The organism is Butyricimonas faecalis, from assembly GCF_003991565.1.
Classification (GTDB): domain Bacteria; phylum Bacteroidota; class Bacteroidia; order Bacteroidales; family Marinifilaceae; genus Butyricimonas; species Butyricimonas faecalis.
Genome location: NZ_CP032819.1, coordinates 4,662,440 through 4,720,110, shown reverse-complemented (window position 1 = coordinate 4,720,110; position 57,671 = coordinate 4,662,440). Strand labels below are relative to the sequence as shown.

Here is a 57,671-nt window from a genome sequence, read left to right as displayed (position 1 = left end):
ATAAAACATCACGGAAATAGAGCCTGTTCCGGTGGGAATAACTCCTCCTCCACCCACCAGCATCGTGGGAACATAACGGAAGCCTATCTTCTTCCCATACGACTTTCCCCAACTTCCCTTTAATTCCGGCTGAATTTGAAGGGCAATATACCGTACCGGATTCACCCGCCCAAACACGTTTACCCCGAGGTAATTCATATCATACTGATTGGAAGAATGGTGATAATTGTAATTAACCCCACCACCTGCCGAGAAAAATTCGTTCCAACAATATCCAACCTGGGGAGAAACATCTACACTAGTATAATCCCCGAAGGACACCCCGCAAGAACCACCTAACGTCCATTTCCCCGCCTTCCGAATCATCGACGTTTTCAAGGGAACACTCTTTTTCACTGGAGCTTTCACCACTTGACGTTTTGCCCCGAATCTATAGATCGTGTCCAATCGAAAACCATTACGATTTTCCTGTGCATCCACCTTCCCGAAAGAAACGATTAGCAACAACAAAACAAAACAGAATTTCATCATCATTCATCATTTTAATGGAAAAAGCTGTTCAAAGATACCTTCAAACAGCTTTTTATTTCAAAAAAGTTCTCTTCAAAATCGCTTATGCCTGCAATTCTCCTATGTAACGCTCCGCATCAATAGCAGCACGACAACCGGTTCCGGCAGCAGCAATTCCCTGACGATAAGTCGGGTCCATCACATCTCCGGCAGCAAACACTCCCGGAACATTTGTTTTACAAGACTTACCCTCGGTAATGATATATCCTTGCTCGTCTACATTGATGTATTTTTTGAACACTTCTGTATTCGGTGTATGTCCGATAGCCAAGAAGAAGCCGTCAATCTTAATTTCCTTGGTAGCCTCTTCCGGGGTTCCCTTCTTGTACACCAAGCGAGCACCCTCTACCCCCATGTCAGATCCCAACAATTCCAACGTATTATGCTCGAACAGAACTTCAATATTTTCAGTTCTGAACACGCGTTCCTGCATAGCCTTAGAAGCTCTCAAATAGTTTTTACGAACGATCAAATATACTTTACGGCACAATCCGGCTAAATAAGTAGCTTCTTCGCAAGCAGTATCACCGCCACCCACAACAGCCACGTCTTTTCCGCGATAGAAAAATCCGTCGCAAGTTGCACAAGCACTAACACCCGCTCCGCGGAACGCCTCCTCTGAAGGCAAACCCAGATACTTGGCCGTCGCTCCCGTTGCAATAATTACAGCATCAGCCTCAATCACCTTCTCCCCATCAATTGTAACCTTATGAGGATGGCCTGAAAAATCAACATCTGTTGCGATTCCGAAACGAATATCCGTTCCAAAACGCTCTGCCTGTTTTCTCATATCTTCCATCATCACCGGACCAGTCACTCCTTCCGGATATCCCGGAAAGTTCTCTACCTCCGTAGTCGTGGTCAACTGACCCCCCATTTGCATTCCCGTGTAAAGCACCGGATTCAAATTAGCTCTCGATGCGTATATTGCTGCCGTATACCCGGCAGGCCCTGATCCTATAATCAAGCATTTAACTTTTTCTATAGCATTTTCTGTTGACATAGACAATTCCTTTTTTTAAATTTACAATACAATTTCACGTCATGGATGGCAAAGTTACCAAAAAAAATGGTTCATCCAATTTTTTTACTCCATATCCCCGATTCTCACCCTCCACCCCCATGAAAAACTGCAATCTAAGCCCCCAACACAAACAATCATCAGATTTTTTCTCAAACTTCTTGTTTCATTCCAAAATTTTTTACTACATTTGCATCCGCATTTCGGGATGTAGCTCAGCCCGGTAGAGTCCACGTCTGGGGGCGTGTTGTCGCAGGTTCAAATCCTGTCATCCCGACTACTGAAAATCAAGAGGTTAGACCACAAATCTAACCTCTTTTTTATTGCGGCGATTAAACATTCATTAAACATTTCAGACAGCTTAATGCAAATAGATAGTGTACCAAAAAGTGTGTAAATCCCAAATTTTTTATTTTTGTGATGCAACTTTCAAAAATGAATATTTATGGAATTTACACATGAACAAATCTCGGAAATAATTTCAGAAATTACAAATGGCGAATCCGGTTTTCATGGACTAGTAAAACGCGGGTTAGAGAGTTTAATGCTCACCGAGCGAAGTCTTCATAACGAAACGTTATCAGACGTGAGTAACGGTTTTCGAGGCCGTAGAGTCTGTCATGGAGGTAAGGTCTTCGAGCTTCGGGTCCCGCGTAGTCGTAACAGTAATTTTTACCCGATGTTACTAGGCGTGTTGAAAGACCAGGAAGAAGAAGCGCAAAAGCTAGTGAGTAGCCTTTATTGTAGTGGTTTAACCACGGAACAAGTGGGTAAAATTTACGAACAGTTTTACGGCAAGCATTACAGTAAAAGTCAGGTAAGTCGTCTCTTGAACACGGCACGTGAAGATGTAAACGCCTGTATCCGCCGTTTGCTACCATGCGCATAGCTTCTATCGCAAGCATTTTTTCTTCGTCTGTTTTAGCATCCTCAAACGCCTTCATAGCCGATAAATAGTGGAAATAACTTCCATCATATACAAAATTTTCTTCCCTGTAAAAAAAACTGTCCATCAGATACATTGTCCTATATTTTTATGTTATACCGTAAATTTACAAAATAGAAAAAACATTTAACCTCTTTTTATCTCATCGTAAAGGCTATTGAATGCGGGGAATTCACTATTTCGGGAGATATTATATTCTTTATCCATTCTACCGCTCCATCATTTGCCTCGAACACGAACTCTTGCCCTTTCGAAGCGGCAACAAAACAATCCTCTTTCCAAGAGTTTTTATTGTAACTTATGGAAATACCTCGGAAAAAGTCCGGTAAATCCCACGTACTTCGTTTACACCCGCTTTTAGTGAGAACGAGGCGATTATCAAACTGGAAACATGCAGCTCCGGGTAATCCCGGACAAAGAGAAAGACGTTGACTAGCAGTAAAGATGACATTCGGGTTATTCCATCTGTCTGCTTTCACGTGTGGATGGTCTTTTAACCAAGCCGGAACATCTGCCATTCGGTTAATGATTCCCCCTACTTGGAAATACCCGTATATCACGTGCAAATCGGGAGCATTAGGCGTGTAAACGAGGCGATTGTCAATGTATTGCGTCTGCCTAAACCAACCAAAGAAAAGGAAAACATCACCAATACCCACGTTTTGATTTTGAAGATGTCGCAAGGCTGCCTTTTCTTGACCGAAGGAGGGAACCCTCTCCATGGGTCTTTCCTTAACCTCAGAACGAATGTCCGGGTCCAAGTGACAGGTATGATTTTCTTTTATAGAGGAACGTGGGCTTAACATTCGAATTATATCGTAATAAGATAGGTCTCCATGGTGGAGATCTTTGAATTTAACCTCTGGATCCATTTTAGAAGGTATTGGCAGGGATAATAATGTCCCATCCGATAATATCGGGCTCGGGATTTGACCGTATTGCGAATCAAATCCTTTTCTACTCAAAATGATTTTCATATCGTGTCTGTATATTTACATTGTTCAACGTGTTGTCTAACATAATCAATAAACTCGGAAGCGTCTTTTGTGATTGTCCCGTAACTTGTTTGTACTTTGGGAATATTGGGACGTATTTCGATGGGAATATCCAAGGGAGACAAGCAGCTAAAATAGTAAAACTCCTCGCATACAAGCACGTACATTCCTTTCAAATCTTTTATTTTCTTCTCCAATGTTTTATGGTGACTGTTTTCGTGTAAAATAAAGGAATTCGGGTCAAGGGGATTCGGCGTGTAACCGGGACGGGGTTCGTAAATGTTATCCCCGTGATAAGACTCCACGTGTGGGTCATCCAAATTATTGGGCCGTTTTTGCGGGTATTGTTCCCAGTATTCGGGATAAGTTAATTTCTTGGTAACTCTTGCAAGGTAAATTAGACGTTCTTCCCCCACGTTCGTGGAATTATTTCGTAATTTCTTGGAAGTCCAACCCGCAATCCAATTTCCCACTCCAGTATTACGGCGCAAGGCAGGTTTACAGGTCGCTAGTGTTAGCACTCCAAATAGCGGGTTAGGAGCGAAACGTGTGTCATGAGTCATTTTGTAACTGTAAAGTTTGTTCTCTTGTGTTTCCATGTTTTTAAATAAAAGATTAAATATTTCCGTCTGCAATCTTCAAAACAAGCCATTGAATCGCTTATTGGTACTCGTTTTGAAAATATTCTTGTAAGCGTCGTAATTTTATTATGTCATTCTGCTCGTATGCGATACTAATACCCTTTATGATACTTGTCATACTGGAAACTATCCTCACACGGGATTCTTGCAAGAAAATAACTGAACGTCTTCTATTTTACATCTTCAATTATTTAATGCTTCTCTATATATTCTATATGCATCAACAAATTTTTTCGTCTGTTCATTATTGCTACAGTTGTACTCTTCTTGAATTCCCTTTGAATTCGTAACAAATATTTCACCATAAGCGACAACAGGAATTTGATAATTATCTTTAAATCTCCTATCAGGAGTACCATTCTTATTTACCTTATTCCAAGTATATCGAAGAATTTTACTATCTTCAGGAACAGACTCTGTTTCAATAAATGACGTATTCCGATAAATTAGTTGTAAATCAGTATAATCTACAATTGCATATTTCTCTTGGGATGCATATACTACAAGAAAACTAGGATAAAAATACAAATCATGCCCATTTCTATTCTGAAGCCACAACACTTCGTATGCAGTCTTTATTTCTGGTAATGATTTAAAACCAAATTCAACATTAACCCTATTGATATGTGAACCTGCCGAAGTCCTTTGACTTATTCTTTCTGCTCTACTTAAATTTCTTGAACTAATAATATGCCAAATTCTTTGAGATTGAGATAGAACTTTAAAAGAAGAGATGAAATCTTGATATTTCATTAAGATTTCTGGTTCAAAATCAATGTCTAAATTGACATAACACGTTTTAAGCCGTTCTTCCAACTCTAAAACAGTTTGACGTTGCGTTTTCAAATCATTTTTTATCAATCCAATTTTATGTCTAACTATAGGATATAATGGATACATCAAAAAACAACACCACAAGTTACATCTAATTTTTTTCTTGATAGATTTTATATCTGACTGTATATCTAATCTTTGCGTTCTAGTTTGCTCAATTAATTCTTTCACTCCCTCCATGTTAGGACTACTGATCGTTAAAATATCCGAACTCACGATTGGGGTATAATCAAGCGACGCTTCATGTTCTATAAACTTATTCTGGAATTTCTCATTATCAGATATCTTAAATCTATTATAAATACCAGTCCCAGGAATTCCAATATTCGCATAGGTTCCTTTACTACCATAAGTAACACTCATTCCCCTACCCCCTATTGTTGTACTTACCCCACTTTTACTAAGATTCAAATATACTCCCGGTATTATTTTTAATCTCTTTCTATATCTCCAAGCCATATCCAAATCACTTTATAAACAAGAATCCCCAGTCCCACGGGATTTTACACAAAAAGAAAGCGTGGAACTGCAATATATGATATTCGAGATGTCGAATAAAGCCGAAAATGAAAAAAAGAGCTAAACAAGTGCAAATATAACCTCTAATATTCAATACTTTATGTGGTATCAGATTCGGGAATGACTTTTTAATTTGTCTTAATTCGTTGCAAGTTTCCTCGGGATATATGGGAACATATTCGGGAATTTATTTACCTTTGTCATGTAATCAAAAAGGCATAACAAATGAAAATTTCCGTCTATCTGAAAAAATGTTCCGCGACCACTTCAAACATCTGCTTCCGGGTACGGGAGAAGAACGTGGACATCAAAGTGGTTTCCCCCATTGCGGTCCATGACAAGTATTGGGATGCCGATACCTTATGTTACAGGCGAACGACTGCCGTGACGGCCATTGAACAGAAGCGGGTGCCCGAACAGATCGCCGCCATCATCGAGAGAGCGGAAAAGACCTTCTCGGAGAAGGCTGACGGCAAGTGGATGAAACAGGTCATCGAGGATGTCCTGCATCCAGCGCGGGCTTTCGAGCGTGATCACCCGAACCTGCTCCACCGCATCCACGAGTACCTGGAAAAATATGACGGCGCGGAAAGAACCAAGGAGCACATTGTCCGCTTCGAGCGAACGATGACCAGGTATCACGAGTACCGGCGTGAATTATTGGGCGATACTGACTTCACGCTCTTCGTTGAAACTGTCACCCTGGGGCAGATGAACGACTTCAGGGAGTACGTCGCCAACGAGTACCTGCTCCGCCAGGAGTATCCTGACTTTTACACTCCCCGTATGCTCATCAACCACAAGCCCAAGCCTCTATCCAACACGACCGTCATCAATACCATGAACCTTTTCTGCACGTTCCTGCACTGGTGCAAGAGAATGAAGTATTCCGACAACGAAGTCTATGCTGTCTATGGATGCAAGGAGCCGACATACGGCGACCCGTTCTATCTCACATCTGAAGAGAGGAATGTCCTGTACGACGCAGACCTGAGCGATTGCCCGAAACTGGCTGTCATCCGGGACATTTTCGTGTTCCACTGTTATGTCGGTTGCCGTGTCGGTGATCTCTACAGGATGACCAAGGAGAACATCAAGGACGGTTTTCTGGAGTATATGCCTCAAAAGACAAAGAAGTGTCAGGCGAAAACCGTCAGGGTCCCATTGCATGAAAAGGCGGTCAGAATACTGGAACGCTATAGCGGGAATACCGGCAAGCTGCTTCCGTTCAAGCCCATCAATACTTACAATCTAGGTATACGGGAACTGCTGAAACATTGTGGCATTGATCGCATGGTGACCATTCTTGACACGCACGGCTACAACACCGTGCAGAAGCCCTTGTACGAAGTGGCCAGCAGCCACACGGCACGCAAGACCTTTGTAGGCAACCTGTACCGGCAGGTGCCGGACCCCAACCTGATAGCCTCTATGTCAGGCCACGTAGAAGGCAGCAGGGCCTTCCGGCGTTACCGGACGATAGATGATGACATGAAACGAAAACTTGTAGAAATGATAAACTGAGGAGGATATATACATGAAAGTAACAGCATTTATCAGAAAAACATCGGCGAAAAACAACGTGACGGATCTTGCCCGGGTCTATTTCCGTGTCCGGGATATCGGTGGTGTGGACATAAAGGCCGCGAGCGAGCTGTCCATCAACCCGAACCATTGGAGTCCGGAGAGACAAGGCTACAAACCACGTGTGGCTCTTGTCTCGGAAGAGAAGAAGAACGCTTTCGACAGGGATATCCAGCAAATTACCCACCTGATCACCAGGGAATACAGCCGTGGAGTTGACGGGAACTGGCTCAAGGGACTGATAGAAGAATACCATCACCCCAACATCAATGCAAGGGGCGGCAACAAGGCAGAGGAATACCTGTTGTCATACCAGATACAAAAATATGTTGACGAGACCCCACTTGCGTTCGAGAGCCGGAAACATCATCTTGATAATCTCAACAAGGTACTCCGTTACGAGCGTTTTCGCCACGAGGTCATGCACCAGAGGGGCTTCCATCTTTGCATTGACTCCATCACGGCAGATGACATAAGGGATTTCAAATTCTGGCTGCAGGAGGAGCACAAGTATGTTGACATGTATCCCGTGTTTTACCAGAACGAGGTCCGCCGCAATGTCGAGCAGGTACGTTCCGAGAACAGCATGTCAGGAAGCCTGTACCGCATACGCACCGTCATCAAATGGTGCATCAAACGTGGCCTTACACGAAATAATCCTTTCGACCAGTACCAGATCGCGCAGCCCATGTACGGTGACCCGTTCTACCTGACGCTTGAAGAACGGGACAAGGTGTACTATGCCGACTTAAGCGGCATGGGTGCCAGCTATCCGGTCTATCGTGACATCTTCATGTTCCAGTGTCTGATCGGTTGCCGTGTCAGTGACCTGAACCGGCTGACCAAGGCGAATATCGTGGACGGTTGCGTTGAGTACATTCCCCAAAAGACCAAGTTGGAACATGCGTGCACGGTACGGGTCCCTCTTAATCAAAAGGCTTTGGATATACTGGAAAGGTACAAGGACCTGGAAGAAGCGCTGCTCCCGAGATTCTCGCATTTCGGCTACAACAAGAAAATAAAGGAGATTCTCAAATACGTGGAAATCGACCGCATGGTCAGGGTGCTCGACCCGAAGACGCGCGAGGATGTGGCACGACCATTGTACGAGGTGGCCACCACCCACACGGCGAGGAAGACTTTCATCGGGAACCTGTACAAGCAGGTCAAGGACCCGAACCTGATTGCCTCCATGTCCGGGCACTCTGAGGGTAGCCGTGCCTTTGCCCGGTACCGCAAGATAGACGATGAAATGAAGAAGGAGCTGGTAAGCCTTCTGGATTGACCGTTCCTTTTTTCCATCTATCCTTTTATATCCACCGATAATGCAATATGAATATGGACGAGCAGAAGTTGACATACGAACAATTCAAGGAGGATATTCTCCAGTGGAAGAACACGCACCGTGAAGAATACAACCGCTTCTCGCGCCTGATGACAAACGGTGACGAGAGGCAGTATCTTGCCATCTGCAAAGCCATATTCAGGCAGCTCCCCGGTATCAGGCGGGAATGGGAATTGTCCTGGAACGATGACAGCACGGATGGCCTTGCAAATATAAACATGCAGTTCGCGGAGAACGCGGTACCCGGGCAGATCGTGGAGCTGTACAGGAAACAGAGGGAGGAAAACAATCCTCTGCCCGACAACGTTCCGCCGGTCACATTCTGGGGCAGGATAAAATCCTTTTTTAGCGGCAAATCTTCCAAGCCGGGTGTCACCCTTTCGGCACCGCTCGTGTTGAGCTGGCTGTATTACGGAAAGAGCTTCGAGGCGATGGTCTCCATGATAGAGAAACAGATGAAGAACCCGAAAGCTGACAATGCAGACAGGCTGGGCTGTTCCCTTGTCGTCAAGCAGATAATAAACGTATCCATCAGGAACGGTTTCCGAACCCGGGCAGACTGGGACAGGTATTTTGCCATGAACAACGCCATTGAAAAAGGCCATGTCGGCGAATGGGCCTTGCAGACCATCACGGCTGACATGGAAACCGATGAAGAAAGCAGGGATACGATTACAACCCGGGCCGAAGACAGCGTCAGGGGGCCTGTTGTACAACGCGTGGCCGGAAAGAAAAAAATCCAGGAACGGCCACTCGCCGATTATCTTGATCACGAGAACAAGGAAGTTGTATTACATCATATCCGCGACTTTATTTCCGTCAATACAAGTGCCATTCATCAGGCATTACCGTTCTATGTATTGAAGGAGCTCGGTCTGGTTGCCGGTATGAATACAGCCAAGGAGTACAGCATGGGGATGACATTGCAGTTCACGGATTTGCCGTCATTGAAAAGCGAGAGCGCCATACGGCAGTCGGTCGGGTTCCTGAGAACGGCAAAACATGTAATCAAGGACGGCAAAGACCAGATGGCACCCCTGATAGAGAGTGACGAGAACCGGGAACTGTTCCAGAAATTGGCACAGGCTATCAGTAATATCCCAGGTACAGGCACGATGGCCATTGCAGAGAAATAAGGCCAATTATAACCTTTTCACGTTGTCACACGGATTTATATTGTCATGACAATTTAAGACAAATCATTATATATCAACCACTTTCAATTTACACATACATTTGCACCGTCAATCCTTTCCCGAGGGCTGGCGGTGCTTCTCTTTTATAAGCCATCGGAAGCGGGGCACCAGGGAACTTTTGAAGATGGTCATCACAAACTTCAAAACTGATATTTATGATTACCATAGAGAGTCTGGTCGAGCAAGGAGCGAACGTGAAACTGGAAGTTACTCCCGCTGACCTTAAAATGTTCGCTGAATCCATCGTGCAGCGTACCATCATGGCGCAACAGGAAGAACAGAGAGCCGCGATACTGCGTGAAGCGGAGGAGACTTATCTCAATACAAAACAGGTCCGTGAGTTGCTGAACGTGTGCGAGGGCACGCTCAACCTGTGGGCGAAACGAGGCTATCTCGTACCGGTCAAGGTCGGTAACAAGAACATGTATGCCAAATCTGATGTACGCCGGGTACAGACAGGCAACAAGTCAGAGAGTGTAACATCCTATTGCAAGAGAAAAAATGTGTGATATGGCAACCGGCAGGCTAGAACTGTGTAACAGAATCCGCATGGAGGCGGAGGATATTGAAAGAACGGGATTCCCGCTGGAGGTCCTGCCCCAGGCCGTGCAGTCTGTCATTCTCGATATGGCCACATACGAGAACTACAAGATCGAGTTTATCGCTACGGCCATGTTGTCGGCTGTATCCGCGGCCCTGGGAGGCGCATACCGTATCCGCATCAAAGGAGACTGGCAGAGCAGCGGAGCGTTGTACGTCATTCTGGTAGGCAGGCCCGGACTGGGCAAGACCCCACCGCTGGAGGCCGCATATCGCCCGATCCGGAAACGTGACTATGCCCTTTTCAAGGTGTACGAGACAGAAATGGAGGCATGGAAAGCCGCGGGAGAAAACGGGAAGAAACCTGTCCTGAAACACACTGTAGTCTCTGATTTCACTCCCGAGTCGCTTTTACTGACCCACCACAACAACCCGAGAAGCGTGGTCATTCTGGTGGACGAGATCATGGGCATGTTCAATTCCGCCAACCGTTACACGAACGGGCAGCTCATAGAACAGCTTCTGACTGCATGGAGTGGCGGGGCTTTGGATGTTACCAGGGTAAACTCCCCTGTTCCTGTACACATCGAGCATCCATGCATAAACATCATCGGAACCACGCAGACCAAGCGTGTACACGAGCTTCTGAAAAAGGGGTTCGAGGAAAACGGGCTGCTTGACCGTATCCTGTTCGTGATGCCCAAATCCCCCAAGCTTTCATCCTGGAAAAACCGGGACGACGATGGGGAAAGGACATCCCTCGCTGCAATCCGTTGGGAGAATATATTGAACAAGGTCCTTGCGTTGGACTATGACACCGAAGCGGAAGAAAAAATACCCCACGTGCTGTCCATGGACAGGGAGGCCAGGGAATACTTCTTCTCCTGGTGGAACAGGAAGGTGGAGCGTATCAACCGGATAGAGGATGATGCCGAGGTGGACAGCCGGGAAATGAAACATCCGGCCCATGTAGCCCGTCTAGCATTGATAATTCAGGTTTTGCGCCACGCGTCCGGTGAAAGTCACCTGCAGTTTATAGATGTATCATCGGTGAAAGCTGGCATACGGCTGAACGACTATTTTGAGGAATCATATACGCGTATCCGTTCTTTCGTGGCGAATGACGCCTGTGAAGACCCTCCCAAGGTGCTGCTGTCTATGTTGCCTGATACCTTTGATACAAAAACAGCAATAACCGTTGGAAAGGAACGGCAGTGCGTCAGCGAGCGGACTGTCATGAATTACCTGAAAGAGTTATGCCGCAGCAGGCTTCTCCGGAAATCAAAAGCCGGACATTACGAGAAAATCATGTATGATAAATCTGCTAAATCTAATGAAAGCAATGATGAATCATCCCCACGAAACTGCAACGGATGATCCCTTGTTGCAGCCTGCAGTCTTTGCAGTTTTGCAGTTTCGAGGACTGAAAAGGGGAAATTCCTGCAGGACTGCAAGAACTGCAAACTGCAAATGGTGGTATTCATTTGCAGAAACACATAACCGACAACATTATGAACGAATATAGATTCCATCTTCAAAAATACAAACCGGGCAGCAAGACCGTCTGTCCGGGGTGCGGAAGGAAGTTCTGCTTTACCCGTTATATCGACGAGGCGGGAGAGATTTCTTTCCCGGGATACGTGGGTAAATGCGACCACATCAACAGTTGTGGCTATCACTATTCCCCGAAAGAATACTTCCGGGACAATCCGTCAGCAAGGGAAACATCGGCTGGCCATAAAATGAACGGCAGTGAATTTGCGACAGTAAAGTATGTAGCAAAACAACCGCTAACAGAACAAGAACCGGAGATTTCTTATCTTCCCTGTGATTGGGTGGAGCAATCCATGCGCGGGTACGACATCAACCCTTTGTACCGTTACTTCACCAAAGTGGCGGGAAAGGAGGAAGCCGGCAGGTTGTTCCATGTTTACAAAGTCGGCACGTCAAGGATGTGGAACGGTTCGACCGTGTTCTGGCAGATAGATGTCAGGGGTAACGTGCGTGCAGGCAAGATTATGGGCTACGATGCCGTAACCGGACACCGGATTAAAGAGCCTTTCAGTCAAGTCAACTGGGTCCATTCTGTAAGAAAAGTGCCGGATTTCCACATGAAGCAGTGCCTGTTCGGTGAACATCTGCTTTCGGACACTTTCGCTGCCATGTCAGCCAAGCCTGTAGCCATTGTCGAAAGCGAGAAGACGGCACTGGTTGCCGCCCTGTTCATCCCTGATTTTGTATGGCTTGCCACCGGGGGAATGCACGGCTGTTTCAACCGCGAGGCCATGCAGGTATTGAAAGATCGTGAAGTGATCCTTTTCCCCGACCTCAAGGCAACCGACGAATGGCGGCAACGGCTGCCGATGCTGGAGGCCGTCTGCAGGCGTGTCACCTGTTCCGACCTGCTGGAAAAGATGGCGACCGATGAACAGCGTAGTCGGGGACTGGACATCGCCGACTTCCTGCTGATGGAAGATACGCCACAGATGATTCTCGCGAGGATGATACAACGCAATCCAGCGTTGCAGTTGCTTATTGATGAACTGGATCTAGAACTTATTGAATAGTAAAGGAACTTGTTCCGTGGATTTATAGAAAGTCCTTAACACAATAAGGACTTTTTGCCTGGCGGCAATAAAATCCGGTCATTGTCCCGCAGAGCGGAGTGGCACAAGAGCAAGCTCAAATATTAATCATTTATCAAAAGAATACCATATATGAATACAGATATTAAACAGGCCATGCATGTCGAAGCCGGGAAGTCATTCGGCACAGCAGAGGCGAATGAAAACGAAAGGCATTGGAATGACGACAAGATTGACAGAAAGAATCAGGATCCGACCAATCACTATGACAAGACCCGAATGAAACTGAATTTCGAGATTGGGCCCGATGGGAAAGTTCATCCGTTAGGCTATCAGGAGAAATCGCTTGAAGTCCGTTTGCAGGAGCGGTTGACTGAGCTGGGCTGGAAGCCTTTCAAGCCGGACAGCAAAATTCAACCGAACTGTTGTGCGAAATTTATCTTCGGAGGCAATCATGACCGTACAATTGAGATGGCATTTGGAACCCAAACCGTAAATCTGGATAAGGGTGCAGACAACAGCCATCTCCAGCGATGTCCGGAAATCGAACAATGGGCAAAAGATGTCTATGACTGGTGCGCCAAACGGTACGGACAGAAAAACATCATCGGTTTTCAGGTTCATCTTGATGAGAGCAGCCCGCATATCCATGCCTTGATCGTTCCTGTCGGACAGCGAGCCAAAAGCGGACGCGAATGCGTCATGTGGTCGGCTAAGTTTGGCAAGAGCCGTTATGGGTATGGCCATATTCTCCGGGAAATGCACACCTCACTATATGAAGAGGTAGGGAGCAAGTATGGGTTGGAACGTGGTGACAGTATTGAAGGCAGGAACGTCAGCCATCTTAGTAAACGCGATTATATCCGGAAACTGTCCAAAGATGCGAAACAGGCGGAGAAAGCAGTCAAGGGGCTGCAGACTATGACACGGAGGTTGGAAGCACAGATATTCAGATCTCAATCCCAACTTGAAGAAATAGAGAAGTCTCTGGCTTCCGGTAAAATCGCTCTTCAAGAATATGAAATTCAAAAGACCAGGATACAAAAACAGATTTCCGAATGCCAGTCAAAACTTGAAGACAAGGCATGTAAGCTTCAAGAAAAGGAACAGGAATTGGAACAGATGGCAAAGAATATAGACCGTGTCGGTAGAGTGGCGCAACCTTTCCGCAATCACAAGATAGATTTTGAGCCGCCACGAATCACTGGTAAACCTCCGATATTCGGTGTTGACAAATGGATTGAGGAGCAGAACAGGTCTATCGCCAGCCGATTCGTGAAGATTGTCCGTCAGATTGAAGAATTGTATCGGAAAGATGCCGAACAGCAAATACAGGCGGTGCAGAATAATGTGTTGCTGGACTATCGGGAGTTTAAATGGCTACAACAGGAGTATGCACGACTGACGGATCTCAACAATAATCAGATTGAACAGATGCAGACATTTCTTGACCAGCTGGCTGAGCCTTCTGTGCGGGAACGGATCTTTTCTATCGCTGATGCTTTGATTGGCGGACAGCCTGTCGCTGTTCCATCCGGCGGTGGCGGTGGCAACGCCGACTCCGACCTTCGCTGGGACGGGAAAAGGCCGGATGAGGAGGAAGAGGCGTATAGGAGGAGGTGTCTTATGTTTGCGATAAATGTTGTAAAAAGACAGAGTGGAAGGAAAAGTTATAGAAGAAGGTAAGATGAATCAATCCACTGTTTACTTGATTCTTTCTACATTTATGTTTATTTTTGCACATAAATGTAGAAAGATTTTTCTATGGAAAAGAAGGTGTATAAAAATAGGATTAGGGTTGTATTGGCTGAAAAGATGATCACAAATACATATTTGGCCGAACAACTTGGGGTATCAAAGATGACAATAAGTCGGTGGTGTACTAATGCTACACAACCTAGTGCACCACAGTTGATTGAAATTTCAAGGGTGCTGCAGTGTGATTTAAAGGACTTGTATGAAAAGGTAGAGTAAATGGCAACAGTAAAAAAAGATATTACAGAAGTTTCTGATAAAATTACTAAGGTAAAGAAAATTGTAAAGAAACGAGCAGAACAACTCAAAGAAAAAGAGTTGTTACAAACTCCTATATCAGAAGGGATATCCTGGAGGGATTTGAATTTTTCTCATCCGGAAAGAACTATACGTATAGGTACTGTTTTCAGCGGTATTGGCGCAATTGAACATGCTTTTCAAAGGTTAGGGCTAAAACATCAAATAATGTTTGCCGGTGATATCGAACCTAAATGTAAGCAAAGTTATTTCGCTAATTATTCCATTAAAGAAGAAGATTGGTTTGATGATATTCGAAACTTCGATGCTACCAAATATTTACATCAAGTAGATTTCGTCATTGGGGGGGCACCATGTCAGGCATTCTCTATGGTCGGTCACAGATTAGGCTTTGAGGATGCTCGGGGTACTTTATTTTATGAATTTGCAAGAGTAGTAAAGGAAACCCAGCCTAAAGTTTTTCTTTTTGAGAATGTACGAGGTTTATTGAATCATGACAAAGGCCGCACATGGCAAATTATTCATGATATCTTTGAAGAACTGGGGTATGATGTAAAATTCCATGTTTTAAATAGCTGTGATTATGGTATTCCGCAGCATAGAGAACGAGTGTATTGTTTGGGCTTTAGAGAGAAAACAAACTTTGAATATCCTGCACCAGTACCACTGGAATACATAATGTATGACTTTTTGGAAGATTATATCGACACAAAATATTTTTTGAAAGAGAAAGGGGTCAAATTTGTAACCAGCCACAAAAACAGAGATAAAAGTTATACACAGATCAATGGTGATATACAATTATGTCAAAAGCGTAATCAACAGTTTAATTGGCATGGTGACTTCGTGTTCCATCCTGATTCTGAGTTAACACCAACAGATGAAGCATTTGATGAATTTGTTTTTGATGTAAAGGATGTAGAAGAGAAATATTATCTTTCTGAAAAAGTTGCCAAATATGTACTTGCTGGAGGAACTAAGAATTTCAAAACTTCAACAAAAACAGACTTGGATATTGCCCGCCCTTTATTACAGTCTATGCATAAAATGCATAGGGCTGGTGTTGATAACTATGTTACACATAAAGGAAGAATAAGAAAACTTACGCCACGTGAATGTTTACGTTTAATGGGATTTAAAGATTCTTTCAAAATAGTGGTTTCAGATACTGCTATGTATCAACAGGCTGGTAACAGCATTGTTGTAGATGTGTTAATCGCTTTACTAAAGCAAATGGATATTACGAAATACGGAATTTAATTTTTTCAATATGGCAGACCCAATTTGTAGATGGCGTAATACGTCGATTAAACAAGTTTCTGAATTTACCCAAGTTCTACCACATTGCCCTATGCGCAAAGATGCCGCTCGTGCTTTCGTTGAAAAACAATGGCATGAATGGGATGGCGGAAATGATTTTTTCAGAACACCTTATCAGTTGGCAGCTCAACTTGGCCTATATTATGAGGATGATACGATGTTTTATCCTCGCTTTGATCATATACTTTCCATTGATGAGGCTCGCCGATACATCGAGGGTTGGATACGTCGTTATTACATTCCCAATCCCTATACAGGAAGTATTCATTATGATGGACAACCTATTGTTTTGAATTCTCAACTCTACCAAGCAGCATTATCTGGCGAATCTAAATTAGATGAATTTTTTCGTTCACATCTGAATATCGACCTCGGCAACAAAGATATTCTAACTAATATTCTGAATAATTTCTCAGATATAAAAGTAGAGAATGGAAGATTTAGTATAAAAAAAGAAGCCATTGTTGGAGTCTTGATTTCTCAAAATAAATCAGATGACAAAAAAGCTTTTTTTGATACTTTTAATGATATTCAAATAGGTGAACTCAAAGTCAATTCAGCCGACAATTTATCACGCCAAATAATATATTATGGCGCTCCAGGAACAGGAAAGTCTCACAAAATAAAGAAACAATTAGACGGTATATCAAAAGAAAATATTTTTAGGACTACATTCCACCCCGACAGCGACTACTCCACATTTGTAGGTGCTTATAAACCAACAATGAAGAAGCAGTATCGCTATGAAGGTAAGGTTAAGGCCTCCTATTATGAAGATGATGATCTTGCTAATGCAAAAAAAGGAGACCCGGTAGTCGAGAAGGCGATTGAATACAATTTCATTCCTCAAGTTTTTTTGAATGCGTATATTCGTGCTTACAAGACAGATGAAAATGTATATTTGATAATTGAGGAAATCAACAGGGGAAACTGTGCGCAGATTTTTGGAGACCTATTCCAGCTTCTTGATAGGGACGAAAATGGCAAATCTGAATATACAATCAAAGCTGATGCGGATTTAAGGACTTTCTTGGAAGACAACCTTGGCTGTGATAATCCTGGAATAAAAGATGGCGAGCTATGTTTACCATCGAATCTTTATATCTATGCTACAATGAATACGTCCGATCAGTCTCTGTTTCCAATAGACAGTGCATTCAAGAGACGTTGGGATTGGGAGTATGAGCCGATAAAGAACAAGAATACGGACTGGGTGATTGATATTGACGGCTTGAAATATAGATGGAGTGATTTCCAAAAAGAGGTCAATGCACGTATCTTAAATAACACTGGCTCAGAAGACAAGATGCTGGGCGATTATTTCGTTAATCCACCTGCGAAGATCATATCCTATAACTTATTTAGGAACAAAATATTATTCTATCTGTGGAATGATGTATGCAAAGATGGTGATGCAGACATATTTCCTACAGATGCTGATTTCTCTTTTTCAAAGTTATACAATGAAGACAGTAAGCAACTCATTGTTTCAATAATGGAGAAGCTGCATTTGGAGCCTATTGACGGGACAGTCTCAGAAAATAAAGAAGATGGAAGTGACATTTCAGAAGACAATGACAGTAATTCCTCTTCTGTTAGGTATTCTATAAATGGAGAAGAAACAGACGAAAAAGGTAAGACTTGGGGAAAAGGTGCATTGGTAAAGCGCGCTGTTGAAATATTCTGTCAGAATAACCCAGATTTATCTGCAAAAGATATCCGTGATAGGTGGATAAGTGTAGGCTTCAAAATACCTCATATAGTAGAAACAGAAGATGATAAGAAGAAACGCCTAAATGGTTCTGTAGATAAGACAGGAAGAGAACGGTGCAAGCCAATTAAATTGACGAATGAAGAGTTTGTATATGTTTCTACTGAAGTTGGAAGTGATAAAGTATACAATAACTTTGAAGACTTCCTTTCTAGAATCAAATCAAGACCAGAATGGGGAATTGAAATTAAAGAATTATAATTATGCTACTGTTCATAGAAGGATACCCGTATAGTTTGAATGGTATGGTCAGGGATAACCTTACCGTCAGAGATGTGCTCAAAGATGTAGTGTCCGTCCCTGTAAAGGAAGAAAGATATGCCTTTGAGTACGTAGGGTATTGCTATAGCAAAGTGGCAAAAGATGTAATTTTCTTTCTGCCCAAAGTGGTGCTGACTGGAGAGCAGATTGAAGAAAACGGTGACGATACAATATTCGGTGCGTCCCCGCAGGAAATCATTGATTTTGAATCAGATAAAATAAAGTCCAAGTTCACAGAAGAAGGATGTAAGGAATACAAGGAGTTTCTTTCCACGCTTTCGATATGGGTTTACAGGGCTATCAGTGTTTATAAACAGACACACAATGCTAATATACTTGAAAGTAAAGAATACCAGACAGAAAGCAGAGGCCGGAAACAGAAGCACAATACTTTGCTTGATGTAATAATCGCACTCCGTGACTTCAATCGGGACAATCAGGATTATTTTACCTTCATTGTTAAAAATGTACATTCCGGTTATAACAGGATTAACTGGACCAAGACTATAACGTCATCGCATGCCTTTATACAAAGCGATACTCCAGTCTATATTGAACCTGTCAACAAAAAGAAGATGGTCAATTTTGACGAGGAACTGCTTGTCATCTACTTCTCGATATTGAACTACATACGTGAAACGCATGGCTTTTCTTTTGAAATCAATATTCATTATCATTTGATAAATCCCGACAAACTGAGACGGACCTATATCAAGAAAAATATGGGATGCAGACGACTGAAACAGATCAAGTACAAGTATTTTTCTGATAAAGCTCTGCGAATATGGGATTTGTGTTATGCCTTCTTTGACAGAGAGTATAAAATTGCGATGAATAGGCAGGCGGAAGACTTTTTGCTTGCGAAAAACTTCGAGCATATTTTCGAAGTGATGATTGATACCCTTATCGGCGGTAACGACAAACAGAACTTGCCTAAGGAACTTACCGAACAGAAAGACGGGAAACTTGTTGATCACATGTTCATCGGACAGGGACTTATCGAGCAGTCCGATATACAGTCAGAACTGACTTATTATATCGGAGACAGCAAATATTACAAGCGTTCCAAGAATGACCGGACCCAGCTTGGCGACAAGTCCATTTACAAACAATACACATACGCTAGAAATGTCATCCAATGGAATATGAATCTTTTTCTTGATGGTGACAGTAATGGAGAACAGCCACAACTGAGGGATACGCTGACAGAAGGATATAATCCGATACCTAATTTTTTCATTAGCGCTCGAATTCCCAACAGGCAGAAAGGAGGTTCAAAATTCCTTTCTTTTGATGATAGAGAGCTGAAAACACAAGAAGGCAGCGTCCAATTGAACCGTCAGTTTGAAAATCGTCTGTTTGACCGTGATACACTTTTGCTATGCCATTATGATGTAAATTTTCTATACATAGTTTCATTGTATGGTAGAGACAATAAAAATGCTCAAAGCGCATGGCGAGAATATGTCCGTAAAGAATTCAGAAATAGAATTCAGAGTACTTTAAACCAGTTATATACCTTTAGAACTATCCAGCCTCGTGAGGGAATGGATTGTTATCAGTTCATTTCAGACAATTTCCAGCGTTTGAATGGCAAGCTTTATCGTCCAAAAACAGACGGTAACTATTTGGTTCTTGCCCTAATGAAAGAAGAAGAAACCGATATGTGGGAAGTTCTTCATGTTAAACCGGAAACAATAAGGAATGAGGTAGATAAAAATAAAGAATTGTTGGACAGCTTGCAAACTCATTTCTATGTCAGCAAGCCTTTCATGCTTGATACGGAACTTCATGTCGAAGATATCGAAAATGTGGGTACACTGAATAAGTTGCCAAAACCGGAATTTAAGGATATTATGACAGGCTTAGTGCGAAAAACAGATACGGATTATGCGGACTTTTACAACCATACTGCAAAAAACTATACAATGGAAAGAATACCAACTTCTATCAATGTGATGGATATCAGATGTTTTTTACCGATGGTCGGTGGAGACATTGACGGTTATTATAAAGTGGAGAAAGTATATTTTGGTACAAAGAACGGCAAACCATGCCTGAAACTAAATTTGTCCTCTTTTATTTCATTGGGCAAAGCGAAGGTTCCCATATATCGTATTAAAATGCAGCCGGGAGAATTGATTTCCAAGGAATTAATGGTAAAATTATATGAACGGAGAATTTAACTTATTTGATACGATAGAACGGATATGGCAATAGATACTTTACTTCCCAAGAAGCTGGAAAAATCAGATGCTTCATATAAATCCGTCATTGAGTTAAATGAAGCTCTATCTTCAGCGGAAAAAGAGCACATAAGAAACATTGCTCTTACTGGTCCTTTTGGATCCGGCAAGAGTTCTGTACTTATTACTCTGAGGGAAGATTTTGCCAAAGAGTATAAGTTTCTGCCTATTTCTCTTGCAACTTTGCAGGCAAATGAAGAGGACAACAATATCAGTGATTCAGGTGGAGAATCAAATGAAGAAGAAAGAGAAAGAGAGAAACGGATAGAGAATCTGAATCGTAAAATAGAATACAGCATTCTTCAGCAACTTATCTATAGAGAAAAAACTAAAACGGTGCCGAATTCCCGTTTTAGAAAAATTGTACATTTATCGAAATGGGAACTGGTAAAATATCCAGTTGCCTTTGTATTGACGCTTCTATGCATTCTCATTGTGTTTGAGCCTTCTTTTGCCAAGGTTGATTCTATCTATGATTTCTTTAGCTGGGGAAACACATGGAATACAGTTTTTGATTTTGCTGCTTCCTTATGGATTTTGTTTGCATTATATAAGATTGCCCGTTATGTTTTCAAATCATATAGTAATTCTAAGCTGAACAAATTGAACCTGAAAGATGGAGAAATAGAGGTTATAGAAAACAATTCTATATTCAACAAACATCTTGATGAAATCCTGTATTTCTTCCAAGTGACAGATTATAATGTTGTAATTATCGAAGATCTAGACAGATTCGGGACACCGAATATATTTTTGAAACTTCGCGAACTGAATCAGCTTATCAATGAATCAAAGATAGTAGGCAGGCATATTACGTTTATCTATGCGATTAAAGATGACATCTTTAAGGATGAAGAAAGAACGAAGTTCTTTGATTTCATAACAACTGTAATACCTATAATCAATCCGTCCAATTCAAAGGACAAACTTAAATCTGCACTTGAGAAAAAAGGATGTGGAGACGATGGTATCAGTGACGATGATTTGTCGGAGATGGCATTTTTCATTCAGGATATGCGTATTCTGACCAATATTGTAAATGAGTACAAACAATATCGGGATAAGCTGTGTGAGGCTAATAATTATCGGCTCAATAAAACAAAATTGCTGGGGATGATAGTATACAAGAACTATTACCCACAGGATTTTGCATCGTTGCATCATAGGGAAGGTAAGGTTTACCGGTGTATCAGCAGCAAGCCTAAGTTCATCCCTCTTGCATTGAAAACTATTGAAAAATCTGAAGAGGAATTGTCTAGAAAAGAGCAGATTTTCAAGCAGAACGAGAATTTAGGTAAGGCTGATTTGAGGCGGCTGTTTTTATTTAATCTTTGGCATAGACTGTCAAATAGGCCATTATCAGTGCGTATTGAAAATAATTATTATTCTTTAGAACAAACTGCCACCAGTGAAATGTTGTTTTCTAAGTTGATAGAAGAAAAAGAAATAACATATCAATATCGCTATTATTATGATAATACAACTACAGAATCAAAGACAATTGATTTTAAACAAATAGATAATGAAGTCAATTATTCCAAACGAATAGATTTGTTAGAGAAAGGCGCTAAATACTTCCTAAAAGAGCATAGACATATCCAACAGGAAAAAATCAAAGTGAAGTCATTGAGATTAAAAGACTTGATAAAGAAGTATAAGTTAGGAGAAACAGAGGAGTTTAAGAGTTTGGGATTGTCCCCTATGATGAATGTATTTATACGTAGAGGCTATTTGGATGAAGATTATTATGATTACATATCATATTTCTATGAAGGTATGGTTTCGTTGGCTGACAGAGAGCTTCTGCTGTCAATGAAGATTGAAGAATGTAAGCCCTACGAATATCATATAGACAAGATCGAGAATTTTGTTAAAGAATTGAAAGATTATATGTTCGAGAGCGATGCCATTCTTAATATAGATTTATTGGATTATCTTGCTTCACATGGTATCTACGGTGAAATGTTTGAGCATATGATGATTCGTTTGGAATGTGATAATGCTCCGTTACAATTCCTGTCCCAATATTATTCTGAAGGTAAGCAGCAGTATGAAGTATTTAAGCATTTTATTGAATATATAAATTCCTGGAATAACATTATAAATTGGAGGAATGATGCAGAAAAGGAAAATCTTATTGAGGCTTATCTGAAATTTTGTCCGAAATTGAGTCAAGAGCAACAAGGATGGCTTAATGGAAATTTCAGGTTCCTTGTCGAACATTGTGATAATATTACATTGGAGCAGTCGCTTAAACTGGCTTCTACCAGTTGTTTTGTAAATCTGTGCGATGGTTCAGACGATTTGCTGGATTATGTAATTGAACATAATTGTTACGAAATCACTCTTGAGAATATGCTTCTTATTACAAGGCATCTTCATACAGACGATAAGACCATATCTGCCGACAATCTTAATTTTACGCGAATTAAAGCAACAGATAACAAATCATTTGTCGGTTATGTAAGGGGAAATATATCTGCGGCAGTCCAATGTTTTAAAGATGATAACAAGGACGAAAGTTCCGAAACTTTAATGTTCTTGTTGACCAACGAACATATTCCATCTGATGTCAAGGCCACATACTTGACGGGACAGCATAACCATATAGATAGTTTTGTGGGGATAGAAGACGAGAAAATGTATGATATAGCTGTCGAATCTAAAATAATATCACCGACATGGAACAATGTATCATACTATTACGATTACAATAAAGGAATTAATGAATGGCTAAAATCGTATATAAATTATTACACTACAGAACTTTCTAGTGAAACTTATCCAAACAATTTAAGCAATAAAGGGGAACTATATGTGTCTTTATTTGGCTGTAAAATGTTAGAAATAGATAATTATAGGAAGCTATTAAGATCTTTCAGTGATAGTTTCTCGGATGTTGACAAGTTAAATAATGTAGGGCAAGACAGGTTGTTGATTCTTGTTGAGAATGGGCGGATTTCATGCAGTGCAGATGCATTTGCGTCGCTTCTTGTCAATATTTCTAAAAATGAATCCTTAAAGCTGGAATTGGTTGTTTATGTGATTACTGCAGGATTTGATAACCATAGTATAATAGCACATTTAGTTTCTTCTATAGATGGAGATTATCATGAAGTATGTAATCAAGATAAGAGAGTCAAATTATCGGATAATACACTGAACAGAAGGTTATTGGATGTATTGAAAAATGTTGGATTTATCTCATCCTATAAGGTTGATAAAGATAAATTGCAAATATATCATAAGATGAAAAATAATTGAATTGTTTGATAAGCTAATATTTGGAAAAATAGATATGGGACTTGATATATATACATTAATTGGCGAAGCAACCGCTTACGACAAAAAACAGATGCTTGAAATCAAGCGGCCTAAAAGCTGGCTTAAGAGTGTGTCCGCTTTCGCCAATGGTGAAGGCGGTACATTGATATTCGGTATCAGTGATGATGACCAAATAATCGGGCTGGCGGATGCAGAAAGCGATGCGGGGAAAATCAGTGAAGAGATAAAGACCAAGCTTGATCCGGTGCCTGTAGTCAATCTTGAATACAAGGATATTGATGGGAAGAAACTCATATTGCTGCATGTATATCCTGGGCAGGAAACTCCATATTACTACATCGGAGACAAACAGCGACTGGCATTTGTACGCATAGGAAACGAGTCGGTTACGGCAGACCGTATTCAATTGAAAGCCCTTGTCTTGAAAGGATCCGGGCGTACTTACGACAGTTTGCCGTCCAATTACAGATTTGAGGACATGGCTTTTTCGAAACTCAGATCCGTCCATTACAAACGGCTGCAGCGTTCGTTTGATGACAGCGAGTTCGTGTCGTGGGGCATTGTGGATGAAAACGGCAATCTGACAAATGCCGGAGCATTGTTGGCTGATGAATCGCCTGTACGCCAGTCCCGTATTTTCTGTACACGTTGGAACGGTCTGGACATGACCAGCGGTTTGGGAGAAGCGATTGATGATGTTGAACTGGAAGGTTGCGTGATTGGCCAGTTGCAGGATGCCGTGTCTTTTGTGAGAAATAACTCTCATAAGAAATGGTGGAAGGAAAACGACTATCGTGAGGAACTTCCAGATTATCCGGAACGTGCGGTGACGGAAGCGATTGCGAATGCTATCATCCATCGTGATTATTTGCAGATGGGAAGTGAGATTCATATTGATATGTACGATGACAGGCTGGAAATATACTCTCCAGGAGGAATGATGGACGGCCGGCTTATCCAGCAGTTGGATCCTCTTACTGTGCCATCCAAGAGAAGGAATCCTTTATTGGCTGATTTCTTCAGCCGATTGGGACTGATGGAACGGAGAGGCAGCGGAATGAAAAAGATAATTGATTCCTATAAGAAATTTGAAGTGCTGCATAATTTTCATGTACCTGAATTCCATTCAAATGCATCGGAGTTCCATGTGGTACTGTGGAACTTGAATTTTGAGAATGAAATTATTGGAGAAGTTACACCTAATGGTACACCTTTAATACAAGAGTTCGTAAAAGACAATGGGGAGGTGTTCGTAAAAGAGTTCGTAAAAGGACCGTCAAAGTTCGCAAAAGAGTTCGTAAAAGCGAGCCGTCAGATTTACAAGCTAATATCCCAAAATCCTCAAATCAATGCAGTACAGATGGCTGAGAACATGGGCGTATCAGCGCGTCAAGTTCAAAAATATTTAAAACGTCTTCAAGAATTGAAAAAGATTACTCGTATCGGGGGACGCAAAATCGGAAAATGGAAAATAATCGATGAAGATTATGAGGGATTCTTTGATCGAATATAATAGCATGTAATTTTTATCATTCAAATATAACAATCATAGTACTACGGATTAATAATCTTAATATTGACAAGAAATTATGACAGATAATAATCATAAATTCGGTGACTTGATTATGACCCAAGGCACTTCTAATTATTTTCAATCCGACTCTGATTTTAAATCGCGATTTTCTTTACTCAAAGATAAGATTCGAGAGTTCTTTAATCTAAAAAACATCAATTTCCTGTTTGGTTCAGGAACAAGTAGTGGTGCAATCCCTACAATGGATGGGTTATTTAAAGAACTCAAATTCGATGAAGAGAAGGAAATTGCAGAGAAAACGGAATTTGAGCGTATTGTAAATAAAGTTGGTAAGAATCTTGAAGCAACGCTTGAAGTCATGTATTCTGCACGCACTTATTATGGTGGCATCCAAACAGATGATGACCATGTTGGAGAATTTAAAGAATTATACAATAGGCTCATACATCGGATTGAAGAATACATATTCAATAGTATCAATGTCGATATGGACAAAGAAACATCAAAAAATGTTTTAGAATATTATAAAACATTTTATCAGAAAATAGCTTTGCGTAATAAGGACTTGTCTCGCATCCGCATATTCACTACAAACAATGACCTGTTTAATGAAACAGCATTAGATTCCTTGAATATCCACTACATAAATGGCTTCGGTGGAGGGCTTAGAAAATATTTTAATCCAGCCCTATTTAACTACACCTGGTCTAAAAGGATGGATACAAGTATAGACAAATACGAACCTGTAGAAAATATGGTGTATTTGTATAAGATTCATGGCTCTATCAATTGGCACGAAACAGATCATAAAATGAACAATTATTTCAATATAGAAGAACTATCACCCCAACAATTAAGTCCAAAGAAATCCGCATTGGTATATCCTACTCCTACGAAACAGGATAAAAGCCTTGGTGTGCCATACGTTGACCTATTTAGAGAATTTCAGAATAAGCTTTTGGAACCACACTCGGTATTGTTTATTATAGGTTATGGTTTTAATGACCGCCATGTCAATGACATCATTTATCGAGCGTTGGCAACGAATTCCACCATTAATGTGGTTATATTTGGTAAGAAACCGACAGATCCTGAAAAGGCGAAGAAACCCATCTTTTTTATCAATGATAATCGTATTTTTACAATTTCGGGCAAAGTTTGGAATGAAAAGCAGGATGAAAGCGGAATAATAACAAAAACCGAAGAAAGAACCATAAACTACTTCGACTACATAGTAGATGAATTATTGCCCAACCTTGATTCTTTTAGGAAGGAAGAGAATATGCTTGAGGCATTTGTAAAACAGCTCAACGAAACTAAATCTGAGTGATTATGAAAATCGGGAAAATTATATCTGTAGAATATGATAAGTTTAGGGTTCGTTTATTTCATACTACTCGAAATTCTACTGTCAATATTGATGGGAAGGTTTATTATTTTGGCAATATAGGTAGCTACCTCAAAACTCTAAATTCTTCAGGTGAATACGTTTTATGTGAGGTTGTGTCAATAGTTGATTGGGTCGGCAAAGAGAATCAATTCTATAGTACATATAATCTTGATAGTTCTAGAGAGATTATAATAAAGCCGATAGGAACATTAATGCACGAAAAATTCTGTATGGGTGTGGGTATATTTCCTTCTTTGTATACTGATGTGGAAATCGTGACATTTAATGATTTAGACCTAATACTGTCTTACAATGATGGATGTGCCATTGATGGCGTGCATTCAACAATTTTCATTGGTACTAGTAAAAGTCTAATTAATTACTCTATAGAACTTGATGTAAACCGATTCTTCAATATACATTCAGCAGTCCTAGGTAATAGTGGTAGTGGTAAATCAAATACAATAGCGCATATTTTACATGAGGTGTATCGCAAACACGACAATGAAGCATTTGGCGCAAAAACAATAATCTTTGATGCTAATGGTGAATATCCCATGGCTTTTGGTGAAGAAGCCAATTTACATAAAACCATAATCCCTGTTTTCTATAAACCCAATATCAGTAAAGCTGTTGATGGGTATAAGCCATTTGTGTTACCATATTATTTGATGAATCTTGATGAATGGCTATCTTTTTTAATGGCATCTGAACGAACCCAAAAACCTTTTTGGGATAGAGTTCTTCAAGAGAGTTATAAGTTTTACAGCATTTTTAATACAGATAAAAGAAAGGATGCTCATAGATTTGCCAATTATATCAAATGGAAATTACGGCAAATGCTATTCAATATTGTAAGTAGAATCGACAGTGATACTTCCAAGATGACCGCTGCAAAAGGAGCTGTTGCTATGCTTAGACAGACATGCAATAGTAGCCTTGGTGATGATGTTGACAAGAATGTTTTGACAGATCTTTCTAACTTTCTCAATGCTTGTAACGATCTGTGTGTGATTAACTTTGGTAATAATAATGATTCCTTGTCTAATGCGCTTAATCTTTTTACTGCCATAGAAGACGAGCCGAAGTACGTATGTATAACAAAACATCGTGATCATTGCGAAGCAAACCTTTCAGATTACATAATAGAAGGTGCTTTCCGGCAAATCGATGAAAGTGATGCTTTGGCGGTAGACCAAAACAAACTTAAGCCTGGTAAATACTTTGACTACCATTATCTAAGAACTGCAGTTGATATGGTACTTTTGGAGGAAGAAGCTCATGGTAATCTGCATATTCGGGATTTCACCTCTACGTTGATGAGTCGGTTAGATTTTTTCCTTTATAATCCGGAATGCGCATTTATGCGCATTGAAACTCCTGATTATCTAGATTGCAATGACTACTTAGAGAAAATGTTTGGCATCTCAGATTCTGAGGAAAAAAGCAAACAACTTATCACTATAGATTCGAGTGAAGTGGGAACGGATGCTTTAGAATTGATGACAAGTGTCGTATCTCGAATGGTGTTCGATTATAGAAAATGTAAGTTTGGAAAATTACGACAACAAAAACCAATACACTTGATTCTTGATGAGGCGCATCGTTATATTCGAAAAGATGCAAATTATATAATGCGTGAAAATATATTTGAAAAAATAGCACGAGAAGGTCGAAAATACTCACTTTATTTAATTATATCTTCGCAAAGGCCTTCAGAGCTATCCCAGACAGTTCTATCGCAGTGCGGAAACTATATTGTACACCGAATTCAAAATGAGGTAGATATGAAGTATATCTATTCTGTTCTCCCATACTTTAGTGAGGATTATATTACTAAAATCAAACAAGCAGTGCCTGGGGAGGCCTTGATTTTTGGAAATTGTGTGCCTATGCCTATTATGGTTAAAATTAAAGAAGCTAAGCCAGCACCGAACAGCAAGAACTGTGACATTAAGATGGAATGGTTTTACAAAGAAATTATTACTGATACGACAATATAAATAAACAAAATGGCAGATGTTTTGACCCGAGAGCAGCGTCATCGCTGTATGTCCGCGATAAAGAGCAAGAATACAAAGCCAGAATTATTGGTGAGGAAATTCTTGTTCAGTCGTGGCTTTCGATATAGACTGAACTATCCACGACTTCCTGGACATCCAGATTTAGTTTTACGCAAATATAAGACTGTTATTTTCATAAACGGCTGTTTTTGGCATGGTCACGAAGGGTGCAAGTATTATGTCCTTCCAAAAACAAATATTGAATTCTGGAAGAATAAAATTGAACAAAATCGAAACAGAGACATGGAGGAACGGCAAAAATTAGTTTCTATGGGCTGGCATTGCATTACTGTTTGGGAATGCCAACTAAAATCGAAGGTACGCCAACAGACATTGGATGCATTAGAATATATGCTTTATCGTATCAATCTTGAATACAGAAGCGTCAAACCTTATGAGATAACTGAAGAAGAATATAGTATGGTGGCAGAGCCCATTGAAAGTTATAGCAAATCAATAAATGATATGTAATCCGTGTTGTTCTATGATTTGGATATTTTCAATTTGCGGGAACTTTACGGTATCAGACATATAGAAAATCCAAATAGTTAAACTGATTATCAGATTAATATACAATCATTCTCGGTTCAAGCGTGGGACTGTTAGGATTATCTGTTTTTAGAGGTTTTGGACAAACCCACCACACGAGATAAAACGACACCCCACGCTAGACCATGTATATAGTAGATATATATATATATATATATACGGCAAGCATGAACGTTTGTATCGCCAATCCCCGTGTGATTCGAAATTGTCCAGATTTCTAAAAACGGGATAAAGCTAAACGCTTTCTATAACCAATATGTCTACCAACGGTATTACCCGTTTGGTATCACAAATGTAATTAATTTCTTGCGTTCTACAAACGTTTTTTAAGGGTGTCGTGGAACAAATTTATACATTTATCGACACTCGACAAGATTTTAAGAGGAATACTCCGACAAGAAATTCAAAATTACTTTTCCACCTCTTGACCTTTCCATATAACGATCACCATATCTTTACCCGTATCACGTTCTATCCACGATATCTCTTTTCCCTATGTATCAGATATTTTCATCAGGCATTTTCACCCCTACCAGTTGACCTCATCACCTCATCATCACGCCTCTATCATCATGACATCACGCAGAACGTGCATGGTCCTCCTCTCCATTCTTGTTTTAGGGAACACGCTCACCAAAGTATCGAACCATTAATTCGATTCCTCAATTAGACTCTATTGGGCAAATATTTTACCAAGGCATAATAACCCCGAGATGAGGGTATCTAATCCCCCTTGCGTTCTGTTGCACTCCTCTATTTTACTTTTTAGACGGGTTCACACGTGCTAACAGGCTCCCCACACGTTATTCCATGATACCGTCGCTTTCATTCTTGCACGTTTTCTTCTCCCTCTTCCGTGCCCGTGTCACCCTGCAACCCTAACACGTCCTTGGCATTTAGAGGCGTCACGACTGGTTTTCCCGTTTTTCTTTCCAATTCTAACCTTGCATTAAGGGCTATCGTGCCACCTTGCTGGGCTACATCCACGTGCTCCTTGAAAGATTCGGGATTCCGTACCTCTGATATCTCCTTTGTAGACAACTCCGCAAGCATGTTCAAAACTAATTCCTTGTTGGTCATGTTATCCCGCAGGTTCTCTTTCTTCAAACCCTTGAATTCCTTGTACTCCTTGGCCGTCTTACCCGCCCACGTCTTGTAGATAATATCAGTCAGCGTGGCAAACTGCACTCCCTCACGCAACCCGTGACGCTTCCATTCATCGGTTAAGTCCTTGCGTATCTCGATACTCTTGAGCCGTTGATTGATCCAGTTATCGGAATACCCCAACCGCTTGTAATCCATCATGGCCTGCTGGATTGACAACTCCGGGTCTTGCATTTGATCCAACCGTTCCTTGGCCACCCGTGCCATCCACAACTTGAAAGGTTCCGCTTTAGGAGAGGGGATTGACTGTATCAACCGGAATAATTGCTCCGTATCGGCAACATCCGTCAAGCGCATCTTACCATCTTCCGCGGGTAACTTCAACTGGCTACAATTTGTAGCCGTTTCACTTCCCTCTTTCTTCAAACGGGTTTTCAACACGCTCCAATATTTACGTGGATTATCGCTATCCGTCAACACGGCCACGACATCCACTATGGAGAAATACCACTCTTCCCTCTCGCTATCCCATACCGTGCGAACTTTCTTCTCCTCGAAAACCTTTATAGCGTTTTGCTTTACCATGACACTCTTTTTTTAGTTACCACAAATATAGAAATTAGGAACGACTTATCCTACATTTTACAGACTCTCGTTTTAGCCCGTTACAGCCACCAAAACATTTAACCGAATATTTTTATCGCTGCCACGTTCAAGTTGGCTGTACCACTTTATTAAACGACTATTTTAACGAGTTCGACCTGACAATAATTGAAAGGGTGGGAACGAACGTGCTAGCGTTCGGCTCTCCACGTTTTCAATTATTGTTAGGTCGAATCTCGAATAAATTCGTGTAGAGGTTTTTCAATCTTTCCAACGTCCTCTTATATTACCATTCCACTCTCGTTCTAATACACCTCCGTGCAGTTAAACACTTTCGTGTTTAACTCCTCTATCATGTTCCCTTCCTCGTAATCACGTTCTTTCAACATCTTCACCACTTCCCGTTTCAACCGTGCAGCCCTCCTGTCTCCTTTCTCACTACAGGCTTCTATCAATTTTAGAACGTTAAACTTTCTGTTGTAATCTTTCAGTAACCACATGAATAACCCGTTTTTCGACATGTCAAATCTAGGTTTCATTATACCACTTTTCACTATATCCACGTACTTGTAATACCACGTTGCGATTAATTCACAACACACGTCACTAGCGTTTCCGTACAACTCTTTCGCTTTAATTTTACGATTAAAATAGTACTGTAGCCATTGACGCTTGAACCTCATCTCGTACCGTAAGATACATTTTTCCTGCAAATCGGGGGTTAGAAGTGGATCCTTGTGTTTCTTGGCTTCCAGTACCTTGTCGTAGAAGTAAAGCGAGGTCCAATTTTGATGAAAGTATAAAGTATCCTTGCGGATATTACGATCGAAATTTTTTAACAAACCTAGATATGGAAAATAACTCCTTGGGTTATTTTCCACCTCGATATTTGCAGCTATATCAACACGTGTAACGAACGCTTCACGTAGAGGTAAGCCTAGAATAGAGCTTAACTTGTCTATAATGAGGCCGGGTTCTTCACGTTCTAGTGTTATTAGGTTACTATTATAACGAAATTTAGGAAGGCTACCCTCGATATGGACACGAGCAGGTGTGATGTAGACTTTCATATTCTTACACGTGCCCATGATTCGAAACTCGTTACTACGTTCGAGATCAACGTTGATTTTTGCACTAACCTCGGCCATGAAGTCCATGGCATAATTGACCGCGGATTGATCAATGACTAAACCTATTGTATCGACCATGTTTTTGAACTATTTTTAGGTTGTTATAGAAATAATTTATTTTCGAGCCGCCAAACGCTTCTCCATGTTGCTCACGAATTCCCCCGTGGTTTCTTGATGTCGTGCCGTCAACCATTCTATCACTTCATCACGCCGGAACATCAACTTCCGCCCGTTATTGGCGGGGCGACAACATGGCATTTTCCCGTTGGAAGTAAATTTATAAATCGTGTTCTTGCTATACCCCGTAATCTCGCTACACGAGTCCACACCGAACACGTCGGGGTACTCTTCTAGCCGTTTTTCGGGTCTATTGGCCTCCTGCACATCGTCACGTGGTTCGGGTGGGGTAACTTCAAGCACGAGGGTTATCGCTGCCTGTAACGATCTAATTCCATCCAAACTTAACTCTTCCCACCGTGCCTTCAAAAACTCGTAATCACGCTCCTCCCAAGCACGCTCTATCGCCTCCTCGTGGTGCTCGTTTATGAAACCGAATTTCTGTATGGCGTCGTGAAGGTAATCCACGGTCAAACCCGTTTTTCCCTCTTTCCGCATGAACTCCTCCTCGAAAAACAAGTCGTCCAGTTCCTCGTTTGTCCATTTTAACTCTCCTTGCCTGTATCTCTCCACCATGTCATAATAGGTTGACTCGTAATAGGAATCTCTCCACTCTTCAATAGCCGTCTCCACCCTTTTCCGCACTCGTTGGAGGGCATCCCTGTCGCCACGAGTTAAATTCTCCACGTAACAAACTAGGTTTTCCTCGTCAAGTTCATCTGCTTCCCCCCGGAGCAACGTTTTTATAACATCGCTCAAGGGCGTTTCATTTCGTAATAACATATCTACAATAATTTGGCTACCTCGTCCAACACGTTCGTGTCAAAACTGTCAAGATAAACATTCGTCGTGGCCAAGTTCGTGTGTCCTAGCACCTGACTGATCACCTCCCTTGCCACTTTCTTTCTTTGAAGTACCATTGCCATCGTGTGACGGGCCACGTAGCTTGTCAATTTCAGCGTCTTTATACCTAGCACTTCACCGAGTTTGGCGAGATTCAAGTTAAAACGCCTGGACCTCGCGAGAACGTGATTGTACAATTTTTCCCCCTCGTGATCTATCGTTACAATAGGAAGGAGGTAATCTCCCGTTAAAATCGTGTTTTTCTTGAACCAATCTAGCGTTTCTTGCACGTCTGCCGTTATTACCACTTTCAAGTTCTTCGCTTCTTTCTGGTTTTTCAACTTTCTCCTTTTATAAACGATGTGGTAACCTCCCTCTAGTTTCTCTATATTCCGTGTGGTTAAATAGGCCATGTCTTGAAAGCTCATGCCCCAGCAATAATAGGAAAACAGGAACAACCTACGGGTGTATTCCAAGGTGGGGTTTTGTTGCGGTGATTCTTTTATTAAAATTAAATCCTCGTCCGTCAAGTATCTTTTACGGGTTTCTTCTTTCAAGCTATTCACAGAGAATCCCCCCTTACCGAAAGGATAAGCATCTTCCGGGGCCTCGTTATCCTTCATGGCTTTATTCCACATGAGCCGTACCGCTTTTATGTAACCAAACCTGGTGTTCCCGCAACACCCGTCCTTGATCAAGGCGGTATTCAAGTTGTTCACGTATTTCAAATCTATCTCCGAGAATAAACGCTCCTTTATTTTCTTGTCGTATTTTTCCAGTATATGCAGGCACGCCTTGTAAGAACGAGCGTTACCGATCCGGTTGATCGCCTTTTGGTGCTCGATTTGCTTTAACCAGTAATCGTATATTTTCCCTTTCTTCGAAGCCCCTAAAAACAGTTCTTCAAATTGATTTAACGTCCAGTTCACCCTGTTTTCTGCCAGTTTTCTTACTAGAGAATCCTTCCTTTCCTCGTAATGATTGAGTAAAGCGTTTAAATCTCCATGTTTAGGGTTCAATCGCTTGTTATTCTTGAATCGAGACGCTTCCTCGCTCCACTGCTCTTCGCTTGCATACAGGTTCAGTGAAATATATTTCAATTTTCGGTCTTTGGTAACCCGTAGACAAACAGGATACAACCCGTCACGTTTCACGTTACTTTTGTAAAGTAAAAATTTAAATGTCGCCATATCTTTTTTTTAGTTGTCATTAGAATTTGCCATACGCCCAACATCATGTTTAGGTTCTTGCACCAGTAAAGTTAAACGGTTGCAAATAGACAACAATGAAAAAATTCCTGTTTTCCTCCATAAAATCATGCACGTAACTATCTAATATTCAAAATACGATTTATGGAATCTATTGGAAAAATAATTTTATATTACTTTTTTATAACGTGTAACAAAGTGTATTCTTACCCCGTATAATCAAAATTAATATCATGCACGTGAACTTTATTACCACACATGTTCGATTAAACATTCATTAAACATTTCAGACAACTTAATGCAAATAGGGACAAATTAAAGCAAGTCGCAAAACAATTAACAAACTAAAATTCAAATAGATACAACTAAACACGAAGTTCCCAGTAAGCCCTGGGGGGCGTGTTGTCGCAGGTTCAAATCCTGTCATCCCGACAAAATGATTATCAAGCACTTACAAATCAAAAAGTAAGTGCTTTTTTATTTTTCCCTTAAAGAATCACTACACTTCAAAAGAATTAATACTGGTAAAAGAAAAAAAGAGGAGGGATACCATGCGTGAACCCGGAACGGGTCGCCGCTTCCAAAACCCATTTTCACAAATTAAGAGAGGAAGAGAGGGGGATTATGATTCCGCCTTTCCCGTTGTCCTACACCGAAGCGGCAGCGGGCGCATTAATGCGGCTCATCCATAATTACAAGTATTAATTTTGCCCAATCCTCCAAGCAAAAATTACACAATAAAAAAGCGAGGATTGTAAATTCTATCTAAAACAGAGGCATCGCCATGCGCCTTAGAAACAGACAGACAACAACCCTCGCTTAACCAGCGTGAATTTCATGTCTAATCTCGTTTTTTCAAATTGGCGATTTTCTTTTTAAAATTAGAATAAACTCACAATATCTTTCAAGATAGGCTCTCCTATTTAGTATCACATGTGCAAATATATAAAAATTACTAGTATTTTCAAAATAAATCGTAGTAGTTTTCCTCTATAAAAGCCCCCCATTTTCATGGCGGGCTTCCCTCTAAAGTTGTAAAAGTTTCAGAGATGCTCTATAACCAAAGCTGTACATTTAATATTATTACTCAAATCGAGTAATGCGTTCAATAATATTTTTTTCTCATCAGCAGTAAACTGCACTTCTTTATTTCTAATTTTCAGACCATTTATGCGCTGACTCAACCACGAGCGACTTTTACCAAAATAATGCCGTGCAACATAAGACCATGAAATAGATTCATATATCCCATCCAAATAGGCACGTAACGTGTCGTCATACACTTTCTCTGCCTGCTCACAAGCTCTAGTAGCGCCATCAATAAATACTTTGGCGAGCACCTCACGATCTTCTGTTGGCTTCGAAGCAACAAATGCCTCCATCTCCTTACGAAACTCACGTTCCTCTTCCTCGGAAGAAAGAGCCATAAACTTCGCTTTCATCTGCTCCAATTCATTATTCAATTTTTCGTAACTTGCCATATCTTAAACATTTAAAATTGTAAAGTTTCTTTGGGACACCCCCGAAAGAGTGTCCTGTTTTTAACCTTTCAAACGAAGCAAAACAATCAAACGATCTAAATGAAAGTCAATCGCTCCCTCCAGTTCTCTTTCTGACATATCTTTCAACAAAATATCCTAGTAAAGAGCATAGAACTTAAGATTTCTCATCTCATGTTCTATCCGAGCCTTTAGCTCTTGGTTTGAAAACATTCAAAGAAACTTTTACACCACAAATACAGATAAACATTTGTTTATCACAAAATGTTTATCAAACTATCTTTATGAATTTGCTATTTTTTCAAGCATATTCAAGGATGGACTTCCCTTTTCAACCTCAATACTTTTAATGACACGCACACCGAAACCTGTATAATCCGACAAATCTTGCAGAGTCAAGCCCAACACAGCTCTACGTTCCTTTATCAAATCACCGTATTCCATAGTGCAATATAATGCACTTTCATTCTTACAGGTCTTCTTCCCCCTCTTTCGTGTTCGTATCATCTTGTACCCCAGGCACATCCTCACGTTCAAAAACGTTACAACTTTTCGTTCCGTCTCTTCCTCCAATTTCAAACAAGCCTCCCTTGCCACCCCATCTCCAAATCCAGCAATCCCTTCTTAGCCTCCAAACCTCCCCCGTACCCAACCAATTTATGATTCCCCCCAATCACCCGATGACAAGGAACAAAAATGGAAATAGGATTAGCCCCGTTGGCAGCAGCCACGGCACGAACAGCTTTCGGGTTTCCCAGTTTTTTCGCCAATTCTCCATAAGACAACGTTTTCCCGTAAGGAATATTCATCAACTCCTGCCACACCGAATTCTGGAAATCCGTTCCCGTAAAAACCAGCGGAATGTCAAACGTTCTCCTCTGGCGAGCAAAATATTCGTCAAGCTGCGTGATCGCTTCCCGTATCACGTCAGAAACACCCTCCTCGTAATCAGCCCCTAGCGCTTTCTGAATCCGTTTATCAATAGATGCCCTGCGTTTTTCGAGCATCCAGTCACACAAACAAAGTTTACCCTCGAAAGAACCAAGAATCAGCTCTCCACAAGGAGATGCATAATGTTGAATTTGTATCATTTCTTCTACTTTTAATTTTCATACCTCGGCTTCTCCATGCAATCACGCCTCTACTGATTTGTTTCCAGCATCCGGATCAAACAATCCCGCTGTATCGAAAAACTAGTATCCTCCTGTTGCACATACTTAAGCAACCGCGTTCCATCTTGACGCAGTTTCGACTTCAACAAAATATCATCCTCCACCTCCTCCGAAAATCTCAACAAATACACGGATGCAAGCTCGATCTTACCCATCCCGTCTTCCTCACTGGCATATCGATCAATCAACTCCTGCACATCCATCGTCGCCAACTCCTTCACGGGAAATCCTAACATTTGCCGCGCCAACAAGTCATACTCGTCTTGATCCTGCTGGCGAATCTTCTTCTTGTTCAATATAGCCCTAGCGATTGCAGAAATAATTTCTTGAATCATGCGCACGAGATAATCCTGTTTTATCATAATACCATCCTCCAATATATTTACAAGCAAAAATAAAAAATAATATCCACGTGAAGGAATAAAATTCACTAAATCATTTGGTTTATAAAATAAACTAGTTTATATTTACATCAACAAAAAGAATAACCCTAAACACAACAAGCATGGAAGAAAAAAAGTTTACAGAGAAAGAAAGCCTAGAACTCATCTCTCACATGATACAGGCAACCAGAAAGAACCTCGTGAAAGATCAGGGAAATTACTTCATCATCTACGGTTACACGGCAGCCATCTTATCCGTCATCATCTACACGTTACTCCGCATGATCCCCACCCCCTGGTGGTGGGCGGGCTGGTTTCTCATGTTCCTACCGGTAATCATCCTCTTACTCAAGGGAAAAAGGAACTCCCCGACCGTCGTCACTTACACGGACAGCATGGTCAACAAAGTCTGGCAAGTGGTAGGCACCTTATTCTCGTTAACCGTGCTGGTCATGCTGGCCTTATCACTCCTTGTCGGAAAGTGTGATTTCATGCTCATGCTCCCCTTATGCCTCCTGTACGCGAGCATCGGAACAGCAATCACGGGTTTAGTCATCCGAGAAAAGTGCTTGTCCTACACCCCGTTCGCGGGCTTCGTGTTCGCCATATACATGCTGATGAACTACACGATAAACAACAGTATCGACATACGCTGGAACCTCTACTTTGGCCTGTCATTTGTCATCATGATGATCATACCGGGACATGTTTTGAACAATAAATCCGAAAAACTATGAGAGAACTAGATCCGCTATTACATTCTCAGTTACGTCTGGCAATAGTCTCCCTGCTCTTGTCGGTAGAGACAGCGGATTTCGTGTACTTGAAAGAGAAAACGAACGCGACTGCCGGAAACCTGAGCGTGCAACTGGAAAAACTCGAAACCGCCGGCTATATCCAAGTGAAAAAGGAATTCGTCGGGAAAAAGACTCACACCTCCTGCCAACTGACCGACACGGGAAGGAAGGCTTTGGAGGATTACATTGACGCACTCAGGGAATATCTTAACTTGTAAGGCACAAACGATCTGGTGTTTCCTGCCGAAAGCGTGTCAAAACTCCATATGAGGGAGTACCCCGAAAGGGGGAGGGAATTGGAATATGGAGTTTTGACACACCTCATTACTTTTATTTGTTAATCAACATCTTGCACGCAACGCACACCACCGACCTCGTCGCTTTTATTGTGTAGTAAATAGAATACGCCTCCCTCGTTTTTAACCGAGAAGCCTATACGGTTACCGCCTGTGGGGTTGAAACTGAAACTACTCTTGGCAAAATGATCCGTTAATGGCCAGGAGGTACTATTTCTAGGCATTCTAGAATACATCAGCGCCAATTCTCTTTGATTGGGCACTCGCCAACCCTTGGGACAAACGGGGTTCGTAGCTCCGGGTTGCGAGCGTGCCATGATAGTTTGCCAACTCAAGGCATTCCCGTGTGTTGTCGGGTTTATTTTGAAAGCCTTCCAAGGCTTGTTATAGCCGCGTACGTCACGTTCGTTGTGATCCGCCAATTCTTCCGTGGTCTTAAATCCCCGTATGGATTTGGCGTCCAATCGAGTTAACGTGATGGTTCTCGTTGTTTCGTCATAAATGGCAAAGTCGTCCGGTCGTACTTCTTTGGCCGCGTTCTTCGGCACTCCCAAATTTCTGACACACCTGTAATAAACGATGGCATCGTCTATTGCCCCCGCTCCGGTCAATAGCCCGACGGAAGAACCCTCGGATGACCATAATATATCCGGGTTATCCCTGTAAACATAATAGCCACTAATAATGCCACCCACCCGACTGCTATTCTTTTCAAGCACCGTACTGCTTGCGTACCATTGCAGGTCTTCCTCCCACGTGCTCCGTTTATACAACCTGGCTTGTGGGTCAAAAGAGTTTTCCCCGATCCACAAATCCGTGAGCTGGTTAATGCTGGCAAGATACCATTGCACCTCGTTTTCATCAATCTGTCCGTCCCCATTCATGTCTCGATTTAAACGCATACATCTGTATTTTGCAGCATTATAGGCGGGTTTCATTTCCCAGGTAGTGTAATCTATATAGGTATCCCACTTCTCCGAACCGGAATTTGCCATCCACATGTTGATCGTGTTCGCACGCCCGTTATCTTTGTCATCGTACGTACGATTGTCCCTTGTGGTTGTTGTTTCAAACCGGTAGCGGTCTTCGTCTTGTATCGCTTCGGTACCCCATGCCGTGAAATTCTCGGCGGCTTCCTTGTTATACATGGTTTGGATGGATGCCTGCCTGATGGAGTACAAGGCGGTGGTCTTGGTACTCACGCGATCCGCGCTGTACTGGAGGTTTGACAGGATATTGAGCACCCTCTTCTCCGTGTTGACAAATTTTTTCCATAAACCGTTTTCCACGGTTTCCGATGTATTTTCAGGATTCACCTCGTAATAGAAATCTCTCAAAAAAGTAGTAAACACAATCTCATCGGCACTGTCGAACAGGGTTCCGGAAACTGCACCGTTATTGGCAAGATACCTGCGTTTGCACTCTTTCAATACACTTACCAGTTGTTTGATATTTAACATCTTATCGTTTCCCGAATTGATATCCGCCATGTATTTGTCCAACGGGTGCGAGTAGCCGGGTATTGTCAATTCGGCATCCGTGTACACCCCGTTATCCCCTTTGAATCTCGTGAAGTCTCCACTATACGTGGTTCTTGATTTTGTGTTTATGCGAAAACATATCCATTCGTAATCCTTTGGATTTTCATCTTCTGCTCCTTTGGAAAAAGGGGTGGAAATATTCCACGTCAGTGATTGGTCGATATCACTTTGGTGAAAGACGGTCTTGAAGACTTCGTTATGCGCGTCGAATTCCAGGACTTTCTTGGCAAACACGACATCACCTTCGCTTCCGGGCGACGGTTCTTGTGCCTCCTCTCCTGATTCCACCTCCACGATAATGTCGTCCACGCTCACGATCTTCACGTTGTAAGTGTAAAAATGATTTCGAAGACTGTTATAATCATTCACGCCGTTTACCGCACCCAGGTGAACGGTGTACGTTACGTCTGCCGAAACTTCTTTGCCGGAACCTATCGTGTAGAAAATATTTCCCTTGAATTTCACAAACGTGGCCCTCTCGTCGGCATATTCGTACGCACCATTTGTCACGGTGCCGTCATTGTTAGGCGTTTTCTCCTGTTTCTCGCGTAACGCGTATTGTTCGGCATATGTTCCCGTAGCGGGAATTGCCTTTCGCACATCCACCTTGTTTTCCGGAATATAAAACGCGAAAGTGTTGGCTCCTGTCATGGAGATTTCAAAATTATTCCAGCTACTGTCGAAATAATTGCCCCCAAACTCAAATAATCCTTGCACCTCGGTCGGGAGCACGCTCACCACCCGTGGTACCGTCACCACTTGCCAGTCCAACGGGGTGAAAGTCACGCCTTCTGCCGTCGTTACGTTGAAACGGATTTTTACGTCCACTCTTTTCAAGGAAACGTTCACCGGATTGGTGGTATTGGCAGTTAAGTCAGCGGCTGTCGTTCCGCTCATCAAAAACTGGGCACCCCTCTCGATAAACTTGTCTTGCATGCGGGAAGTCAAAGCCAGCAAGTCGGGGTACGCGGTTATCGCGTCCAGGGTTGCTGTCGTCATGTCGAAGATATCCAAATTGATATTGGCAACGACGGCTATGATTTTACCGCTCCCAGCAGGGATGTTTTTTATCTCTATTTGATGAGTGCCATTCGCGTTGATTCCGTTGTAAAATTGTCCGAACACCCTTGTCCCGTCCTGGTTGAAGATAAACACGTAAACATTTTGAATCCGTTGTTCTTCCTCGTCACTCGACACGGCTCTCGACAGATTGCTTGAAGTGTTGAATTTCAACTTTAATGCTGCACTTCCGCTATTCTCTTTCGACCCGAATTTATCTTCCTGGCAGGCAGTTAAAACGAAACTCAAAACACATAACAGGTATATACACTTTTTCATATCTTCTTTTATTTGAAATCAGGTACGTTAACAGTTTCTGTCGTCCACTCCTCTACTGAACATGTCAGCGCGATGTCGGACAGAGCAGAAACAAGGATATTTACCGAGTAACGTTTCCCCGCTTCCAGATTGTTTATCAGGTTGCCCAACGGGGTGGTTACCGTCTTGCTTTGGATTCCCGCGGCAAGCACGTAATCTACCGTCACCGTGATCTCGTCATCGGCATCTATTGCCTGGGGCAATAGCAACAAACGCGAATCGGCAAGGGAAATGGTAAGATAATCCGATGCCGTCATCGAAATGTCCGTGTTCGCCAGCAAACGGTTGTCTATGTCGAGCGTGTAGGATTTATTCACAGCATCGGAAGTTGCCGTCCAAGAAAATATCCCCGGGGTATCGTCGTAAGTAAAGGTAGCTTTATTCTTCAGTTGCCCGAGGGTGACAGATGTCACTTTCACCGGGAACTCGCATACGGCGGTCATTTTGGCCTGAAACACCACGCAGGCGAGTGTATGTTTGAACGTCAGTGTTAGTTTTCCTCCGGCAGGCACGTCCGCTTTCATTTGATCGATCAAGGGAATGGATACCAGCAAATCTTGTTGCGCTTTCACATCATCTGGAACCGTATAGGTCATCCGGGGATAGCCCGTGGTTGTGATGTCTGAGCCCAAGCCGATGGCCGTGTTGCCACCATCGGCATAGGGAGAGTAGGCGAAAAATGAAACCGTACCGCTCTTCGGCCAATACATGACGGGGGTGTACTCCCATACGCCATCGTTTTTCGTTACCCGTGTATTGTACATGAATTTTGGAGTTAACACCGTGGAGAACGCACCATCGGCCGCATAGTACGCGTACACGCCGAAATCCCGCATCGCGGCGATATCCGTTTCGCTACCTCTGCCTGATAAAGGCGAGATAAAAGGTTCGTCGGCACCCGCGGTAACAAAATCAATCTTATCTCCCCCGGCAACGAGAGCGGTGTGATTCATGCTTTTGTCGCACGATGTGAACGCGATCAATAATATAGCCGACAACAGAATGTATTCTCTTTTTTTCATCGCTTGACTTTTTTGAGTTTTTATCAGTACCCGCGGGCGGACATTCAACCGCCCGCGAGCGAGCCGTTAGGCTGGAGTACGATGCTTGCCCTTTACACTATTTGGGTTCAATGACACCACCTTCAACATCGTCCCACGTTTTAACCGTGGTTTCGAATTCGATAGGATCCAAAACAGTCCCGGCAGCACCAATCAACAAATTGCAAGTTACCTTCTTGTTACTTTTCCAAATTTCAGTAGGTTCTCCATTTTCCTCTGCAGGAAGTGCGCTGGAAATTCCCACCGTGACACTCTCGTATGCATCCTCGGAGCCATGCAAATAAACTTTGGTTGTTCCATCAGCAAGTACTTGGTAGATTTTACAAGAGATCGTCAGGTACGCTCCATTTTCTACTTGCTCGCTCTTTGCCGCAAATTCTTGAGGCAACAACATCAAGGCTTTATCAGCACTTCCGATCGCGGTATAGGGGTTTGTTTCGGTACCATCAACATACCCTCCCGTTACGGCATCTGAAGTAACCGTGTAATTTGATGAAGAAACTACAAGTTCCCACGTTTCCTCCTTTACATCAAAAGTCCCCGTAGCCTTTAAACCATTAATCGTGATACCGTTTGCCGCTACATCTACTTTCAGGTTTGTGGTTTTAGTCCCGATTCTAAAATGAACCTGGGTTAATGCATGCTTAAACGGCAGAGTTACGCTGGTTTTGTCCGCAGGTTTTGTTTGGGTAAGAGCCGACGCGTACATCAAATCCACTTGATTAGCTTCCGTGGCAGGCACCGTATATGTTAATTTCAAGCCATCCGTCTTGTCGAATGCTTTGTTCGTGATGGCCGCGTTCCCATACGGGGCATAAGCGTAAAAATCAAGCGTCTCGTTATTTGTAGGCCAGTATGCTTGATCGGAAGCATTTTGGTATCCCCACTTTGAACCGTCTGACACGATTTTAATACCTTCGCCGGCGGTTCCCATATAGGGGGATGCAGAAGTGCTGATAAATGCCGTTACCCCGAACGCGTAACCGTTCTTTAAAAACTCCGTGTTGTCATCCACCGGGTTCCCTCTAGAAATATTCTTGTAAGTGGAAAACCCGATTTGGTTACTTTCCTTGTTGATTTCCGAATCAACAACGTCACTTTTAGCGCAACCGGTAAGCATGGCTACCGCTGTTAGCGCGTACAATAAGTTTTTCTTCATAATAAATAAATTAAAAAATGAGTAAATATTTGTTCCAAACTTAAATTGGTAATCCCGTTTCAACTTCTTCCCACGCTTCGATGTTGGGGTTGAATACTCCTTCGCCATTACCGATAGCTTCCGGGAGAGTTATTTCCGCCCTGATCTGGTGAACGCGTTGAAGCCCGTCGTGTGACGTTTTCATCAAATCGTGCACGTCCAACGTGACGGTATGGGTTTCCCCGTTCACCAGCACGAAGTGCATGACGAGCCGGTGCTTGTTGACGTAAGCGTCATTCTTCAATTCCGGTCCGAACGCGATCAGCTTTTTCGATATCGTACCCACTTTGTAATTGTCGGGGTCCACGCGTTTGTTGTTCAACACGAACTCGTGCGTGACGCTATTCCCGTATCGGGTTGCCGTTTCCATGTTCATGCCCTCGCACATGGCTGTCAGGTGGGTGCGAGGTGCGCCTGCTGTCGACGTGATATTCGTCACCTTGATCTCTATATCGATCAAATCCGTTCGCCGTTCCGGGGTAACCTCCACGGTGCGGCAAACCTCGTGCGATCCCGTCTTCGGCCTTTCTTTGAAATAGTGGATGTCTTGTGGGGTAACCTCTATCTCCCGGAACAGCGCGCTCGCGAGGATATCGGATTCTGTCAGATAGACACTTCTCGTAGCTCCTTCGGCTTTTGAAAGCAGGTTCGAGTATAGCGCTTCCTCTTTCGCCGCCAGACAGGCTTTAAAAGTCGCCAGATTATCCGTGCCCGTGAAGCTAAGCGCTGCCAGCTCTTCCTCGGTGTTATTGACAACCAACAAGTCGAATTTCCCCACGGGGAGAGTGAGATCCATCGTGTTGGGATCACTGCATATCTGGCGCTTGCCGATAGCCTTTCCGTTCTCGTGATCGAACACGTAGACCGACATCCCATTCGGTTCCAGTTGTGCCGGTTGCCAGTTGACATTCAAACGCACGAATCCTTGTTCTTCCGTGGCGTAGTACAACCCATCTCTGTTACAGGAAAAACAGGCAAGAGTGAAACAAAACCCGGTAATGTAAGCAATCGTTTTCATTTCACACCTCCTTCTTTTTTTACTGTTTTTTTATTTAACAACCACACGAGCGAAATCCTTACGGACGTGGGGCCGAACCATTGCTGTCTTTTGACTTCCCACGGATACCTGAAAACTTTAATGTCTCCGTGCATAGTGTCGTTCACTTTATCGTATTTCTTGCACTCTCGTTGCAAGTAACCCACGCCGAGGCTGTATTCCACGCGGAAATATTTCCCGATTTTGTGAGCATAGGCTCCTTGTACTCCCGCGTCGAAGAAATCCCCCTGCTCCCCGTCTTTATCGAAAAATTGCAGATCGTACTTCCCGATACCTCCGTACAGCCCCACATTCCATCCGGTGAGAACCTCTTTTCTACCGCGGTTCCCGAACCAGTATTTCACCGTGACGTGGCCTGCCAACAACTGCATCGTCCAATCGGCTCGCGAAGCTTTCCACCACGGGAATATGCCTTCTGCCGCTATCGACCACCGCTTCCCGATGGGAACCTCTATTTCTAAATTCGCGGCTGAAAGCACGTCATAAAGCAAGTTTGTTTTGATGGCGAACAGGGGTTTCGTCATACTTATCGGGGTTGGAAGTACCACGGGTTCCGGTTGCCGGGGAGGCACGAGCACCTCATCCTCCTTCTGCTGCACCTCCTCCTTCTCTTCCTCGACGGGTTCCGGCTTGTAATAAATCACGCAAACAGCTCCCGTACGCAATTGCGGCAGAAAACTTTTCTTTATATAGCGCCAAGCTTCCCCGTTTCCCAAAGTCTTAATTAACCATTTTTTAGCCTCGTTTTTACGATTTGAATTTATAATGGAAATTAGTTCTTCTTGGTATGGTACATTTTTATCCGTTTCGATCATGCGCTTAAAATCAATCCAATTTTCACCCGTGTATCGTGCCCGTATCAATTCGTTTTTGATCATCGGATATTTTTCCATGATATAAATTTTGACACTCTCAGCTCGCTTCTCCGACAAGTTTAGATTGTAGACTTCATTCCCGTCGGGAGACGAGGAGGCCACGATGGTAATTGAATCCAAATTGGAGATGACCAATTTATTTTTAATCAAGTCGTCCAGTTTTTTCAATGCCCTGCTGTTCTCCATGTACGTGCTATCCAAAACCGCCCTGTCAATTTTAAAATACAGTACAATACTATTGACAGAATCTATTTCACGTCGATATTCTTGAGCACAAACACGTGTCATGCCTTTTAGTAAAAGCATTATCAAAATAAGAATAATTACATACACCTTCATGATTTTGTAAGATTTCTGATTTATTATTAATATCAAAAAACGATCATTTAATGATGTTAATTTGTATTATCATTTTTATATAATACAAAATATTATAACTATGTAATTATCAGTAATAAAAAAAGCATTCAAAAAAATGGCTATGCCAATTAAATAGCTTAATTTTGCGGTATGAATAAATGATCGTTTTTTGATATGTTTGACAACACAGCTATATAGTTGTTGTTGTGTCACATACAAGCCCTATATCTTAAAACCATTTGGGTTTTGAATTCTATAATGATCTACGTGTTGTTCTTAAAATAATATGTATAATGTCAACTCCATTATTTATAATGAATTTAACAAACGATATTCGAACGTCAATAATAACATTCACACATATTTTGTATCAATATTCGAAAAATTGACTCAATACGTAAATATACGGATAAAATACCCTATTAAAGAATCATGTATTTTTACCATTTTTTACAATAGAAAAGAAGAATACATTTGTAAGGCAAATAATCCAAGACGAAGGGTGTCGGAAAAGTCCTATTGAATCAGACTACCCCCTCCAACTCCCCCTTACACAAGGGGAGAGTTGATTAGCAAGCGTTTTTTCCTCTCGTGTAAGGGGAAAAGCCAATACAGCGCATTAAAAATTTATTCTCCCCACCTCACGACCTCGCCAATGCGGGGTATTAACACGTGTAGCGAGTCGTTTTTCGCCATGTCCATCTCGTTCCTTAACGGCTCGTCCCAACGGTGGTAGGCCAGCGCGTACTTAGAATGATGCACGGTCATCACTTTTTTCGCTTTCACGTCCAAGGCCGCCCGCGTCAAATAATCAGGCATCAGGTGGATATACTTCCATCCCTCGTTATACTGCCCGTTCTCAAGAATGGCCAAGTCGATCCCCGGGAAACGCTCCCCGACCCGGGCAAAATGTGTATCATAACCGCCATCTCCAGCCAAGTATATCTTCCGGGAGGGCGTTTCAAGCAGGAACGAGGCCCACAGCGTTTTATTGGCAGCAAGTCCCCGCCCCGAAAAATGGCGGGCAGGCAGACAATGCACCACAAAACCGGAATCCAAACGGACCTCATCCTCCCAATCCAACTCGACGATGCGCTCCCGATCGAATCCCCAGTACTCGAAATGCTCACCGACACCCAAACCGCAAATCACCTTCCCGACGCGGTCTTTCAATGCCCGCACGGTTTGATAATCCAGGTGATCCCAATGATCATGCGAAATAACCAAATAATCGATATCCGGCATATCCTCCGGGTGATACACGTCCGTTCCCTTGAACGGCTTGTTAATAAAAGACACCGGGGAGGCCATGCAGAACACCGGGTCCACGAGTACCCGTTTCCCATCCACTTGAATCAGATAAGACGAATGCCCGAACCACACCAGCACCTCCTCCCCCGGGTCGATCTGCCGCAAATCCGTTTTCACCACGGTCAACGCCGTGTCCGGTTGCAACCCGGTCTTATCCTTAAAAAGAAAATCCAGCAACCCCTGCAAACGTCCCTTATCCGAGGTCATTAAAGGAGTTTCATGTATATTGCGAAAAGCCCCGTCCCGGTAATTCGGCGAACGTTCAATCCTTGCCAACCGTTCTCCCCGGGGGATTCTTCCGAAGCTCGGTTGATTCACGAAAACAATTCCGACAATGGCCATCATCGCCACGATCGACAACACAATCCATAGTATCATCATACGCTTTCTTGAATTTTTTATTAATCTCATAAATGCAACTCAAAATTAAATCTATCGCGAAAATAAGCAAATGAAACCAGCTAACAAATCAACCTTATCCCCATTTCATTCCCAAATTTTATTGAAATAATACAAATTATTGATATCAAATATCTATCATCTTCCTATCACATTGCGAGCCGCTCCCATTCCGCTCCCATTCTCCTCCCATTCCGCTCCTATTACAATAGGAAAAAATAGACGTTTATTAGCATATATAATGCTTTGATTACATCTCAAATCACTACATGATCGCAGGTTACTAGGTATAACAGGTAGTATCTCCCACTAAACACACTTTACTCAGGCATAAACCTCCCTCTTCACACGTCACGTGAATCATTGCCCCCTATTCTTCCAACCTGTCAGCCCGCGCACCAGCAAGAATACGCCCAGCAAGATAAACGGGATACTCAGCACCTGGCCCACGTCCAAGTGCATCTGATCCTCGAAAGGGACTTGTCGTTCCTTGACGAACTCGATCAGGAAACGGGCAGCGAAAACAAGGACGAGGGTATTCCCCAGAAGCACCCCCCGACCGCGATTCAACCCGAGCCGTCGATAAAGGAGCAGGTTCACCCCAAAAGTAAAGAAATAAGCCAGGGCCTCATAAATTTGGGCCGGGTGACGGGGAACTAAATCTACCCGTTCGAAAATAAAAGCCCAGGGCAAGTCGGTTTCCACACCGATAATCTCGGAATTCGCCAGATTTCCCAAACGAATAAAACCTGCCGCCAGAGGTAAAACCAACGCAATCGTGTCAAGCGTCCGTAACACTTTCTCTCCCGTGAGCCGGGAATAAACGACCATGGCAATCATCCACCCGACAAGCCCCCCGTGGCTCGCCATCCCTTGGTAACCGGAAAAAACGACAGTGCCATCCGTTTTCACCCGTATCGGGAGCAAAATTTCCAACGGGTGAGCAAAATAATACTCGTACTCGTAAAGCAGGCAATGTCCCAGACGAGCACCCAAAAACAAACCGGTAATACTCAACATCACGAGTACCTGGAGATGTTCCCACGGCATCCCGTTTTCCTTGTAAACACGCTTTAGTATCCACACGGACAACACGGTTCCCGCTATCAACAATAAACTGTAATACATGATCGGGAACCCTCCTACCCGCAACGCGACCGGGTCAATATTCCATTCAATATATTTCATCACGGACAAAAATACATTTTAAAATACGTTGATCCAATCAAAAATATCCTATATTTGTAAATATATAACGTGTACACGTATGAAAAGAAATGACCTACTTCTAGTTGAAGAATTAAAAGACGGGAAAGAAAAGACACTGAAAAGCTTTTACGAAGAGTATTTTGCCCTATTTGTCTCTTTCGCGAATAACTTGTTACTTTCAGAAGAAGAATGCAAAGACGTGGTACATGATGTTTTTTTGAAATACTGGGATACCCGAAACGATTTCGACAATCTGATAGCCATAAGGGCCTTTTTCTACAAAACAATCCGTAACACGTGTCTGAACCTGATCCGCCATCAACAAGTACAAAACAAATATATCGCAGAAAACTTGCAATATCTCGAAAGTGATGACTTCATGCACGAAACGATCATAAAAAAAGAGATCTTTCATATCATTCACAACGAGATCAAGTCTTTGACGATAATGGAACAAAAAGTATTGCTACTCGCCCTGGAAGAAAAGTCAAATGAAGAGATCGCCCAAGAACTGGGAATTGCCGTTTCCACCGTGAAAAGCCATAAAGCCAAAAGTTACGCGATACTACGAGAGAAGCTGAAATATTTAAAAATACTATTTATTTTACTCTCTTGATTCAAAGAACTATCCGCTTTTTTCATATCTTTGTTTATTGATAATTAGATAAAGAAAGGAGAACTGACTATGACAAGCATGGAACTTGAAGCTTATAAAGCGGAACTGGCACGCGAAATACTGACCACCGACAGCCGTCAAGTACTTGATGAAGTAAAACGTTTGCTTATCAAACTGAGTAAAAAAACAAAGAAGAAAGAAGAAGAAACGATTAGCAAAGAAGAGATTCTCGCGGGGATTGATGCCGGATTGAAAGAAGTAAAACTATCGCAGGAAGGCAAATTAAAAATGAAAACCGCAAAAGAACTACTCGATGAATTATGAAGAAGAATTACTCCGTAAAAACGGTTTAAAATAATCATGATTTCATTCTAAAAGATCATCCCGTTTTCCCTACAAACCAAAAAGTAATCTTTTCCCCATTTTTATAACAATCTAATTATCAAACTATACTAAAATATTTTTATTTTTTCTTCAAAAAAATCACTTTTTGTCTCCATCCAAATCGTGATGAAGGTGTTTCATATATGAAATTAAGTCTAAAATATGGGAACACAAATTGAAGAAACGATAAAACGAGCGATCCAGATCGGGAACTACCTCACGGGAAAAGGCGACGGGAAGGAAAGTCCGGTTTCATTGTCCGAAAAAGGTGAAGAGCCAAGCGATGAGAAAATCGTGCGGGAAGTTTTATCAAAGCAAAATGTGGAAAACTGTTTGGAACAATACCAGCGTCTGAATGCCGGATTAGAACAGGACTGGAAAAAATGGCAAGCAACCCGAAAGCGTCATGTCCGGGTGATTCGCTACCGGGTAATAAGTGTTGCTGCCACGATAGCCCTATTGCTAGCTATCGGATTTTACTGGTTTTATTCCGGAAAGACTTCCACGCTTCCTGTCCGCGCGGCTCAAATTCAAGCCGGAAGTTTCAAGGCAACGCTGTACACCGGTGACAACAAGGTGATCGAGATCAAGGAAAACATGCAAGCCGTGTTATCACAAGACTCCTCCGCGGTGGTAAATCACAATGAATTAAAACATACCGAAACTACCGGGATGCCGATAACCAACACGCTTGTCATTCCCAAAGGCGGAGAATTTGCCATCGTACTGGCTGATGGAACTAAAATCTGGCTGAACGCGGATACCCGTTTAAAATACCCGACTTTTTTCTCCGGCGATACGCGGGAGGTCGAGCTGGAAGGAGAAGCCTATTTCGAGGTACAACACGACGAGAAGATGCCTTTCATCGTGAAAACTTCCAAATCGGATATCCGGGTCTACGGAACCTCCTTTAACGTGAAAGCTTACCCGGACGATTCATACCAAAAAACGACGCTTGAAGAAGGCTCGATCGGGTTACGGGTAAACGACCAAGAGTTCAAGTTGGTTCCCAATCAACAAGCCGTGTTGAACACCGCGAACGAAGTAAACATTATAAAAATAAACGCCCGCCAACAAAGCGTGTGGCGTCACGGACGATTTCTTTTCGACAATGAAAACCTGGAAGATATCATGGCCCAACTGGCTCGCTGGTATGATGTAAATATTTTCTTCACAGGAGCGAAAGTCAAGAACTTGCATTTCAGTGGCGAAATAGACCGCTACGAAGATATCGAGAGAGTGTTGCACATGATTGAATTAACAACAAATATATCCTTCACTATCAACGGAAAAACAATAACGATCACGCTGGAATAAAATTTTAAAACATACAAAATAGCCGGAGAAGACTTCGACCCCTACTCCGGCTGAACTCAATCAAAGTTGAATTACTAAATGACAAAGTTATGAAAAAAAGCAGAAAACACTTGTCACTTAACAGGAAAAGTGTTGTCAAAAGTTACAGAATCACGAAACTAGCATTTATCATGATCATGGGATTCACCCTAGCCTCATTCGCGGAAGGAAGGGCCCAAACGGAAAGGATTAATTTCAAAGCTGACCGGATTCCGGCAGAGATGGTGATCCGGCAATTAAAAGAACTCACCCATTACCGGTTTCTTTACAATCACGAAGAAATCCGTCAATTACCGGCAAAGCAGATTGAATTGAAGGATGCCACGATCGAAGAAGTACTGCAAGTCTTTTTAGCCGGATCGAAACTATCCTACATGATTGAAGATGACGTGATTATCATCTCTCCCAAATTAAAAAGCCAAACATCACAACAAGTGAAAGCGATTCGAATCACGGGTAAAGTGCGGGACGAGCAAAAACAAAACCTGCCCGGGGTGACCATCCAGGTAAAAGGCACGGAATTCGGTGCCGCCACGGACGCAAATGGCGCCTACCATCTTTCCATCCCGAATAATATCGGTCAAAAGTTCACACTCGTATTCTCGTTCGTCGGCATGCAGACACAGGAAGTTGCCTACGCGGGTAAAGATACGATTGACGTGGTTTTGCGGGAGAACGTGAAAGCGGTTGACGAGGTGGTTGTCGTGGGGTATGGAACCACCAAACAGAAAGACTTTACCGGATCAGTTTCATCCGTGAAAACAAGGGAAATCAGGGATGTACCGTTCATCAGCGTGGACGACGCGTTGGCCGGCAAAGCTTCCGGGGTATCCGTGGTGAAAGCGGACGGTTCTCCCGGTGGTGCCGTTCGTATCCGCATCCGCGGTGGAGCTTCGTTGTTGGGAACGAATGATCCGCTGTACGTGATTGACGGTATACCGACCGTGGTTTCAGATAACTATATCAACGGGCAATCGGATATTACCAATCCGCTGGAAGCAGCCAACTACGGGGAGGATTTCAACAACAGCGTGGAAGGTGCATTCGCACGGGGATTGAATAACTTATCCGGCTTGAACATTGCCGATATCGAGAGTATCGATATATTAAAAGATGCCTCGGCAACTGCCATCTACGGGTCGAAAGCAGCTAACGGGGTCGTGATTATTACCACTAAAAAAGGCCGGAAAGACAGTAAGCCTCAAGTGAGTTTAAATTACTACATCGGCTTCACCAACCCGATAAAAGAAAAAGTTCTGAATGCCGAGCAATATAAATCAGCTTTAAAAGATGCCGCCCAAAGATTCCTTACCGCACGGAAAGAGGCAGGTAAAGAAATGAGCGGTAGCCAGGTAGAAAAGGCACAACGCATCGTGGATGACCCCAACTTTTTCGGGGACGCCGATACGGATTGGCTGGACTTGGTTTTGCGCACGGGGACATCCCAGAATGTAGACGTTTCAGTCTCCGGAGGAGGGGTAAATTCACGCTATTATACTTCTCTCTCGTACACGGGACAAGACGGAACCTTGATAGGAACCGACTTTATGAGGATTTCCGGGAAAATCAGCCTGGATAGCGATATCTCCAATTATTTCAGGGTGTACACGAACTTGAATTTCGGATACACGAAAAACAACATCACGAACGGGATATACGGACAGGCGTTAACCGCTCCCCCGACCATCTCTCCCTATAACGAAGACGGGACATACGCTGCCCTAGGAGACTTGAACAACGACTACCGGGGTTATCAAAACCCATTGGCCGTGGCAGCCGGAACGAACCGGGCGAAAACCTATTCTTTCATGGGGTCGGTAGCGGGAGAGGTCACGTTCTTAAAGGATTTTAAATTCAAAAGCACGGTATCGATCAACTACAACACCTATAATCAATTAAATTACGTGCCGAGTTTCGTTGAAGTCGGGGGATTCTACGGTCGGGAAGATTCCGAAGGAGGTATGGGCACGCAGGCGCAATCGACAACCACGGATGTTTTCTTTGAAAACACGCTGACTTATAATAAAGAGTTCAATGATGATCACCGCCTGAACGTGCTGGCCGGAACTTCATGGGAAGACCATAGAAAAGATTTCTTCTCTGCCAGCGGGCGCGGGTACCCGGATGACGACTACTTGAACAATTTAAGCTCGGCCGCCACGGCAAGTAAAGTACGAGGTTCAAACCCGGAAAGCCGCACTTCATTGTTATCCTTCTACCTCAGGGCCAATTACGTGTGGAAGGACCGCTACCTGTTTACCTTCACGGGACGTGCCGATGCCTCCTCGAAGTTCGCACCGGAAAATCAATACGGTTTCTTCCCTTCCGGAGCTGTCGCCTGGCGTATTTCCGAAGAGAACTTTCTGAACATGGCAGAATGGATTGACGAAATCAAGATTCGAGCAAGTATGGGTAAAACCGGAACGCAAAGTATCGGCGATCACATGTGGCGCACGCTTTACAGTCCGGTATCTTACGGGGACAAAAATGCTTTAATTCCCACCCAGCTTGGAAACGAAAAGATCAAATGGGAATCCACGGTACAAAAAGATCTTGGATTAGATTTCTCTTTTATGCGCGGACGTTTGGGTGGAACTTTCGGTTATTATCACAAGGTAACAGATGGCACCCTGCTAAATATGACTCCAGCTCCTAGTAGTTCATATTCGACCGTTGTTTTTAACATTGCCAAAATACGGAATCAAGGATTAGAGTTCGACATTCACGGGGATTTCATTCGTAAAAAAGGGTTCCGTTGGACGGGAAGCCTGAACATTTCCCGTAATGTATCCAAAGTACTGGATGTAAACGGGGGACCGTTCTCCGATCCCAATAACCGGGATGCGTTAAACCTAGGCACTAGCATCGTAAAAGAAGGTGAACCTTTGGGATTGCTTTACGGAAGGGTTGCCACGGGTATTATAAAAACACAAGCACAATTAGATGCTGCAAGAAAAGCATTCCCCTATTGGACAAGTTTTGACCCCTATTTAAACCTAGGAGACATCGCTTACGAATACGAAGATGGTTTCTGGAAACAAGACATCATCGGCCAAGCTACTCCGGATTTCTTCGGAGGATACACGAATACGATCACATGGAAAGGATTCACTCTGACAGCCTTGTTCACATTCTCGTACGGGAACGATTTAATTTATCAAAAAGACGTGAGCGATTCCGGTATGTCAAGTTTGGCCAACCGAAGTACACGGGTGTTAAATCATTACAGTGAAACGAACACTTCTTCTAATTTACCAAGGAGTATGTGGGGAACTACCTATATGCTAAGTAGTTTAAATGTTTACGACGCTTCTTATCTGAAATTAAAAACCCTTTCGTTAAGTTACAACCTACCGGAAAGCCTCTGCAAGAAAATTAGGATCAAATCTGCTTCCGTGTACGGGACGGCCACCAATGTCTTTACAATCACGTCCTACCCGGGTCCGGATCCGGAAGTCAGCGATGACCCGACCAGCGTTATCGGTGGAGGACGGGATGTCAGCACGTATCCCACGGTGAAATCATACACTTTTGGAATAAGAATTAACTTCTAATCCTAAAAATAGAATTATGAAACAAGCTATTATCTATATATTGTCTTTTCTGGGCATCATTTCACAAATGAGTTGCGACGACCAGTTGAATGCCCTACCGACACAATCAAAAGTTGTCGGGAACGTGATTGTGGATCAAAAAAGTGCGGAAGTAGCGTTGAATGGCGTGTACTACCGTTTTGCACAAGGAGGGGATGATCGGAATACACCCAGTATATTATGGGGTTATGCCCAAGAAATAACTCCTGCCTATCTTTCAGGTTATATCACCCGGACGTATGGAGGTTCTTATGATGAAAATGCAGAAGTATCGTCAGCAGATTATGGTGTTAGTGGTATGTGGAGCTATCATTATACTTTAATTAATGCAGCAAACGGGGTAATCACTCAAATGGAACCCCTTCCCGCCAGTATGTTTACTAACGAACGGAAAGCAGAAATTATCGCCGAAGCTAAATTAATGCGGGCTTTCGGGCATTATAATCTACTTCGGTATTTCACGCAGTTTTATGACACGAAAAGCGAGTTCGGTGCACTATTACGGGATGAATTTATCACTCCCGACAATATCGCCAAGCAAAGAAGCAACGTGGCTGCAACTTATGCATTGATCTTGGAGGATTTGGAAGAAGCCATCAAGAACACCCCGCTGGAAAACAAAAACATCTATGGAAACCGTTGGATCGCAAAAGCATTAAAATCCAGAGTGTTAATCATGCGGGGAGAAACGACTGATTACGAAGAGGTGATCTCGCTAACGAGCGATATCATCGAGCATGGCCCCTATGAACTGGAAGAACACGTACGGGATATTTTTCAAGAAAAAGGTTTGACAAGCAAAGAAGTCATGTTGGGAATTCAACCTTTGGCTAATCAAGTCAAACGCCACGATACTTATTTGTACAACAACAGCACCGAATACAAGGCCACCCCTTTATTCTTGGAATTATTAAAAGATGACCCGCGGGAAGAGTGGATCATCGGCAAGTTGAACGACAAGGACACTATTTATGCCATTACAAAATATGTCGGGGATAAGATCGAGGAGTGTTACGCCATGCGTTTGACCGAAATGTATTTGCTAAAAGCCGAAGCCATGGTTCGCGGAGGAAAAGATATCGACGAGGCAAAAGAGCTTTTGAAAACCATCATGGAACATGCGGGGATAACAGATTTCACGAAACTTGATGCTATTACAGACCGGGATGAACTACTATTCGAGATTTACAAAGAAACGGTAAAGAATCTCATGTTCGAAGATGGTATCGAGTGGAGTGCGCTGATCCGTTTCCCGATAGAAACCATTTTGAAAGTGAAACCTGCCATACGAGAGAAAAATTACATCATACTCCCCATCCCTGCAGATGAATTTGAAAAAAATCCTACAGTTGGGGATCAAAATCCGGGATACAGTAAGATTTAATCAAACTTAGAATAAACGAATTTTTTATCAAAAGATAAATCAAGGAATAAGGATAACGGCTAAGTAACAGTGACGATAAACAGTCATGATTATTTAGTTGTTATCCACCTACTCTAAAATAATAAATATCTAATTATGAGAAAATTAATGATCCTAATTATTATAACTGCATTCTTTACAGCTTGCGATAAAGATGACGATCCGATCGTATTTCCTAAAAGTGATGCAGAATTAATAGCTGATGAAATTTTAAATTACAAGACAAATAAAGCTACTATTTATAGAGCACCATCATCCAGTTATTTTTTTAAAGACATTATTTTTGAGATAGAAGTCCCTTTTTTAATTGTAAAAGATAATGGAGGAGATACTCATTACTTTCATTTAAATGATCTTTCTTACATGTATTATTGTACAGAAAAAAAAAGTTTCACATTCTACTTTGAATAATTAAAACAACATGGTATGAAAAATTGGTTTCTATTCCTCTGTCTATATATCTTTTTCTCATGCGATTTTCATGAGAATCTTATAGTAAGTGAAAACAGCATGGACTCAAATTTGTGCTCTCGTTCCATAACCCCAATAACTTCTCCTGTATTTAAATGGTGGGATACAACAAATATTTCTCTATTGGGAATAAATACTCCAGTAACATTGCCTTGGTATAATGGAGCAAGTACTCAAATTCCTTCTTATATGCTACATGACTATAGACCAGAAGATGGTTGGGAAATGGTATACAATTATTGTATAAATATTTCACCGGGAGAAATAGGTAAAAATTATATCATCTTCTATAATAAATTTACTGGTATATTAAGAACCTTCTATTACAACAATTATGATGTAACAATAGCAAGTACAACTTTTTGGAAAGTAACATTAAACAGTTCTACATCTCTGTTTAATGGCATCGGCTCTAATAGTCTGATAATCTCTAAACGTTTCAACAATCCAAGTGTCTATGTGACAAATCTAACTGTTGTTCCATCTAAATCTGTAGCAAGAGGATGGAATTGTTTCGATGTCGAATTAGCTTATGATGATCAAATAAAGAATACAAATTCTCAGTTTAGTATTAGCGCATACAACAAAACCAATGGCAATATTGATTTACATGGTGCTATTAATTTAGAATCAGACGGCACAATTGTAACTCAATTAGGCTCACAATATCCAAACTGGGTGAATAACGCATCTAAAGCTGTGGGAAATGGTGCGAAAAATTTCGTTGAAAAAAAATTAGAAAAAAGTTCATTAGGAAAAACAGTGACCAATATTATAAACGGTGGTGTTTCTTCCCTCGTATCAAGTGGAGCAAAGTGGTTCTTAGGTTCCCTTGTCGGTAAACAAGACAATACCTATAGTAGTAGTGTTCAAATAACAACGCTAGGTAATGTTACTTTAAGTGGAAATATAGAATCATTAAATACTCCCAACATTTTACCTTTAGCCAATAACCCCTTACCTGGTTGTGTAAAAAATTCAAATGATTCATTTTTGCCATCTTACGATAAACCTCTTGGTGTATGGGGCGTTGAAAAATTACCTAAAATTCACGTATACCCCAAAACCTTATGGGGATTA

General features: G+C 42.2%; 45 protein-coding genes, 1 tRNA gene and 1 pseudogene (2 of these 47 running past the window's edge). 27 read left to right on the top strand and 20 right to left on the bottom strand.

Annotation, left to right across the window (positions count from 1 at the left end):
- On the bottom strand, nucleotides 1–534 hold the 5' portion of the coding sequence (locus D8S85_RS20160) for a hypothetical protein (protein WP_172726547.1). It extends 78 nt beyond the left edge of the window; the window shows 534 of its 612 coding nt (coding positions 1–534); the start codon lies at nucleotides 532–534; its stop codon lies beyond the left edge, outside the window.
- A 79-nt stretch (nucleotides 535–613) separates the two neighbouring features.
- On the bottom strand, nucleotides 614–1,573 hold the full coding sequence (trxB, locus tag D8S85_RS20155; protein WP_127075633.1) for a thioredoxin-disulfide reductase: 960 nt from the start codon (nucleotides 1,571–1,573) through the stop codon (nucleotides 614–616).
- A 222-nt stretch (nucleotides 1,574–1,795) separates the two neighbouring features.
- Between trxB and D8S85_RS20150 the strand changes: the two genes are divergently transcribed.
- Nucleotides 1,796–1,868: transfer RNA gene (locus tag D8S85_RS20150), tRNA-OTHER, on the top strand.
- 168 nt (nucleotides 1,869–2,036) lie between these two features.
- Nucleotides 2,037–2,468: pseudogene (locus tag D8S85_RS20145) on the top strand (transposase); the annotation flags it as partial.
- Between the two features lie 206 nt (nucleotides 2,469–2,674).
- Here the strand turns inward: D8S85_RS20145 and D8S85_RS20140 are convergent.
- The 3 genes from D8S85_RS20140 to D8S85_RS20130 form a co-directional block, all read right to left on the bottom strand.
- Nucleotides 2,675–3,514 carry an Nmad3 family putative nucleotide modification protein gene (locus tag D8S85_RS20140; RefSeq protein ID WP_106624080.1) on the bottom strand — a complete coding sequence of 280 codons (840 nt, stop codon included), beginning with the start codon at nucleotides 3,512–3,514 and terminating at the stop codon, nucleotides 2,675–2,677.
- On the bottom strand, nucleotides 3,511–4,131 hold the full coding sequence (locus tag D8S85_RS20135; protein WP_106624079.1) for an Nmad2 family putative nucleotide modification protein: 621 nt from the start codon (nucleotides 4,129–4,131) through the stop codon (nucleotides 3,511–3,513). Before D8S85_RS20135 ends, D8S85_RS20140 begins: the two co-directional genes overlap by 4 nt.
- A 225-nt stretch (nucleotides 4,132–4,356) precedes the next feature.
- A complete protein-coding gene (locus tag D8S85_RS20130) occupies nucleotides 4,357–5,466 on the bottom strand; it encodes a DUF4236 domain-containing protein (protein WP_127075631.1) in 1,110 nt (369 codons plus the stop codon).
- 285 nt (nucleotides 5,467–5,751) lie between these two features.
- On the opposite strand from D8S85_RS20130, the gene D8S85_RS20125 reads away from it, so the two are divergent.
- From D8S85_RS20125 to D8S85_RS20050, 16 genes are all read left to right on the top strand, one after another.
- Nucleotides 5,752–7,050 carry a site-specific integrase gene (locus tag D8S85_RS20125; RefSeq protein WP_127075629.1) on the top strand — a complete coding sequence of 433 codons (1,299 nt, stop codon included), beginning with the start codon at nucleotides 5,752–5,754 and terminating at the stop codon, nucleotides 7,048–7,050.
- A gap of 13 nt (nucleotides 7,051–7,063) precedes the next feature.
- Entirely contained in the window at nucleotides 7,064–8,395 is a 1,332-nt protein-coding gene (locus tag D8S85_RS20120) for a site-specific integrase (RefSeq protein ID WP_127075627.1), read from the top strand.
- 47 nt (nucleotides 8,396–8,442) lie between these two features.
- Nucleotides 8,443–9,591, top strand: a complete 1,149-nt coding sequence (locus D8S85_RS20115) for a DUF6043 family protein (protein WP_127075625.1) — start codon at nucleotides 8,443–8,445, stop codon at nucleotides 9,589–9,591.
- 215 nt (nucleotides 9,592–9,806) lie between these two features.
- On the top strand, nucleotides 9,807–10,160 hold the full coding sequence (locus D8S85_RS20110; RefSeq protein ID WP_004328966.1) for a helix-turn-helix domain-containing protein: 354 nt from the start codon (nucleotides 9,807–9,809) through the stop codon (nucleotides 10,158–10,160).
- Entirely contained in the window at nucleotides 10,153–11,568 is a 1,416-nt protein-coding gene (locus D8S85_RS20105) for a DUF3987 domain-containing protein (protein WP_127075623.1), read from the top strand. The genes D8S85_RS20110 and D8S85_RS20105 overlap by 8 nt, the downstream gene beginning before the upstream one ends.
- 134 nt (nucleotides 11,569–11,702) lie before the next feature.
- Nucleotides 11,703–12,758: a DUF6371 domain-containing protein gene (locus D8S85_RS20100; protein WP_127075621.1), complete on the top strand. Its 1,056-nt coding sequence runs from the start codon at nucleotides 11,703–11,705 to the stop codon at nucleotides 12,756–12,758.
- 150 nt (nucleotides 12,759–12,908) lie between these two features.
- Nucleotides 12,909–14,462 (top strand): MobV family relaxase, encoded by a 1,554-nt coding sequence (gene mobV / locus D8S85_RS20095; protein WP_127075619.1) that lies wholly within the window; start codon nucleotides 12,909–12,911, stop codon nucleotides 14,460–14,462.
- A 78-nt stretch (nucleotides 14,463–14,540) separates the two neighbouring features.
- The gene (locus D8S85_RS20090) at nucleotides 14,541–14,750 is read left to right on the top strand and encodes a helix-turn-helix transcriptional regulator (RefSeq protein WP_127075617.1); all 210 of its coding nucleotides are present in this window, start codon (nucleotides 14,541–14,543) and stop codon (nucleotides 14,748–14,750) included.
- Complete coding sequence (locus D8S85_RS20085; RefSeq protein ID WP_127075615.1) at nucleotides 14,751–16,049, top strand: DNA cytosine methyltransferase; 1,299 nt, start codon at nucleotides 14,751–14,753, stop codon at nucleotides 16,047–16,049.
- Nucleotides 16,050–16,059: 10 nt separating this feature from the next.
- Complete coding sequence (locus D8S85_RS20080) at nucleotides 16,060–18,081, top strand: AAA family ATPase (RefSeq protein ID WP_240648758.1); 2,022 nt, start codon at nucleotides 16,060–16,062, stop codon at nucleotides 18,079–18,081.
- Between the two features lie 2 nt (nucleotides 18,082–18,083).
- Nucleotides 18,084–20,327, top strand: a complete 2,244-nt coding sequence (locus D8S85_RS20075; protein ID WP_127075613.1) for an LlaJI family restriction endonuclease — start codon at nucleotides 18,084–18,086, stop codon at nucleotides 20,325–20,327.
- A 24-nt stretch (nucleotides 20,328–20,351) separates the two neighbouring features.
- Nucleotides 20,352–23,651: a YobI family P-loop NTPase gene (locus D8S85_RS20070; protein WP_127075611.1), complete on the top strand. Its 3,300-nt coding sequence runs from the start codon at nucleotides 20,352–20,354 to the stop codon at nucleotides 23,649–23,651.
- A gap of 34 nt (nucleotides 23,652–23,685) precedes the next feature.
- Nucleotides 23,686–25,185, top strand: coding sequence for an ATP-binding protein (locus D8S85_RS20065; protein WP_127075609.1), 1,500 nt, complete (start codon nucleotides 23,686–23,688; stop codon nucleotides 25,183–25,185).
- Between the two features lie 76 nt (nucleotides 25,186–25,261).
- On the top strand, nucleotides 25,262–26,536 hold the full coding sequence (locus tag D8S85_RS20060) for an SIR2 family protein (RefSeq protein ID WP_127075607.1): 1,275 nt from the start codon (nucleotides 25,262–25,264) through the stop codon (nucleotides 26,534–26,536).
- A 2-nt stretch (nucleotides 26,537–26,538) separates the two neighbouring features.
- The gene (locus D8S85_RS20055) at nucleotides 26,539–28,599 is read left to right on the top strand and encodes an ATP-binding protein (RefSeq protein WP_127075605.1); all 2,061 of its coding nucleotides are present in this window, start codon (nucleotides 26,539–26,541) and stop codon (nucleotides 28,597–28,599) included.
- 9 nt (nucleotides 28,600–28,608) lie between these two features.
- Entirely contained in the window at nucleotides 28,609–29,130 is a 522-nt protein-coding gene (locus tag D8S85_RS20050) for a very short patch repair endonuclease (RefSeq protein WP_127075603.1), read from the top strand.
- A gap of 903 nt (nucleotides 29,131–30,033) precedes the next feature.
- Here D8S85_RS20050 and D8S85_RS20045 read toward each other — a convergent pair.
- The 8 genes from D8S85_RS20045 to D8S85_RS20010 form a co-directional block, all read right to left on the bottom strand.
- Nucleotides 30,034–30,897 (bottom strand): BRO-N domain-containing protein, encoded by an 864-nt coding sequence (locus D8S85_RS20045; RefSeq protein WP_106624074.1) that lies wholly within the window; start codon nucleotides 30,895–30,897, stop codon nucleotides 30,034–30,036.
- A gap of 323 nt (nucleotides 30,898–31,220) precedes the next feature.
- On the bottom strand, nucleotides 31,221–32,123 hold the full coding sequence (locus D8S85_RS20040; RefSeq protein ID WP_106624073.1) for a phage/plasmid replication domain-containing protein: 903 nt from the start codon (nucleotides 32,121–32,123) through the stop codon (nucleotides 31,221–31,223).
- Nucleotides 32,124–32,159: 36 nt separating this feature from the next.
- A complete protein-coding gene (locus D8S85_RS20035) occupies nucleotides 32,160–32,945 on the bottom strand; it encodes a helix-turn-helix domain-containing protein (RefSeq protein ID WP_106624072.1) in 786 nt (261 codons plus the stop codon).
- Between the two features lie 2 nt (nucleotides 32,946–32,947).
- Complete coding sequence (locus tag D8S85_RS20030) at nucleotides 32,948–34,195, bottom strand: site-specific integrase (protein ID WP_106624071.1); 1,248 nt, start codon at nucleotides 34,193–34,195, stop codon at nucleotides 32,948–32,950.
- Nucleotides 34,196–35,256: 1,061 nt separating this feature from the next.
- Entirely contained in the window at nucleotides 35,257–35,694 is a 438-nt protein-coding gene (locus D8S85_RS20025; protein ID WP_106624070.1) for a DUF5053 domain-containing protein, read from the bottom strand.
- Nucleotides 35,695–35,994: 300 nt separating this feature from the next.
- Nucleotides 35,995–36,156, bottom strand: coding sequence for a helix-turn-helix domain-containing protein (locus tag D8S85_RS21615; protein WP_158641653.1), 162 nt, complete (start codon nucleotides 36,154–36,156; stop codon nucleotides 35,995–35,997).
- A 131-nt stretch (nucleotides 36,157–36,287) separates the two neighbouring features.
- Entirely contained in the window at nucleotides 36,288–36,803 is a 516-nt protein-coding gene (locus D8S85_RS20015; protein WP_106624068.1) for a methylated-DNA--[protein]-cysteine S-methyltransferase, read from the bottom strand.
- Between the two features lie 50 nt (nucleotides 36,804–36,853).
- A complete protein-coding gene (locus D8S85_RS20010; protein WP_106625190.1) occupies nucleotides 36,854–37,246 on the bottom strand; it encodes a DUF6483 family protein in 393 nt (130 codons plus the stop codon).
- Between the two features lie 143 nt (nucleotides 37,247–37,389).
- On the opposite strand from D8S85_RS20010, the gene D8S85_RS20005 reads away from it, so the two are divergent.
- Entirely contained in the window at nucleotides 37,390–38,004 is a 615-nt protein-coding gene (locus tag D8S85_RS20005; RefSeq protein ID WP_106624067.1) for a hypothetical protein, read from the top strand.
- The gene (locus tag D8S85_RS20000) at nucleotides 38,001–38,282 is read left to right on the top strand and encodes a winged helix-turn-helix domain-containing protein (protein ID WP_106624066.1); all 282 of its coding nucleotides are present in this window, start codon (nucleotides 38,001–38,003) and stop codon (nucleotides 38,280–38,282) included. Before D8S85_RS20005 ends, D8S85_RS20000 begins: the two co-directional genes overlap by 4 nt.
- A 119-nt stretch (nucleotides 38,283–38,401) precedes the next feature.
- On the opposite strand, the gene D8S85_RS19995 is transcribed toward D8S85_RS20000, so the two are convergent.
- The 7 genes from D8S85_RS19995 to lgt form a co-directional block, all read right to left on the bottom strand.
- Complete coding sequence (locus D8S85_RS19995) at nucleotides 38,402–41,239, bottom strand: fimbrial protein (RefSeq protein ID WP_106624065.1); 2,838 nt, start codon at nucleotides 41,237–41,239, stop codon at nucleotides 38,402–38,404.
- Nucleotides 41,240–41,247: 8 nt separating this feature from the next.
- Nucleotides 41,248–42,300, bottom strand: a complete 1,053-nt coding sequence (locus tag D8S85_RS19990) for a fimbrillin family protein (protein WP_106624064.1) — start codon at nucleotides 42,298–42,300, stop codon at nucleotides 41,248–41,250.
- 97 nt (nucleotides 42,301–42,397) lie between these two features.
- The gene (locus D8S85_RS19985) at nucleotides 42,398–43,498 is read right to left on the bottom strand and encodes a fimbrillin family protein (protein ID WP_106624063.1); all 1,101 of its coding nucleotides are present in this window, start codon (nucleotides 43,496–43,498) and stop codon (nucleotides 42,398–42,400) included.
- Nucleotides 43,499–43,538: 40 nt separating this feature from the next.
- Nucleotides 43,539–44,555 (bottom strand): DUF5119 domain-containing protein, encoded by a 1,017-nt coding sequence (locus D8S85_RS19980; RefSeq protein ID WP_106624062.1) that lies wholly within the window; start codon nucleotides 44,553–44,555, stop codon nucleotides 43,539–43,541.
- Complete coding sequence (locus D8S85_RS19975; protein WP_127075599.1) at nucleotides 44,552–45,844, bottom strand: DUF3575 domain-containing protein; 1,293 nt, start codon at nucleotides 45,842–45,844, stop codon at nucleotides 44,552–44,554. The genes D8S85_RS19980 and D8S85_RS19975 overlap by 4 nt, the downstream gene beginning before the upstream one ends.
- A 612-nt stretch (nucleotides 45,845–46,456) precedes the next feature.
- Nucleotides 46,457–47,521: an MBL fold metallo-hydrolase gene (locus D8S85_RS19970; RefSeq protein WP_394345026.1), complete on the bottom strand. Its 1,065-nt coding sequence runs from the start codon at nucleotides 47,519–47,521 to the stop codon at nucleotides 46,457–46,459.
- Nucleotides 47,522–47,899: 378 nt separating this feature from the next.
- Nucleotides 47,900–48,727 (bottom strand): prolipoprotein diacylglyceryl transferase, encoded by an 828-nt coding sequence (gene lgt, locus D8S85_RS19965; RefSeq protein ID WP_106624060.1) that lies wholly within the window; start codon nucleotides 48,725–48,727, stop codon nucleotides 47,900–47,902.
- 79 nt (nucleotides 48,728–48,806) lie between these two features.
- On the opposite strand from lgt, the gene D8S85_RS19960 reads away from it, so the two are divergent.
- From D8S85_RS19960 to D8S85_RS19930, 7 genes are all read left to right on the top strand, one after another.
- Nucleotides 48,807–49,364: an RNA polymerase sigma factor gene (locus tag D8S85_RS19960; protein WP_106624059.1), complete on the top strand. Its 558-nt coding sequence runs from the start codon at nucleotides 48,807–48,809 to the stop codon at nucleotides 49,362–49,364.
- Between the two features lie 78 nt (nucleotides 49,365–49,442).
- The gene (locus D8S85_RS19955) at nucleotides 49,443–49,688 is read left to right on the top strand and encodes a hypothetical protein (protein WP_240648756.1); all 246 of its coding nucleotides are present in this window, start codon (nucleotides 49,443–49,445) and stop codon (nucleotides 49,686–49,688) included.
- Between the two features lie 222 nt (nucleotides 49,689–49,910).
- On the top strand, nucleotides 49,911–51,065 hold the full coding sequence (locus D8S85_RS19950) for a FecR family protein (protein WP_106624057.1): 1,155 nt from the start codon (nucleotides 49,911–49,913) through the stop codon (nucleotides 51,063–51,065).
- Between the two features lie 89 nt (nucleotides 51,066–51,154).
- Nucleotides 51,155–54,658 (top strand): TonB-dependent receptor, encoded by a 3,504-nt coding sequence (locus tag D8S85_RS19945; protein WP_205702814.1) that lies wholly within the window; start codon nucleotides 51,155–51,157, stop codon nucleotides 54,656–54,658.
- 16 nt (nucleotides 54,659–54,674) lie between these two features.
- Nucleotides 54,675–56,081 (top strand): RagB/SusD family nutrient uptake outer membrane protein, encoded by a 1,407-nt coding sequence (locus D8S85_RS19940; protein ID WP_106624056.1) that lies wholly within the window; start codon nucleotides 54,675–54,677, stop codon nucleotides 56,079–56,081.
- Nucleotides 56,082–56,216: 135 nt separating this feature from the next.
- Nucleotides 56,217–56,531 (top strand): hypothetical protein, encoded by a 315-nt coding sequence (locus D8S85_RS19935; protein ID WP_106624055.1) that lies wholly within the window; start codon nucleotides 56,217–56,219, stop codon nucleotides 56,529–56,531.
- Between the two features lie 15 nt (nucleotides 56,532–56,546).
- A protein-coding gene (locus D8S85_RS19930; RefSeq protein ID WP_127075597.1) for a hypothetical protein crosses the window boundary here: on the top strand, nucleotides 56,547–57,671 show its 5' portion. It continues 636 nt past the right edge of the window; the window shows 1,125 of its 1,761 coding nt (coding positions 1–1,125); it begins with the start codon at nucleotides 56,547–56,549; its stop codon lies off the right edge, out of view.

Bases quoted from the DNA above. Each gene is read 5' to 3' on its own strand.
- trxB (WP_127075633.1), bottom strand. From the start codon at position 1,573: ATGTCAACAGAAAATGCTATAGAAAAAGTTAAATGCTTGATTATAGGA.
- D8S85_RS20140 (WP_106624080.1), bottom strand. From the start codon at position 3,514: ATGAAAATCATTTTGAGTAGAAAAGGATTTGATTCGCAATACGGTCAA.
- D8S85_RS20135 (WP_106624079.1), bottom strand. From the start codon at position 4,131: ATGGAAACACAAGAGAACAAACTTTACAGTTACAAAATGACTCATGAC.
- D8S85_RS20130 (WP_127075631.1), bottom strand. From the start codon at position 5,466: ATGGCTTGGAGATATAGAAAGAGATTAAAAATAATACCGGGAGTATAT.
- D8S85_RS20125 (WP_127075629.1), top strand. From the start codon at position 5,752: ATGAAAATTTCCGTCTATCTGAAAAAATGTTCCGCGACCACTTCAAAC.
- D8S85_RS20120 (WP_127075627.1), top strand. From the start codon at position 7,064: ATGAAAGTAACAGCATTTATCAGAAAAACATCGGCGAAAAACAACGTG.
- D8S85_RS20115 (WP_127075625.1), top strand. From the start codon at position 8,443: ATGAATATGGACGAGCAGAAGTTGACATACGAACAATTCAAGGAGGAT.
- D8S85_RS20110 (WP_004328966.1), top strand. From the start codon at position 9,807: ATGATTACCATAGAGAGTCTGGTCGAGCAAGGAGCGAACGTGAAACTG.
- D8S85_RS20105 (WP_127075623.1), top strand. From the start codon at position 10,153: ATGTGTGATATGGCAACCGGCAGGCTAGAACTGTGTAACAGAATCCGC.
- D8S85_RS20100 (WP_127075621.1), top strand. From the start codon at position 11,703: ATGAACGAATATAGATTCCATCTTCAAAAATACAAACCGGGCAGCAAG.
- mobV (WP_127075619.1), top strand. From the start codon at position 12,909: ATGAATACAGATATTAAACAGGCCATGCATGTCGAAGCCGGGAAGTCA.
- D8S85_RS20090 (WP_127075617.1), top strand. From the start codon at position 14,541: ATGGAAAAGAAGGTGTATAAAAATAGGATTAGGGTTGTATTGGCTGAA.
- D8S85_RS20085 (WP_127075615.1), top strand. From the start codon at position 14,751: ATGGCAACAGTAAAAAAAGATATTACAGAAGTTTCTGATAAAATTACT.
- D8S85_RS20080 (WP_240648758.1), top strand. From the start codon at position 16,060: ATGGCAGACCCAATTTGTAGATGGCGTAATACGTCGATTAAACAAGTT.
- D8S85_RS20075 (WP_127075613.1), top strand. From the start codon at position 18,084: ATGCTACTGTTCATAGAAGGATACCCGTATAGTTTGAATGGTATGGTC.
- D8S85_RS20070 (WP_127075611.1), top strand. From the start codon at position 20,352: ATGGCAATAGATACTTTACTTCCCAAGAAGCTGGAAAAATCAGATGCT.
- D8S85_RS20065 (WP_127075609.1), top strand. From the start codon at position 23,686: ATGGGACTTGATATATATACATTAATTGGCGAAGCAACCGCTTACGAC.
- D8S85_RS20060 (WP_127075607.1), top strand. From the start codon at position 25,262: ATGACAGATAATAATCATAAATTCGGTGACTTGATTATGACCCAAGGC.
- D8S85_RS20055 (WP_127075605.1), top strand. From the start codon at position 26,539: ATGAAAATCGGGAAAATTATATCTGTAGAATATGATAAGTTTAGGGTT.
- D8S85_RS20050 (WP_127075603.1), top strand. From the start codon at position 28,609: ATGGCAGATGTTTTGACCCGAGAGCAGCGTCATCGCTGTATGTCCGCG.
- D8S85_RS20045 (WP_106624074.1), bottom strand. From the start codon at position 30,897: ATGGTAAAGCAAAACGCTATAAAGGTTTTCGAGGAGAAGAAAGTTCGC.
- D8S85_RS20040 (WP_106624073.1), bottom strand. From the start codon at position 32,123: ATGGTCGATACAATAGGTTTAGTCATTGATCAATCCGCGGTCAATTAT.
- D8S85_RS20035 (WP_106624072.1), bottom strand. From the start codon at position 32,945: ATGTTATTACGAAATGAAACGCCCTTGAGCGATGTTATAAAAACGTTG.
- D8S85_RS20030 (WP_106624071.1), bottom strand. From the start codon at position 34,195: ATGGCGACATTTAAATTTTTACTTTACAAAAGTAACGTGAAACGTGAC.
- D8S85_RS20025 (WP_106624070.1), bottom strand. From the start codon at position 35,694: ATGGCAAGTTACGAAAAATTGAATAATGAATTGGAGCAGATGAAAGCG.
- D8S85_RS21615 (WP_158641653.1), bottom strand. From the start codon at position 36,156: ATGGAATACGGTGATTTGATAAAGGAACGTAGAGCTGTGTTGGGCTTG.
- D8S85_RS20015 (WP_106624068.1), bottom strand. From the start codon at position 36,803: ATGATACAAATTCAACATTATGCATCTCCTTGTGGAGAGCTGATTCTT.
- D8S85_RS20010 (WP_106625190.1), bottom strand. From the start codon at position 37,246: ATGATAAAACAGGATTATCTCGTGCGCATGATTCAAGAAATTATTTCT.
- D8S85_RS20005 (WP_106624067.1), top strand. From the start codon at position 37,390: ATGGAAGAAAAAAAGTTTACAGAGAAAGAAAGCCTAGAACTCATCTCT.
- D8S85_RS20000 (WP_106624066.1), top strand. From the start codon at position 38,001: ATGAGAGAACTAGATCCGCTATTACATTCTCAGTTACGTCTGGCAATA.
- D8S85_RS19995 (WP_106624065.1), bottom strand. From the start codon at position 41,239: ATGAAAAAGTGTATATACCTGTTATGTGTTTTGAGTTTCGTTTTAACT.
- D8S85_RS19990 (WP_106624064.1), bottom strand. From the start codon at position 42,300: ATGAAAAAAAGAGAATACATTCTGTTGTCGGCTATATTATTGATCGCG.
- D8S85_RS19985 (WP_106624063.1), bottom strand. From the start codon at position 43,498: ATGAAGAAAAACTTATTGTACGCGCTAACAGCGGTAGCCATGCTTACC.
- D8S85_RS19980 (WP_106624062.1), bottom strand. From the start codon at position 44,555: ATGAAAACGATTGCTTACATTACCGGGTTTTGTTTCACTCTTGCCTGT.
- D8S85_RS19970 (WP_394345026.1), bottom strand. From the start codon at position 47,521: ATGATGATACTATGGATTGTGTTGTCGATCGTGGCGATGATGGCCATT.
- lgt (WP_106624060.1), bottom strand. From the start codon at position 48,727: ATGAAATATATTGAATGGAATATTGACCCGGTCGCGTTGCGGGTAGGA.
- D8S85_RS19960 (WP_106624059.1), top strand. From the start codon at position 48,807: ATGAAAAGAAATGACCTACTTCTAGTTGAAGAATTAAAAGACGGGAAA.
- D8S85_RS19955 (WP_240648756.1), top strand. From the start codon at position 49,443: ATGGAACTTGAAGCTTATAAAGCGGAACTGGCACGCGAAATACTGACC.
- D8S85_RS19950 (WP_106624057.1), top strand. From the start codon at position 49,911: ATGGGAACACAAATTGAAGAAACGATAAAACGAGCGATCCAGATCGGG.
- D8S85_RS19945 (WP_205702814.1), top strand. From the start codon at position 51,155: ATGAAAAAAAGCAGAAAACACTTGTCACTTAACAGGAAAAGTGTTGTC.
- D8S85_RS19940 (WP_106624056.1), top strand. From the start codon at position 54,675: ATGAAACAAGCTATTATCTATATATTGTCTTTTCTGGGCATCATTTCA.
- D8S85_RS19935 (WP_106624055.1), top strand. From the start codon at position 56,217: ATGAGAAAATTAATGATCCTAATTATTATAACTGCATTCTTTACAGCT.